This window comes from Paenibacillus yanchengensis (genome assembly GCF_042684845.1).
In the GTDB taxonomy this organism is placed as follows: Bacteria; Bacillota; Bacilli; order Paenibacillales; family Paenibacillaceae; genus Pristimantibacillus; species Pristimantibacillus yanchengensis.
The window spans coordinates 57672-115342 of the sequence record NZ_JBHUMH010000064.1; the positions used below are offsets into that span (position 1 = coordinate 57672).

A 57671-nucleotide genomic window follows, 5' to 3' on the forward strand; every position below is an offset into this window, starting at 1 on the left:
CGCCTTCAATCTTTTTAACCATATCAGGATTGCGGAATGTATTTTCGAAAGCGACTAGTTCTTTTTGCTTTTTCTTAACGGATGCAATTAAACTTGCTACACGGTCGTTACTATTAATTTGTGCTTCCGCACGACGATAATCTTGCACTTCTGTAGATTGAAAAATCGCTTCTGATAATTGTTTTGCTTTTTCCATAATGTCATCTTTTAATAACAAATCACGTGTATGAAATGATGGAACATTAGTGGGGTCATCTTGATGACTGCAAACTTCTCCGGTAGCAAAGTCATTGTGTACAGCTGCAGTATCTGCCTTGTTTTGTGACATGGATTGCAACTCTCCTCTTCCAGTTATCGTTATTAAAATTTGTAGTGACTATTCATTCCCGGCAGCTTTTACTGCAGAGATAAGTGGTTCACCTTTAATATACCAGGTTTGTGCTTCCACAATTTTTACATCGATAAACGTGCCTATCCAGCTTTTTGGACCTTGCACATGGACTAGTTTGTTTGAACGAGTTCTTCCCGAAAGCATATCAGGATTGTTTTTACTTTCGCCCTCAATCAATACTTCAGCAGTCGTTCCGATTAGTTCTTCATGCTTTTGTCTAGCTATCTCTGCTACCAATGCATTCAACCGTTGTAATCGTTCTTTCTTCACATCAATGGGAACGTTATCCTCCATTACTGCAGCAGGAGTGCCTTCACGTGGTGAATACAAATAAGTATAAGCCATATCAAAACCAACTTCTTCCACTAGTGACAACGTTTCTACAAATTGCTCTTCTGTTTCACCAGGAAAGCCAACAATGATATCTGTTGTGAATGATGCATTGGGAATTGCCTGTTTGATTTTACTAGCTAAATCAAGAAATTTTTCTCGATTATATTTTCGACTCATTCGCTTCAATACTGCCGAACTTCCGGACTGTACTGGCAAATGAATATGTTCTACAAGATTACCACCAGTAGCTAATACTTCAATGAGATGATCATCGAAGTCACGTGGATGACTTGTCATAAAACGTACTCTTGGAATATCAATTTTGGCAATATCAGCCATCAAATCACCAAACTGATATGTCATATCTGTAAAATCTTTACCATACGCATTTACATTTTGACCGAGTAGCGTAATTTCTTTATAGCCTTTTCGAGCTAACTCTCGCACTTCTTCAATAACATCCTGGGGTCTTCTGCTACGTTCTTTACCTCTCGTATACGGAACAATACAATAAGTACAGAACTTGTCGCATCCATACATAATGTTAACCCATGCTCGCATCCCAGACCGTTTTTTCGGCAAGTTTTCAATAATGTCGCCTTCTTTGGACCATACTTCGACGACCAATTCTTTACTAAAATATGCCTCTTCCAATAGATTAGGTAGACGATGAATGTTATGTGTTCCGAATATTACATCTACAAATGAATGTTTTTGTAAAATTCGTCCAACTACTGATTCTTCTTGTGACATACAGCCACAAACGCCTAATATTAAATCAGGTTTTTCTAATTTCAAGTTTTTCAAGTGACCAAGTTCACCAAATACTTTGTCTTCTGCATTTTCACGAATGGCACATGTATTTAACAAAATAACATCTGCTTCTTCACGATCCTCAGTAGCTATATATCCCATTTGCTCAAACATACCACGCATCACTTCTGTATCGTGTTCATTCATTTGACAACCGTATGTTTGTATAAGATAACGCTTGCCAGTACCCATCGTTTGTAGTCGATCTGGTATCGCAAAATCATAGTGGACTTCAATTTCTTCTTTCCCTCTACGCTTCGTTTTCTTATAGCTAGGGGTTGCATTTATTTTAACTATTCTGCCTTTTATGCGATAAGTAGATGTATCTTCATCTTGATCTAACAATTTAGCATCGCTAAAGTCGAAATACTTAGAATAGTCTTTTGTCTCTGGTTTTATTTCTATTGATTGTTCCGGACTGGTAGGTTTACTGTTTTTGTTCACAACCGTTCACTTCCTTATCGGTATCTATCCTATTACACATAGTCCAATGTCCTATTATAGCAGTTGTTGAAAGAGCGGGTCAATAAGTAGTATCGGGAAAGAGCATAATAAAAGACAGGTTTAGCAACTGAATAGCTAATTCCTGTCTTTTGTGAACGATTAATCGATTATTTCAGCTATATCCCCATTGTTAATTGCCGCTGCATTAGCTTCGTCAGTATCAATATGCATATCCAAAGCAAAGCTATCAGATACTCGAGCAATGACGTTTTCAAACACGACACCACGTTCGCCACCTGTTCGTACCCGCAAACGATCTTTATCCTTCACGCCAAGACGCTTAGCATCGTCTGTATGGAAGTGAATATGACGTGCCGCTATAATTGCACCTTCTTGCAATTCAATTTCACCTGCTGGTCCTGTTAGTTTCATTGGAGCTGAACCTGCAATATCGCCAGATTCTTTGACTGGTGGTTTAATTCCAAGCACAAAGGAATCTGTTTTTGAAATTTCTAACTGCGTTTGACTACGTGCAGGACCTAATATACGTACTTTCGGAAATGTGCCCTTCGGCCCGCTTACTTGAACCGTTTCATTGGCTGCATACTGTCCAGGTTGCGATAATGGCTTCATCTCCGTTAATTGATAACCTTCACCAAATAATATTTCTACATGCTGTTGGGATAAATGAATATGTCTTGCAGAAACACCAACTGGAATTTGTCTGTTTGTCACTACGATACACTCCTCGTTTGCTTTACAGCCCGATATTATTCGTCATAAGATGCTGTGTAAAAAACTATTATTTAACTTCTGTATTGATCATACCACTTATTAGAATTAAGCGACAAGGTTTGACACCTTTCGTCACATAACTGTAACGTATAACAGCTCATATTTGTCCATTTATTCCGGTAAATGCTGTTGCAAAAAGGTGAGAGCGTTTTTATGTAAAAATTGTTCCACTAAAGCATCATCAAAACGCTTGTATAAGCTTTCTTTTAATTGATTCACTTGTCCGGGATGAGCAAGCCCTAATACATGTTGATCAATTCCATCAAAATCAGAACCAAGCATAATGCTATTTTGTCCGCCTAATTCACATATATACTCGATATGTCGAATAACATCATCAATCGTTGCCTGCTCGTTTGTTGTCAAAAAATAAGGAACATAAGTAATACCGATAAGACCGTTATTTTCAATAATATATTTTAGTTGATTGTTATTTAAATTACGTGGATGCGGGCACAACTCAAATGCGTTGGAATGTGAAGCAATAATCGGTCGAGTAGTAATAGCTGCCAAATCCCAGAAACTTGTTTCTCCCAAATGCGAAATATCTAGAATAATACCAAGTTCTTCGCATTGTTTAACGAAAGCAGCTCCAGCTGAGCTTAACCCAGCGTTTCGTTGCTCTAGCACGCCATCAGCCGCCCAGTTGGCATTATTCCAAGTTAAGCTTAATGCTCGGAGACCTAATCTATGTAACAGTCGCAATAATGCCGGATTGCCATCTAATCCATCGCAACCTTCTAACGATAGCATAGCTCCAATTTTATTTTGCTCTATACAAGTAGCGAGATCATGTTGATTGCGAACAAGTGACATTTTTGGATGCGAAATAATATGAGAATAAAATAAATCAATACTTTCTAACACATCTAATAACCAGTTTTGTCTAGATTGATGTACAAAAACTGCAAACACTTGCAATAACGAATCTGCTTCAACTAAGCGATCTAATGTCACATCGAGTTTTTCGTTTACTGTTGATTCTGTGTCCATTGCTGTTGCGAAAGACAGCTCTTTATCATCTAGTAATTTATATAGTGCATCACAATGAAAATCAATGGTTTTCATTATATCCCCTCACTCTCCTACAACTTTATTTGTTTTTATTCATTATATCAATTTTATGTTTTTCATGAAGCAAAAAACCCGTTCACAATAAATGCAAACGGGAATTAAGGCATAAGTTAGCATCTTTAATAAAAAAATAATAGCGCTGTTACAGCTCATTTAAGGATTAGCGTGGTTCTACTATTAATTTAATAGCTGTTCGATCTTCACCATCAATAACTATATCTGTAAATGCCGGTATACAAATAAGATCGACACCACTTGGAGCGACAAAACCACGTGCAATGGCTACTGCTTTTATCGCTTGATTCAGTGCTCCTGCCCCAATTGCTTGTAACTCCGCTCCACCTCGCTCACGTAGAACACCTGCCAAAGCCCCTGCCACTGAATTTGGATTGGACTTTGCTGATACCTTTAATACGTCCATAAAAAGTACCTCCCCTGGAATGTTGGTTGGATTCACTTATAAAGTGTATTCGTTACTTGCGAAATAATTCCTGACTTCGCAGTATCATTTGTCGAATAGACTACAATCTGAAAAACATCTCTATTCGCTTACTTAGTTGATTAAATATATGTACCTGAATACAAAAAAATGACTGCTTATTATAAAAGCAGCCATTGTTCCTCTGTCAATCGTATTTTTTCTATTGCTGTTGCATGACCCGTTAGTTCATCTATTTTTACGTGGACAGCATGTAGGTGCCAAGCGCCTTCATCTACGACAAATCGTGTAGGCATTTGTGTTTGAAAGCGATAAAGTACTGATTCTTTTTCCATCCCTAATACTCCTTCTTTGGATCCCACCATGCCAACGTCTGTAATATAAGCTGTTCCTTGAGGTAAAATGGTATCATCATTCGTTTGAACATGAGTATGTGTACCAACTACTAGCGATGCTTTACCATCCAAATGCCAGCCTAGTGCAATTTTCTCTGAAGTTGCTTCGGCATGAAAGTCTATTAATATTGCTTTCGTTCGCTTCTGAACAGTTGCAATGAGATGATCCGCCATAGCAAACGGACAATCGATAGGTGGAAGAAATGTTCTTCCTTGCAGATTAATAATCGCTAATTCTTTTCCATTTGCTTTTATAATGGTGGAACCTTGTCCTGGAGCTGCTTCGCTAAAATTCGCAGGTCGTACTATTCGCGGTTCGTCTTCGATCCATTCAAATATATTTTTATTATCCCACGTATGATTTCCCATCGTTATACCATGAATGCCCCACTCAAAAAATTCAGTTGCAATGGGACGTGTTATGCCTCGCCCTGAAGCAGCATTTTCTCCATTTGCAATAATAATATGGGGCTGATATTTACTAATTAAAGTTGGTAGCACTTTTTTTACTGCTTCTCTACCTACTTTACCCACAATATCACCAATAAATAATACATTCATCTCGTTTAATCCTCATCTCTATTTGTTGCTATTTCCTGTTAGCTCTATCTAGTGTAACATCAACAGATTAAATCGCAAACTAGAAGTTTAATAATAGAAAAGTGGCTGCTAAGCAGCCACTTTTTTATTATGAACTATTGTTATATTATTTAGCGTACTCTACTGCTCGAGTTTCTCGAATTACCGTAACTTTAATATGTCCCGGATAATCCAATTCACTCTCGATTTTTTTCGTAATATCTCTAGCTAAACGGAATGACTCTGTATCATCAATTTTATCTGGTTGCACCATAACACGGATTTCACGACCTGCTTGAATAGCGTATGATTTTTCTACGCCTTCAAACGATTCGGTAATTTCTTCTAGTTTCTCCAAACGTTTGATGTACGTTTCTAACGTTTCACGTCTAGCTCCTGGGCGTGCTGCCGATAAAGCATCCGCTGCACCTACTAACATCGCAATAACCGATGTAGCTTCTGTATCGCCATGATGTGATGCAATACTATTGATAACAACCGGATGTTCTTTGTACTTCTTAGCTAGCTCTACACCGATTTCAACGTGTGATCCTTCTACTTCATGGTCTAATGCTTTACCTATATCATGCAGTAGCCCAGCTCTTCTTGCTAAAGTAAGATCTTCACCAAGTTCTGAAGCCATAAGACCTGCTAAGTAAGCAACCTCCATAGAGTGCTTCAATACATTTTGTCCATAACTTGTACGATATTTTAAACGACCTAATATTTTGATCAGATCTGGGTGTAAACCATGAACGTTTACTTCAAATGTGGCTTGTTCACCATATTCTCTAATACGCTCATCAATTTCTTTTCTTGATTTTTCAACCATTTCTTCAATGCGAGCAGGGTGAATCCGTCCATCAGCTACTAATTTTTCTAAAGAAGTTCTAGCGATTTCACGTCTTATTGGATCAAAACCAGATAGAATGACCGCTTCCGGTGTATCATCAATAATAAGATCGATACCGGTCAATGTCTCCAAAGCACGAATGTTGCGGCCTTCGCGTCCAATAATACGGCCTTTCATTTCTTCATTAGGCAAGGTAACAACAGATACCGTTGTTTCAGCAACGTGATCTGCAGCACAACGCTGGATAGCAAGTGAGATAATATCACGAGCTTTTTTATCTGCGTCTTCCTTTGCTTGCTGTTCAATATCTTTAATCATTTGTGCTGTTTCATGACGTACTTCCTGTTCAACATTGGATAAAATGATCGCTTTTGCATCTTCTGTTGTAAGATTAGAAATTCGTTCCAGCTCACTTAACTGCTGTTTATAAATCAAATCAATTTGGTCTTGTGTTTCTTCGATGCGTTTTTCCTTGTTGGCCACTGTTTCTTCTTTGCGTTCAAGCGTCTCTAGCTTTTTATCCAACGACTCTTCTTTCTGCATGATACGTCTTTCTTGACGTTGCACTTCATTACGACGCTCACGAATATCTTTATCAGCTTCGGAACGGAGCCTGTGGATTTCGTCTTTCGCTTCAAGTACTACTTCTTTTTTCTGAGCTTCCGCTTCTTTTTTCGCATTTTCTACGATAAGTACTGCTTCTTGCTCTGCACTTGAAATTTTAGCTTCAGCTATTGACTTTCTAAGGACGTAACCAACCCACAAGAAAATTGCGCCAACAAGGAAATATCCCAATATCCAAATCCAGATATATTCAGGCATCTTGTTCACCTCCTTGTTGCGTACATCGAACTTGTCGTTCGACATGATAATGGCTTCTAACCAGTTCCATATTGTTTCATCATCATACTACATAATTGACGAAATAAATCAGTTTGAACTAAATTTTGGAAGGAAAATCAGTTCAAGGTTTGAAGGAATACATCATCATTTTATCTTTTCATAAATTCAATTGTCAAGCATATGACCATCTTCTTCAAATAATTCTTGTTCATTTATTCTAAATTGGTCCATTTTCATAATCTGATAAACCATTCCAGCAGGGAATCCGCGCCTTAATAAAAATTGTTGTAGCTTGTATTGTCTCTTTCTATGATCTCCAGTTATATGCGGCCATTTCTTCTCAGCAGCGTATAAAGCAGCTTCATTTTCATTATCCAAATCTAGTGTTGCAACCGCTTCTTGGGCAAGTTCTTTCTTAATACCGATGGCTTGTAATTGTTGTAAAATAAAATTTCGACCTTTTTTATTGTTTCTTAATTTGCTTTCAGCATATTGCTTCGCATACTGTAAATCATCCAGTATTTTTTCTTTGGTTAGTCGTTCTACTGCATAAACGCTATCACTTTCTGAAAATTCTTTACGCAGTAAATAGTTTTGTAGCTGCTTACTTGTGCAAGCTTTACGACCTAAATAACGAATGGCTGCAATGTAAGCATCGTACTGCAAAGCTGATTTTTCAATTTCTTCTAGTAGGTCGCTATTAATTATCGTTCCTTGAGTTAAACGATAATTTATCCAAATATCCTCATGAATGGACGGTCCAGGTTCATCATTAATATATAATATTAGTTTATTTTTATTTTTTTTATCGTAATGTATAGCTGTTATTACATATTGCTCCATTCTTAAAATACTCCTTATAATTTAATTCGCCGATTCCATCTGGAATCGGCGAAAGTAATAAGTATTAATTAAAATTATTCTTCGTCAACCAAAAAATCTTCTTCGTCTTCCTCTTCCTCAGGCTTACTATTGGTTGGAGCTACAACTAAATTATTAGTGTCTCGGATTTGTTTTTCAATTTCTTGAGCTACAGTAGCATTATCTTTCAAATACTGTTTCGAATTTTCACGACCTTGACCAAGTCGTTCGCCATTATATGAAAACCAAGCACCGCTTTTTTGAACGATTTCTAACTCTACCCCAATATCAATTAAACTTCCTTCGCGGGAAATACCTTCACCATACATAATATCAATTTCTGCTTGTTTGAATGGTGGAGCAACTTTATTTTTTACAACTTTAATACGTGTCCGGTTTCCAATCATATCATTACCTTGCTTTAAAGTTTCGATACGACGTACATCAAGTCTAATTGTGGAATAAAACTTAAGCGCACGACCACCAGGAGTTACTTATAGCGATAGGTAATCGTCATCGTCAGCATAATCTGGACGAGCGATTTTCCCCCGCTTCACACCGTACGTGCGACTTTCATCGCATACGGCGTTCCATCAAAATAATGTCCTGTAACATTGTTTTGACTATGCCCCTTCGCTCCACACCCATTACGATGCTTCTACACTACTACGGGCTGCTGCCATTCGGATTAAGCGGGCATTTCCTCCCAACAAGGAACATTAGCTTCCATCAGCTGCAATATTTCCTTCCAAACTTCCTTTGTTCCATTCAATCTAGCTTTTTTCATCGCTGCCTTAGCTGTCCTCTATAATCCGCCTGGTTTCCTGCTCCATTGCTGATGGATAACAGTATGAATAAATAATAATCATTCACAGTTTTGCGCACCCTGATACGCTATTCTGCTCCAGGTATTCTATGTAAAAGTTCGGTTACGGATCGTACATACGAGGATTCCCTTTCGGTCAACATAGCAACTTTATAGCCACCCGCCCTGGACGTTGTCGAGCTTGTATTGTTATACAAACTGCTCGAATACGTTGGAACGACTTTAGCGAGCTTCGTACAAGTAAAAGATGGTTATTACATGCACGTCACAGTTTTAGTGTTTCCGGTTTAATCAGCAACTAACCGGGAAGGGAGCTACCCCCTTCAATATCGATTGAATAGTTCTGCCTATAGGCAGGCTAACTTTATTTTGCATTTCTGCAAAGGTTGGATTAGCAACAAAGCGCACCAGGATTTCCGAACATTACTCCTACTTTTTCTCTTAATTGGTTAATAAATATAGCAATTGTTTTGGATTTTGAAATGGCTCCGGACAACTTACGTAATGCTTGTGACATTAGACGCGCCTGAAGTCCAACGTGTGAATCTCCCATATCTCCTTCGATTTCTGCTTTTGGCACTAAAGCGGCAACAGAGTCGATAACGATAACGTCTACAGCGCCACTACGAACTAACGCTTCAGCTATTTCGAGCCCTTGCTCCCCAGTATCTGGCTGTGAAAGTAGTAGCTCATCAATGTTAACTCCTAGCTTACTTGCGTACAAAGGATCTAAAGCATGCTCTGCATCGATAAATGCAGCTTGTCCACCAATACGTTGTGCTTCTGCGATGGCATGTAGCGCAACTGTCGTTTTACCAGAAGATTCTGGACCGTAGATCTCGATAATCCGACCGCGAGGGTAACCTCCTATACCAAGAGCCATATCTAATGCAATGGAACCGCTCGGCACGGTTTCTACTTGCATATGTGTTGATTCACCAAGTTTCATAATGGAACCTTTTCCAAATTGCTTTTCAATTTGTTTTAAGGCATTTTCTAAAGCGGTACGTCTATCCGTCAACTTACCTCACAACCCTTCGTCATTATACTAGTATCATACCCTATCTAAAACCGGTTGCCAACAACTTTTTTCGAACACACATTCGTATTATATTTTTGCACAAAAAAACCGCAGCTCTCTTATGAGTCGCCACGGTTCTTCCGTTAATAAACATAAGTATATCGAATGTCAATTATTGCGTCAAGGCTTGCCATAGTCGATATTGCGCAGCTTTTACAGCGCGTAGTCGAATCATCTCACGATCGCCGCCTAGTTTTAATTCATATACAGCCGTATCTTTTTCTCGTTGTGCTAAAGCGATATATACAAGCCCTACGGGCTTTCCTTCCGCAGTACCTGGACCAGCTACTCCAGTAAAAGATACAGCAAAGTCGGTATTTGCAATTTGGCGCATATTATCAGCCATCAACCGAGCGGTTTGTTCACTAACAGCTCCTGCCGCTCCATCTCCTTCTAACATAGAAAGAGGGATGCCGAGCAACTGATGTTTCATTTCATTGGTGTAAGTAACGACTCCGCCCTTGAACTCACCACTGCTACCAGGAACACTTGTAATTAATTCAGCGAATAATCCCCCTGTACAACTTTCAGCGCTCGCTAGCGTCCTTCTGGAGCTTCTTAGCAGCTGATGGATAGTGACCTCAATCGGAATATCTTGTTCTGCGTATAAATGATGGCCGACTCGTTCTTTAATTTGAATAACTGCGGCATTAATTTTTTGTTCTGCTATCGCTTCACTTTCTGCTTTTACAGATACACGAAGCGCCACTTCCCCTTCTTTTGCGTAAGGAGCTAGCGTTGTTTCTTGTTGTTGTTCAATCAAGTCAAGTAATTGATCCTCTAAATTAGATTCTCCAATTCCAGCAAACTTTAATATTCTAGAATACAGTGGTTTTACGTTACCAATTTGTTGTCTTAACCATTGATCTGCACTACTAGCTAACATTGCTTTTAATTCGCGTGGTGGACCTGGAAGAAGCAAATAAGCAGTGCCATCTTGTACTACACCGACACCAACCGCCAAACCAGCATTATTGTGAAGTGGCTCGCTTGCTTCTAACATTATCGCTTGCTTTCGATTACTCTCGACCATATGTGTGCCGCGTTCAGAGAATAACGCTTTAATTTTGTCCATCGATGGTTCATGAATAATAAGAGAACGGTTTAAATATTGCGCTAATACTTCTTTTGTTAAATCATCTTGTGTTGGTCCAAGCCCTCCAGTAAATACGAGTAAGTCCGCTCGTTTTCTACCGATTTCAATAGCTTCTCGCAACCGTCCTGGATTATCACCTACAACAGATTGGAAGTAAACATCGATACCAAGTTCGGCTAATTTAACCGATAACGTTTGTGCATTTGTATTGACAATTTGACCGAGTAATAATTCGGTACCAACAGCTATAATTTCTGCCTTCATATAGGAAACCCCTTTTTGACCATTAGAGTATACGATGCTCTTTTTCTATTTTTCGCAAAAGAGAAGACACTTCCCTAACCATAATCGGAAAAGTGCCTCTATTAAGCTTATTCAACTGGAATGAGATGTTTGTTTTTTATAAAATAATCGATACCAGAATAAACAGTAATGATTGCTGCAATCCAACTCATAATTACATCAAATGGAAAATCAATAAGTACAAATGGGAAATTATTAAGTAAAAGTACAATAATCATTGTAATTTGCACACCTGTTTTCCATTTTCCCCACTTACTTGCCGCCATTACTTTACCTTCTAAGAGAGCGATTTGTCGCAAGCCAGTAATAGCAAACTCACGACTAATGATAATAATGGCAATAAAAGCATTCAACTTATCCATCTGAACTAGTGAAATTAAAACCGCAGCAACGAGTAACTTATCAGCTAAAGGATCAAGTAATTTTCCGAGATTGGTAACGAGCTGATTTTTCCTGGCAATATAACCATCCAAAGCATCGGTACTAGCTGCGATAATAAAGATAAGAACTGCAATAATTTGATTATAAGTAATGGAGAAGTCTGCAAATACAAGCGAGCCAAAATCAAGGCGCATAAGCAAAAAGAACATAATAACTGGAACTAAAAAGATACGTGCAATCGTAATTTTGTTAGCTAAATTCATGGCATTCCCTCCCGGGTAACTCGAATCTATGTACTTGAATTGCTGATTTCCACTATATCGAACGAATATCTGCCCGGATATACCAGTTATTTTATCTAAAATTGTTAAATTGTAATTCTACCGGTAAATCAGCACCACGAAGCAATGCAATAACAGATTGCAAATCGTCACGACTTTTGCCAGTTACTCTAATTTGATCACCTTGTATTTGACTTTTTACTTTTAATTTAGAATCGCGAATCATAATATTAATTTTTTTGGCAACATCTTGTTCAATCCCCTGCTTCAAACGAATATGTTGCCGCACTGTTCCACCTGTAGCAGGCTCTATTTTATCATAGTCCATATTTTTAATGGGAACGCCTCGTTTGACTAATTTTGATTGAAGAATATCAATGACGCTCTTTAATTTATATTCATCATCAGAGACAATTACAAATTCCTCTTTTTCTAATTTTATAGAGCTTTTGCTACCTTTAAAATCAAATCGTCCGATTATTTCTTTTTCGGCTTGTACAATAGCATTACCAACTTCTTGGAAATCAACTTTGGACACTATATCAAATGAACTTTCTGTACTCACTCTGTTTCCTCCTCTTTTTCTAATTCTAAGACTAAACGTTTACTACTGTTACCATCACCATCATCTACCAGCACTCCGTCGATTTTGATTTCGGTATACTTTGGCCATCTAACATCTAGATAAGTAACTTCTGCTATATCAAATTCTAGTTTTTCTCCATCATTAGCTGTACTGTAAAATAACTTTTCACCGTTACGGCTGTCTTTGCGCATTTCTAGCCAAGTGTTTCCACCACTCACTGCAACTGTAATCTTATGAGTATCTTTTGCTGAACTAATTTTAAATCTAGATTCTCGATTTGTCGATTTCGCTTCATCTAACGTAATTGTAACCGTAGGCGTAGGCTTTGGTGTCGGCTCAATTGTAGGTGAAGGCGAAATTGCTGTAGATGTATTTGATGTTGGCAGCGGTGAACTATTATCCGTAATATTTTCTTGGTTCAATTGGTCTGGTTTAGCATTTTCTTTTGTAAAGGCATAGTACCAAACAAGCACAATAATTAAAATAAAAAAACACCACATGACAATATTAAAGCCAATTTTACCTACTCGGTCCGATTTCATCTTTTTCAGCTTGCGCGGTGGTCTAATTTCTATAGGCTCTGTATTATCCTGCTCCAATGTCGAAGAGGGAACATCATGCTGATAAAGGCGCAACACTTCATCTGCATCTAGCCCTACTGCTTCTGCATAATTTTTAATAAATGCTTTAACATAGAAGCTACCGGGCAAGACGCTATAATCACCACTTTCAATAGCCTCCAAATAACGAGTTCTTATTTTTGTCAGATCTTGAATATCTTCTAGTGTCATCTTTTTTTCTTCTCTTGCTTCACGTAACAACGCACCTAATTCAGACATGACTAGGCCTCCCTTCCGTGCAATATCAATATTATTATAAATATCCCTCGTCTAACATTAGCTCATCCATGGTAATTTCTTCGTCGGGTGTGCTACGTAATTCTACAATAAAATCAAAAATATCGTAGTTGTACGTGGACTCACTAATAAACATATCAGGATGTTCTACAACTTTTATACAAGGCATTGCAAAAACATGCTCAAGTAGTGTGGCATGCTTTTCATTAGAGCGAATAGTACTCACCACACCATCGATAATAAATACGTTGCGAGGATTTAACTCTTGCTCCGTCAATTGATTGCGCACCGTTTGTCGTAATAATGTGGAGGAAAGAAATGTCCATCTTTTATTTGCACAAACACTACCAGCAATAATCGACTCTGTTTTGCCAACACGTGGTCTCCCGCGTAAACCAATGACCAAATGACCGGGTTGCTTAAACACTTCACCTAAAAAGTCAACTAGAACACCTAACTCATCTCTTGTAAATCGATAAGTTTTTAAAGCTGCTGCATCTCGTTCAATATATTTTCCATGTCGCATCGCCATAATATCAATAAGAGATGGTGTTCCCAACTTATTAACAGTAATGCTATTCATCGCAGCTAGTAATTGTCCAAGTAAAGTTATTTTGTTGGCATCATCCGTTTGTAAGAGCATGCAGCGAGTTTGATTTTTCAATCCATTAATCGTTAAAATGTTTACTTCTAACATTCCTAATAATGAAGCGATGTCACCAAGCAAACCGGGGCGGTTATTATGTATTTTATACTCTAAATACCACTGATTAGATTCCACTGGATCCCTCACTTCATCAAGACTAATTAAATTGTAACATTAGTAGATAGTATCATTCTACTGCTAATTCTACAATTTTCGCCAGGTTCCTGCAAATTCCCATCACTATATAGAAATAATTGGATATAAATAAAAATAAACAAGTATAAGTCCGCGAAAATGGTAACTATTACTATGTTAGCCAACCACCGTTAGCACTAATAATTTGACCGGTAATATAAGATGATTCTGGCAAGCATAAAAAATATACTAAAGATGCTATTTCTTCTGCTGTCCCTAGCCGCCCAAGCGGAATATCATCTTTCAACTCTGCAACTTCTTGTTCATTAAACTGATCAAGCATTTCTGTTTCAATCGCTCCAGGAGCAACAGCATTTACTGTCACTCCTGAAGGCGCTAATTCTTTAGATAAAGCTTTGGTAAAAGCATTGAGTCCACCTTTGGAAGCGGAGTAAAGCACCTCACAGCTAGCTCCGGACAGTCCCCATATAGAAGAAATGTTAACAATTCGACCAAAACGTTGCTCAATCATATGTGGCATAAACAATTGTGTCGTATGAAAAACTCCCCGCAAGTTAACAGACATGACATCGTCCCACTCGGTTTCTGTCACATCTTGCAGCATGCCATAAGAAGCAATCGCTCCATTGTTGACGACAATATCCGGCATTAACTGATAATCGACTAGCTTTTCCTTCATACGCTCTAACTGATCCCGTGAACGCAAATCAGCGGAAATAGTTAACACTCGCACACCATAAGATAAACAAATTCTAGCTGTTTCATTTGCTTGTTCGTGCGAATGCAAGTAATGAATAACGACATTAACGCCTTCTAAAGCAAATCGCTTCGCAATCGCCGCCCCAATTCCTCGGCTTCCCCCTGTAATAAGTGCTGTCATTTGCTGAAGTGACTTCATCATTACAAATGATTAACAATCGATATAGACATTTGTTCCGCATCAAAATGTTCCCTTAAACGAGCATTAGCATCCGCAAGCGTACATTTTTCATAACAATGCAAAATATCAAAAAGATCGTTACCTCTAAATCTATATTTCGTAAACTCACCGGCTATTGCCTCAGGGGAATTAAGCATTCGTAAAAAATTACCTATTTTTTTTCGCTTGATCCGTTCGAACACAGTAGCATCAAGCCCAGTTTCTTTTATTTGTTCTACGGCAGCTAGAAGTTTAGTCACCAATTGATCTGGATCTGGTGTATCTCCACCAATAATCGAAAAACCATACTGCGAATCAATGTTATATTCGTGGCTGAAGGAATCCGAAATAAGTTGCTCTTCATAGAGAGATTGATACAAAGATGTACTTGTTCCTAATAAACAATCTAACATTAGCTTTGTCGTTACTTCTTGTTGTAGTAAGTCTGATCCCGTTACCGTAATTGCTTTTTCTTTGAAACCAATCATACACTTTGGTAACGATACAGCTAGTTTTTGAATTACTTTTTTATTTCTCACTTTGCTAGGTTCATCATCAAAAAAACGTGAAATACTTTTGCCAGGCGGATAATTTTTGGCAGCTTGATTGCTGCGTACTAAAGCTATAATTTCCTCTGGATCAACTCCACCTACAACAAAAAGCAGCATGTTAGAAGGATGATAAAATGTATTGTAACAATGATATAGTGTTTCTTTATCAATCTTTCTTATAGAATCGACTGTTCCAGCAATATCAATATGAACAGGATGGTTCTGATACATCGCTTCAATTAAACCGAAATAAACGCGCCAATCAGCATTATCAGCGTACATATTAATTTCCTGTTCGATGATCCCTTTTTCTTTTTCTACGTTTTCATCTGTAAAATAAGGGTTTTGCACAAAATTAATTAACGTCGTTAAGTTTTCTGTAACATGTTCTGTTGCGGAAAATAAGTAGACCGTTCTATCGAAGCTTGTAAAGGCATTTGCTGACGCTCCATGCGAAGCAAAGGTAGCAAATATATCTCCATCCGGCTCTTCAAACATTTTGTGCTCCAAAAAATGAGCTATCCCATCTGGTACTCGTGTTGGCTCTGTACCAACATGAGCAAAATGATTATCGACCGATCCATAGCGAGTAGCAAAAGTAGCATAGGTTTTTTGAAAGCCACTTTTCGGTAATACAACTACTTCCAACCCGTTATCCAGTACTTCCCGATAAAGTGTTTCTTGCAGTCGTTCATAATGTAGTTTTTCCATCTACTACTTCTCCTCCCTATCCCGTAGAAAATATATTGTATCTAATTGCACATGTTCAGCAACTGTAACAATATCTTCTTTCGTAATATCTTTGACTTGTTGTAGTAACTGCTCTACTGATCGTTTTGTTCCACTAAATACTTGATTAAAATGATAACCAATCGTTTCGAAGGCTGAATCCTGCATTTCCCTTAATTGATTAATAAGCATCGCTTTCGTTTGCTCCATCTCCAAATCGGTCAATGCACCAGCTCGCATCGCTTCTAGCTGTTCTTCAATAATAGCTACTGCCTGCTCGTAATGAGCAATTTCGATGCCGGATTGTATCGTACAGATACCTTTGTGACCATCTAATCTAGATGCAGCGTAATATGCTAAACTAGCTCGTTCACGAACGTTCAAAAATAATTTAGAATGCGGATATCCACCTAAAATGCCGTTATACATTAATAGCGCTGCGTAGTTCGCATCGTTGTAGCCAAGGCCGGTCGTTAACCCCATGTTTAATTTACCTTGCCCAACATCCAATTCTTCTACGACTCGTTTTATTTCAGTAGGACCAGTCTTTAACTGCGTGCTGCTATAGAGTGTAGGCGCACCTTGTTTGATATTAAAAGAGTCTGCTACATATTTCTCGACTTCAGCAAGCGTAGTATCACCAACAACGTAAAGATCAAAAGCAGCCTCTTTCAGCCAATCTTGATAACGGTTATAAAGTGACTGGGCAGTAATTTGCAATAAATCACTTTGTTTGCCGAGTGGATGTAACCGATATATATCATCTTCACACATTTCTTCTAAACATCGTTCGGCAGCATATCTAATTTTATCATTTACAATGGCTTCTAATCGTTTGCGAATATTATCTTTTTCTGCTTCTACATATGCAGTAGAAAAAGAACCATTAGGCAAATAAGGGGAACTGACAGTGTCTCCCAAAAACTGTAGTGCTTGCGCTAATAGTGATTCATTCGTTGTTACAAATTGATCATTTATAATATCCAAACTAAATTGTACGATTTGAGAATCGCCTCGTTTATATATATCAAATCCAAAACCAGCACCATACAATTCATCTAATTTAGCTCGAAACAACGATGTTTCAGGCAATTTGGCGTTTCCACGTCGCATAACAAATGGTAAAAGCGCAGTTTCAGTAACTGTATTTTCTTCAAGTGGTACTCCAGCGTATAATGATATCGCAAATGTTTTAAATCTTTTTGTTGGAAGTACATGTATTCTTAATCGTTGAACTTGTCCGCTTTGAAAAACATTCACTTCATTCGCTCCCTTCTAAACACTCGTGTAATAATTAAACATTTCCATCTTGATTTTACCGAAGTAAAATGGAAGAAGCAACCACATTCCTAAGATAGAAACAGGTTGCCCCAACCTTTAAATACAAAAAATATGTTTGCCAATTGTCATTACTTGCTTTCGTGTCCAAATCCATTTGGAAGTTGCCGTATCTGGGTTAAAGTAATAGAGGCATCCATAAGTAGGATCAAGCCCATTGACTGCTTCTTCTACTGCTCGTCGTGCTGTTTCGTTCGGTGTTAAATATATTTGACCATCATCTACAGCTGTAAAAGCACGAGGTTGAAATATAACACCGTAAACCGTATTTGGAAAGTTAGGTGATTTAACACGATTCAAAATGACAGCTGCTACTGCAACCTGACCTTCAAATGGTTCACCGCGTGCTTCGCCATACACAGCATTAGCCATTAAACGTAAATCATTTTCGCTTAATCCTAATCGATTAGATGCAGGTAAAGACGAACTTCCCGCATTATTTTCTTTTCCACTTCCACTATTGGACGTTTTGTTTTCTTCCTTTTTACCAGGCTTCCAGTTTTTCGTAGCTGCTACTAATTTCTCTTTCGTACTTGTTCCTACTACCCCATCGGATTTCAGACCAAATTTCCATTGAAACCACGTTACTGCATTTTTCGTTTTTGTTCCGAATATACCGTCGATTTCCCCATCATAATACCCCAAATTAGTTAATCGACCTTGTAATTCGGTTACATCAGCTCCAGTAGAGCCAACCTTTAACGTAGCGCCACTAAATGTTTCAACACTTTTATCTACTTGAGATACATACATTACAGATAGAAACAATGCAATAGTTAACGTCATTAACAAAACACGTTTTTTCATATTGGGATCTGCCTTTCTCATACAAGTTATTCGCTTTTTAGAGCGGTGTCTAACATTAAGTATGAGAAAGTAATCCCTTTTCTATGCAAAAATAACTATTTTGTTAAAAACTAATTTGCTTTTAATTGTTCTTCTGTCACTAGCACCTCTCTTGGCTTACTTCCTTCATATGGTCCGATGATTCCTTTTGTTTCCATTTGATCAATTAGTCTACCCGCTCGATTGTAGCCAATACGCATTCTTCGTTGCAACAAAGAAACGGAAGCTTGCTTCGCTTCAACGACAATTTGTACAGCATCGTTGTAAAGTTCATCTAATTCAATAGCATTTTCATCTTCTTCCTCTATTTCTGGTACAAGCTCTTCGTTATACTCTGCTTCCGCTTGTTCTCTTGTAAAGGCTACAAGAGCTTCGACTTCCGGATCGGATAGAAAAGCTCCTTGCACACGAATAGGTTTGGACATTCCAACTGGTAAAAATAACATATCACCACGACCAAGCAACTTTTCTGCGCCGACCATATCCAGAATAGTTCTTGAATCGACTTGTGAAGAGACACCAAAAGCAATTCTAGATGGAATGTTCGCTTTAATAACTCCGGTAATAACATCAACAGAAGGACGTTGTGTAGCTAGTATTAAATGAATTCCACTAGCTCTAGCTTTTTGAGCTAACCTTGCTATAGACTCTTCCACATCATTGGCAGCAACCATCATCAAATCAGCTAGCTCATCGACAATGACGACAATATATGGTAATACAGCATCTGGTTGACCAGCCATCATTGCATTATATCCTTCGATATTACGAGTACTCGATTTGGAAAATTGCTCATAGCGATTTTCCATTTCTACTACTATTTTTTTCAATGCAAGAGAAGCTCTCCTTGGATCTGTTACAACTGGCGCTATTAAATGTGGAATGCCATTGTACATGTTTAACTCGACCATTTTAGGATCAATCATAAGAAACTTCACTTCATCAGGGGTTGCTTTATATAATATGCTAGTAATGATCCCGTTAATACATACAGATTTTCCAGATCCTGTTGCACCGGCAACTAGTAAGTGAGGCATTTTTGTCAAATTTCCGACGATAGTTTGCCCGGATATATCTCGACCAAATGCGATAGATAATTTAGAAGCAGCTTTTTGAAAAGCAGCAGTCTCCATTACTTCCCGCATCGTTACAATCGAAACCTCTAAGTTGGGCACTTCGATACCAATGGCAGACTTTCCAGGAATTGGCGCTTCCATTCGAATATCTTTGGCGGCGAGCGCGAGCGCAATATCATCAGCTAGCCCGACTATACGACGGACCTTCACACCTTCCGCTGGCTGCACTTCATAACGAGTAACAGCAGGACCACGGATAACATCAAGTACATGCGCACGTACACCAAAGCTTTCTAAGGTCGCTTCTAGTTTTCTTCTAGAATCGTATAGATCTTTTGGTTCTCCATTTTTACTATTACTTTGCGGTTTATTAAGTAAAGAAAATGGCGGCATTTGATATGGCTTTTCTGATGAAGATAAAATAGTAACCTCTTCTACTGATTGATTATTTAGCCCAATAGGACGTCTTGGTGCACCTTCCAGTGATTGTGCAGCTGTAATTATTGCCTCAGAACTGGGAAGATCATAACTATTTTCATTTTCCTCGAGATTAGTCATACCGCTGTGTTGTGTTATATTATGTAACTCATCCTCTTTAGAAGTGGCTATAGAAGGTGCATGATACTGTTCGACTACATGATGATCACGGACATTATCCAATTTATCATCGTCAAGATCAATTACGCGCTCAGTAGTTTGTCCTTCTTTATTAGTCTCTTCTGCTGTTTGCTGTTCACGCTCTTTCTTTTTCTTTTCCCAAAAATCAAACACCCGATCACCAATTGTTTGTAATGTAAATGTTTTTTTAGCATTTTTTCGAGCGGATGTTAGTCGATCTGTTGTTTGATCAAGTTGAGCTGAACTATCGTCTCCATCCTCGTCCTTGTACTGATCGTAATGAGTAACAGAAATCTCTTCATCAGGCGGTATGGGTGTTTTATTATTTTTTATTTGTTTAGCTTTTTGAACATTTGTTCGTTTTTTTGTCCATTGTATATATTTTGCTTGGAATAATTTGTAGAACTTCATTGTTTTCTTCACAACAATTCGCAAAATATCAATATAGGATCTTCCTGTAATTAACATAATAGAAATAGCAATCATAACGATCATAAGAAGCAAAGCTCCATAATATCCAAACAGCGTGAAAAAAGCAGTATATTGCACAGCTCCAACATATCCACCACTAATTCGTTTATCTCGAATAGAGATGTTTGGTGATGGATCAGAAGCAATTAATTCCATCTTCAAACTTTTATTTAATTCACTAAATATTAATCCGCCACTCCATTGATCGCGGGGAATGACTTCGAACCGATAATTTATTTCGGACATGGAACTACCTAATGTTAATGCCATTACAATAATGACAATTCCTAATCTCCGATTAGACCACCCTTTTGGCCAAGCTCGCTTGATCATGACACTTAATCCTACATAAATGCCAATGAGAGCAAGCACAAAAAAATACTTGCCCAATACTAAACCAAATAGTTTGGAAAGAGACCTCCCTACTGCTGCTTCGCCAGACAAAGCAATGATAGAAATGGTTATAAGTAAAATTCCATATATTTCATATTTCAATTGAGTACCAAATGTTTTTCGTCTTCTTCTACGCTTTGCCAATATCGTCACCTCTAATTACACATTATACCATGTGAACAACTGATCGGCTATGAAGCGTAAAAAATCATTACAATGTAGTATCACTATAATGGATAATATTACCTGGAGTGAAAATAGGATTTAAGTAATCTTCTAACGAGCAGTCAATAAGACGAACAACTTTACCTACACCAGAGGCAATGGGCGTAACTGCAACAGTTCTACCTGATATTTGTACTTCAATAGATGTTTCAAATGGTTGATCATCTGCAAACAATAATTGATCGGAAACAATCGTATACATTACCATTTAAATTCCCCATTTCTAATTATTTTTGACTTCATTGAGGCGCACCTTTATTATCGACATCTTTTTGTTCTGTTTGAGGTTTGTTTTGTTCAATTAATTGGCGTAGTTTGGATATTGCCTGGCTTAAACCGCCAACTTCATTAATTAAACCATGTTTTACTGCGTCTGACCCAATAACAGTCGTACCGATGTCACGTGTCAATTCCCCCATTTTAAACATTAATTCTTTAAATATTTGTTCTGTAATAGCAGAATGTTGTGTTACAAATCGAACGACTCGTTCTTGCATTTTCTCAATATAATCAAATGACTGAGGAACGCCAATTACAAGCCCATTCAATCTAATCGGATGAATAGTCATCGTAGCCGAATCTGCTATAAATGAATAATGACCTGCAACAGCAATTGGAACACCTATCGAGTGACCACCGCCCAAAACGAGCGTAACTACCGGTTTCGACATGGTGGCAATGATTTCAGCAATCGCCAAACCAGCTTCCACATCTCCACCAACCGTATTTAATATAACTAAAATACCTTCAATTTTATTGTTTTGCTCTGCTGCAACTAATTGCGGTATTAAATGTTCATACTTTGTCGTTTTATTTTGTGGTGATAAAACAACGTGTCCTTCCACTTGCCCAATAATGGTCATACAAAAGATATTAGATTCTGAAGCTTGTGCTATAGAAGTTTGTCCAAGTTGAACGATCGCTTCTAAAGCTGATCCACTTTTTTTCTTATCATCTTCATTTTTTTCTGTTTCGTTCTGAGATGCATTTGACAAGCGCATAGTAACACTCCCTGTTCATAATTGATACATTGCTTTAAAATAAGTAACACAGCTTAGTATAAGGAGCTTCGGCGGAAATATGCGACTATCGAGTAAAGAAAAGAAAAAAATCGTCTGTCATAACGACAGGACGATTTTTTTGGTGATGGGTTATATCTATTATACTTCCATAATTATCGGTAAAATCATGGGGCGACGACGAGTTTGTTCATATAGAAAGCGTCCCAAAGCATCTTTTACATTAGTTTTTAAAGATGCCCATTCGTTCACTTTATCATTCATTAGTTTTTGTAGTGTTGTTGAAACAATTTTGTTTGCTTCATCCAGCAATCCTTCAGATTCACGTACATAGACAAAACCACGAGAAATAATATCTGGTCCTGATAATATAGTACCGTCTTGTTTGCTTAATGTAACAACTACGACAAGAATTCCATCTTGAGATAGTAATTTACGATCACGTAGTACAATATTACCTACATCACCTACACCAAGTCCATCGATAAGTACATTACCGGCTTGAATTTTATTACCTTTGCGTGCTACTCCATTTTGGAACTCGACTGTATCTCCATTGTCAATAACGAAAATGTTCTCTTGTTCTATTCCAATTTCTTCAGCAAGTGTAGCATGTTGACGCAACATACGGTATTCACCATGAACTGGTATGAAATATTTAGGTTTTACTAAATTTAACATTAATTTCAATTCTTCTTGGCTACCATGTCCAGAAACGTGAACTCCTGACGCAGAACCTGGGCCGTAAATAACATGTGCACCCAAGCGGAATAATTCGTCGACGGTTCTTCCTACATATCGCTCATTTCCTGGTATAGGAGTAGCTGCGATAATAACGGTATCTCCTGGTAAAATGTCAACTTTACGGTGTGTAGAACGAGCCATTCTCGTTAGCGCTGACATCGGCTCACCTTGGCTACCAGTACAAAGAATTACTACTCTGTCTGCTGCCATCTTATTAACTTCTTCTGGCTCGATAATCATACCTTCTGGTATATGAAGATAACCTAGCTCGGAAGCAATATTTACGACATTGACCATACTACGACCAACAACAGCTATTTTGCGATTAGTTGCAATAGAAGCGTTAATGATCTGTTGAATACGGTGAACGTTAGAAGCAAATGTTGCAACGACAACTCGTTGCGCAGACTTGCGGAATATATCTTCTAGTTGAACACCTACATTACTTTCGGATGGTGTATATCCTGGACGTTCTGCATTTGTACTATCGGATAGTAGAACAAGGACACCACGTTTTCCAATTTCGGCAATTCGTTGTAAATCAGCAAACTGATCGTTAACCGGTGTATGATCGAACTTAAAGTCACCAGTGTGAACAACGTTACCTTCTGGTGTTTCCAAACAAACACCGACTGAATCGGGAATACTATGATTGGTACGGAAAAATGTAGTACGAATAGTTCCTAGTTGAATTTCAGAATCAGCATTGATTAGAATTCGTTTCGTATCACCAAGAATACCCGCTTCTTTCAATTTTCCTTCGATTAATCCCAATGTTAGCTTTGTTCCGTAAACAGGAACATTTAGCTGTTTCAATACATACGGTAATCCACCAATATGGTCCTCGTGACCATGTGTTATAACAATTCCACGAACTTTGTCAAGGTTATCAACTAAATAATTGATATCTGGAATAACGATATCTATACCTAACATATCTTCTTCAGGAAACTTTAGCCCCGCATCAACGACAACAATGTCATTATTATATTGAATGACATACATATTCTTTCCAATTTCGCCAACTCCGCCTAAAGCAAAGACGAGTAGCTTGTCTTGATTATTTTTTTTAATAGACAAATGAATCTATACCTCCTAATATTGTGTATTGCTATAAATAAACAGAATTCAACTCTAATTAAGCACAAAGAAATAAGCAGCTGACACACGCAAAAGGAACAAGCTGCATAAAAAACTAAGTATAGCCATATATGGAATATCTATCCACATAATTAGCCGATATATCCTTAATCTTGACAACCTTAAAACAATTTCGATGTCCTAGTACAAACAATGTACTCAGCCAATCGAAAAAAGTATTCCATTATTTTACCGAACCCATTCACTTGACCCTATTATACATGATTGAAAAGATATTTTACAAGTACTTGACGAGATTATAATTATAATTCGTTTCTTTACGCAGCATTTGTATGATTATATCATTTCCAAAATGTTTAATCGTTAAGCAACAAAAATGCATTTGACATAAAAAAAGATAATATTTGTGAAAGCACAAAAAAGCTAGTGCATACAGCACCAGCTTTTAAAACAGTCATTATTCAGTTATTTGCAATAGTGTACGTAGAAACTGTGCTTCCGCTTCTGTTGCAGCTACTAATGGCAAACGAACGCCACCTACTGGAAGCCCTTTTAAACCAAGGCTGTATTTGATGGCAACTGGATTAGGTACCGGATGTGGGCATGCGAACATTCCACGGAACAAAGGATGTAGCATTCCATGCAGTTCTGCTGCACGGGCTGTTTCTCCTTGAACGAATGCTTCAATCATTTCTTTCATTTCTGCACCTGCAATGTGACTAGTAACACTAATGATGCCATAGCCGCCGATTGCAAGCGCTGGTAGTGCGGCACTATCATCTCCGCTATATACTTTAAAGTTTTTTGGAGCGCGAGCGACAATTTGAGTCAACTGATCTGTCGATGCACAGTCTTTCGTTCCAACAATATTGTCGATTTCTGCCAAACGAAGCGTTGTTTCGACAGAAATATTAACAGCCGTTCTACCTTCTACATTATAAAGAAGAACAGGAAGCGTAGTTGATGCTGCAATAGCTTTGAAGTGTTGATACAATCCTTCTTGTGACGGTCTATTGTAATATGGAGCAACTAGCAATATGCCATCAACACCGCATGCTTCAGCCTCTTTGGTGAGTTCTATCGATGCTGCTGTATTGTTGCTTCCAGTACCCGCGATAACTTTGCAACGACCTGCAACGTGTTTAACTACAAAACGAAATAATTCAAGTTTTTCTGTTTCAGTTAATGTCGGGGATTCCCCCGTCGTACCTGCAACAACGAGACTGTCGCTTTGTTGTTGCACAATTAAATGGTCAATTAACTTTTCAGTTGTAGCCCAATCAATTTGTCCGTCTGTATGAAATGGGGTGACCATTGCTGTAATTAATCTTCCAAAATCCATCCCAAATTCCTCCTATAATTTTTACCTCAACCACATTGATCTAACGGTAAGCACGTTGAAACTAGATCAATACTATTTATGCAGATTGAACTTCTCATGTAACGTACGTACAGCATCTTCCATTTGCTTTTGATCAATGAGTAACCATATTGTCGTATTGGAATCTGCCGATTGCAATATAGCAATATGATGTTCTGTTAATGCTGCGACAATATTCGCCATAACTCCAGGCTGTCCGTTCATACCGCCACCAATGACAGATACTTTAGCGCAGTTCGGTCGGACTGATACTCGTATATTATGATCTTGCAACAATCTTACCGCCAAAGTTGTGTATTGTTCTTGCACAGTAAAATTGATTTGCGATTGTGTAACATGTATAAAATCAATGCTTATGGCATGATCAGCTAGCAATTGAAACACTTGCAAAGGAAGTTCTAATTGCTGTTTGGATTGTTCCTGCTCAGAACACTCTTCCATAGTAACAGTAAATTGCGTTAAACCATTAAAGTGTGCAATAGCCATCACTTGACGTTCTGATGTTACTTCAACCATTGTTGTATCAGTTACAATCGTACCAATTTCTTCGGAAAATGTCGAACGTATTCGAAGTGGCAACTTAGCCTGCCAAGCAAATTGAACCGCTCTTGGGTGAATAACTTTAGCTCCTTCACGTGCCATGTTGCTTATTTCTGCATAAGAGATCGTAGTTAAAGGTTTTGCTCTTGCAACAATACGTGGATCTGCCGTAAGCACTCCACTAACATCAGTATATATATCTACATACTCCGCTTTTAAAGCAGCGCCTAATGCGGTTGCTGTAGTATCGCTTCCTCCGCGGCCTAATGTTGTTATCTCACCTTGACTAGTCTGTCCTTGAAATCCAGCGACTACGGCAACATTACCTTGCCCAAGTGATTTTCGCAAGCGTTCCGGTTGAATATCTTTAATTAATGCATTGCCAAACTGGTCATTTGTTAATATACCTGCACTAGCTCCAGTAAAAGCTTCTGCGCTAATACCATTTTGTTGCAATAGAGCACTAAGTGTGATTGCCGATATAATTTCACCACATGCTAGCAATAAATCCTGTTCACGAACAGACAGCGGCTCACTCTCACTACGAATAAGCTCTAGCAACGTATCTGTTGCATAAGGGTCTCCAAGCCTCCCCATCGCCGAGACAACGACAACGACTTGATAGCCGTTGTCTCTTTCTCTTCGAATGTGGTCAACTACCCTGTTTCTGCTTTTGGTCGTAGTAAGCGAGGAGCCGCCGAATTTTTGAACTAGGATGCGCATCATCGTATACCTCCTCTATTCTATCGAGTGATATACGCGCTTCCTCATAAATTGATTGTCGCTTTAAACACCTTTGATTACTTGTTCTGCAATTTGTACTGCGTTCCATGCCGCGCCTTTAAGCAGGTTGTCGGAAACAATCCACATATTCAGTCCGCGCGTATGCCCTAAATCTCTTCTTAATCTTCCAACAAACACATCCGGTTTACCAGCAGAATCGGTTGCAAGTGGATATTGTTGATTAGCTGGATCATCTACTACAGTAATACCAGGTGAATTCGCTAATAATTCCGTAACTTCTTTCAAATCAAAATCTTGCTCTAGTTCGACATAAACAGATTCTGAATGTCCATATACAACGGGAATACGTACACAAGTTGCTGTAACGTCGATCGATTCATCCCCAAGGATTTTTTTCGTTTCGTTGACCATTTTCATTTCTTCGAACGTATATCCATTATCTGTGAACTTATCAATTTGAGGTATGGCATTAAATGCGATTTGATGTTTTACTGGTAGTCCTCCAACAGGTAATACATCTGGATTTACCGGTTCATCAGCTAACACCGCTTTTGTTTGACGGATCATCTCTGTTATCGCGCTTGCCCCTGCACCAGAAACAGCTTGATACGTAGAAACAATCACACGTTTTAGTCCATAGCGATCCATCAAAGGCTTTAGTGCTACTACCATTTGCGTTGTTGAGCAGTTAGGATTAGCAATCATCCCTTTATGCTCTTTAATTTTTTCGGCGTTTACTTCAGGAACGACAAGTGGAGTATTCGGATCCATACGATATGCGCTAGTGTTATCAATACAAACAACGCCTCTTTCTATCGCATGACTAGCTAATTGTTTCGTTATATCTCCACCTGCGCTGAATAGTGCAACATTAACACCATCAAAGCTTTCTGGTTTTGCTTCTTCTATCGTAATTTCGCGACCTTGGAATACTACTTTCTTCCCAGCGGATCGAGCGGATGATAACAATTTTAGTTCCTTTATCGGGAAGTTTCTCTGATCGAGTAATTTAATAATTTGTTCCCCTACTGCACCGGTTGCACCAACAACTGCAACATTGTATAACGTTTGATTAGACATATACTTTCTTCTCCCCTCATCGCGATGTAGCGATTTATTAAACTAATATAGGCTGCAACTGCTCCCCTTGGAGTGCTGCTTCGCACGCTTCCATAATTAAATCCATTCGAGCAACAAGTGAGTTTGGCTTTTTCTCCGGGTCATCTTGTCCGAACGGTACAAAATATATATTTTTAGCGACTAATAACTTGGCAATATTGGCTGCATTGAGCCCTAAACCATCATTAGTAGAAATAGCTAACACTACTGGACGACGATTGCGCATCTGCGCTTTTGCAGTCATTAATACAGCACTATCCGTTTGCGCATTAGCAAGCTTGCTTGTTGTATTGCCAGTACATGGAGCTATCACAAGTACGTCCAATTGTTTACTCGGACCAAGCGGTTCAGCTTGCACTATCGTCGATATTATTTCATTGCCTGAAATTTCTGTTAGCTTCTGTTGCCATTCCTTCGCTGTACCGAACCTCGTATCCGTCGTAATTAATGTTTGTGATACAATAGGGATTACTTTCGCACCTGCATCTACAAATCGTTGAATTTGCGGCATTACTTCAGCGAAAGTACAATGTGATCCGGACAAAGCATAACCTACAGTCAATCCATTCCAATTCATTATTCATTCCTCCGATTGCTAATATCGTCAATCATTAACTGAGCTAGACAATCCGCTATAATTCGTCCAGCCGTCTGTGGAGCGACGATACCTGGCAATCCAGGAGCAAGAATCGCTTTAACACCGTGTTGAGCAGCAAAGTCAAAATCTGTACCACCTGGTTTGGAAGCAAGATCGATAATTACTGCATTTTTCGGCATATTCACGATAATTTGCGCTGTGACTATCATAGTCGGAATTGTATTAAAAATCAAGTCAATATTACTCAAATGATGCTCAAAATCCTTGATATAGAAAGGTTCCAACCCCATTTCTACTGCTCTTGCAAACTGATCTGGCTTTCTCAAACCAACTTTTACTTTTGCACCCAGAGCGTGCAAAACTCTGGCCATAGTAAATCCGGTTCGTCCAAACCCCAAAACGATAGCTCGTGATTGATGAATGGTGAAATTAGTATTTTCTATTGCCATGACAAGTGCACCTTCGGCAGTTGGAATAGAGTTCATAATGGCAATATCATCTCGTTCGAACAATTCGATTAACGAAATCTTTTGCTCTGCACACATTTGCTGTAAGTTAGACCGAGCCATTCCCGTATATATGACGGCATCCTTCGATAATTGCGCTATATGATCAGCAGTTAATTGGATAGGCTGGTTACCGAAAGGAGAAGCAATTAATCCTTGTTCGTCTATGCCAGCTGCCGGTAGTATAATACGATTTTTTCCCTGCATTACTTCTGGTTGAAAATCTACTTGCAATACACCATCTAATGGATGATGGCACTGCTCAAAACCACAAACGGTTACGTTGGCATGTAAAGCAACAAGCTTTTTCATTACTTCGAATTGTCTGGCGTCCCCTCCAAGTATAAGCACCTGTTCGCCAGTCAGCATGGAGCATCACTTCCTTTTTTATAGCTATAACTTATACTATGTCTAGATCGAATGCATGGTTACTAACACAGCACCTGAAGCATACTTGTCAGCACAAAAAAAGCTGATTAAGTTTGCAATGAAATGGTGACCCATCTCCAAAATGCAAACCTAATCAGCTCTTCTTTCATACTATTTTACGCCTGTATGACCAAATCCACCGCTTGCTCTAACGGTTTCAGATAATTCTTCACTCTCTACGATCGTAATTTGTGGTACAAATTGAAATACCATCTGAGCTATTCGCTCTCCACGTGTTATAACAAATGGCTCTTGTCCTAAGTTTGCTAAAAGCACTTTTACTTCTCCCCGATAATCGGCATCGATTGTACCAGGTGAGTTTAAACAAGTAATGCCATGCTTATAAGCTAGACCACTGCGCGGACGTACTTGCGCTTCAAGCTCTGGCGGCATCGCCATCGCAAAGCCTGTAGGTATTAATTTGCGCTCTCCCGGCATTAACGTTACTTCCTCTTCTACAGCTGCATGAACGTCGTAGCCGGCTGCCCACTCTGACATTTTTTGTGGCAATACTATATCTTCGTTTCCTGGTAGTTTTTTAAACTGTACTTGTAACAAATTGATTCCTCCCTATTGTTGTTGCATCTTTATCATTAGTACCAACAGTTGCTACTGCGAATGGAACAGAAAGCATAGAAGAAGTTACTTCTCTAATATCATCTTCTGTTACTTGATCGATTCGAGCTAGCATATCATCGAGTGTAAAGTGGCGCCCTAACATTAACTCATTTTTTCCTAGTCGATTCATTCGACTGCTCGTACTTTCTAAACTGAGAATAAGACTGCCTTTTAGCTGTTCTTTTCCTCGTTTCACTTCTTCACTCGTCAATCCTTTACTTTGGAGCAGTGATAACTGTTCTAAAGTTAAATCTAATACTTCTTTCGTTTGCTTCGGCGCTGTACCTGCATATATCGTAAATAGTCCACTATCTACATAAGACATATGATAAGAATATACAGAATAAGCTAGACCTCGTTTTTCTCTAATTTCTTGAAATAAACGAGAACTCATACTACCACCAAGTGCGTTGCTCAACATAATCATCGCATACAACTGTTTATCCTGAAACGAACAACCCGGAAATGTTAAACAAATATGTTGTTGCTCAGTTTTTTTCTTATAAAAGTTATAATCACTTATAAAGTTCGGAACTTCAATCGGACTAATAGTTGTAGAACGTAATTGAAACTGACCAAAATACATTTCTAATTGTTGCAATAATACATCGATTTGAATATTACCAGCAACACTTATTACGGTATTATCAATCGTATATGTTTGCTGCATATAATTTCTTAAATCATCATCTGTCATACTTTGCAGCACTTGTTCGGTTCCTAGTATAGAATAGGCAAGTGGATGGTCACCATAAGATGCCCGTGCAGATTCATCATGCACTTTATCATCCGGAGTATCTTCATACATCGCAATTTCTTCTAAAATAACATTCTTTTCTTTCTCTAATTCTACTTTGTCCAATTGTGAGTTGAAGAACATATCTGCTAACGTATCCATCGCTATTGGCAAATGATCGTCAAGTACTTTGGCGTAGTAACACGTATACTCTTTAGTCGTGAAAGCATTCATATTTCCACCTATACCATCAAAGATATCGGCAATATCTTTTGCAGAGCGTGTTGACGTTCCTTTAAACAACATATGTTCAATAAAATGAGAAATCCCATTGTTATGTACTGTTTCATTGCGGGAACCTGTTTTTACCCAAATTCCAAAAGAAACAGACCGAACATTAGGGATTTGTTCAACTACCACACGTAGCCCATTGCTCAATGTATATTTGTTCACTGTCGTCCTCCTCATCTGTGAATATGTCCACTATATCAGAATCATCTTTTTGCCTCAACTTTATGTTCTATCTGACGATAATGTTTCACTCACTGGTCCTATTTTCAACCCTTTTCCTTCTATAATTTCAATCATTTGAGCAAGTGCATCTCGTGAACTGGCAGTAGGATGCATTAAAATTAGAGTGCCGGCGTCTACATTACTACGAATTTTATTAACGATTTGGCTAGCAGGAGGTTTTTTCCAATCTACCGTATCTAGCGTCCATAATATTGTCTGTAGCCCTTGTTGTTTCGCAACATCTACTGTTGTTTGATTAAAAGATCCCGATGGTGGCGCAAACCATTTGTTGTTGACTTTTAAAATAGACTGTAATAACTGTTCTGTTTTTTCGATTTGTATATTTTGATTTTGCCTGCTCAATGTAGCCATATCTGGATGTGAATATGCATGATTAGATATTTCATGTCCTTCTTGTTGGATTTGCTTCGCTACTTCTGGATATTTCTTCAACCAGCTTCCATCTAAAAAGAAAGTTGTTTTTACTTTTTTGTCTCGTAACGTTTGTAGCATACTATCCAAATATTCATTGCCCCAAGCTACATTAATTAATAATGAAACCATTTTTTTTTGACTATTTCCTCGATAAACAGGATGAGCTCCCAAGTCACTTAGCTGTATTTCTGGTTTTACTTCTACGTATTGATACGGTATAAGCGAGTTTTTCGTATTTAATCGTGCAAGCTCAAACGTTTTATCAACGTCAATTTTCAGTCCATTATAGCCGGGAATCGCTTTCCATACCCGATCAATTTTAGCATTTTCTGGAGCGATATATTGTTTGTTGGCTTCTTCTTGTATTTGCTCATATAGTAGTTGATCCTGTTTGCTCATTGGACTACTTATTACTGTAACATCACTACTGTCTGTTTTTGCATGATTCATAAAGGAAAATATCCGATTATTTGTCGTTACTAAAAGGATGGTTAACCCAACAATGCATATGGTTGCCGTCAGTTTTTTTTTCCAAACCATAAAATCACTCCATTTCTTTTTCGCACCGTAATTGCTGGTTAATATGTATGTTCTGACGGACAAGTTTATGTGCGAAAAAATAAAAAAGAGACAGATATGATCTGACTCTTGACTAATGGAATGTATATTATTTGCCGATTATCATGCAGCTTGTACTACTAATAATTATTCTTTTGAAGTCGTATCATTAGCTAAGACTGCTTTGCGCGACAAATTAATACGTCCTTGTTGATCAATTTCCGTTACTTTAACAGTAATTTGATCACCGATTTGTACAACATCTTCTGTTTTCACTACGCGCTCTGCGGACAGTTGAGAAATATGAACTAAACCATCTTTGTTCGGCAAAATTTCTACAAATGCTCCGAACTTTTCAATTCTTTTGACAGTTCCTAAATAAATCTCACCTACAGCTACTTCACGCACAATGCCTTCAATAATTGCTTTCGCTTTATCGTTCATTTCGGCATTGCTTGATGAAATAAATACAGTTCCGTCTTGTTCAATGTCAATTTTAACACCAGTGTCTTCAATTATTTTGTTAATAATTTTACCACCAGCACCAATAACATCACGAATTTTGTCTGGATGAATATGCATCTTAATAATGACTGGTGCATATTTAGACAGGCTTGTTCGAGACTCTGAAATTATTTCAGACATTTTGTTTAAAATGTGCATTCTTCCTTGACGAGCTTGTTCCAGTGCTTGCTCCAAAATGCTACGGCTAATGCCCGCAATTTTGATATCCATTTGAATAGCTGTTACACCAGTAGGTGTTCCGGCAACTTTGAAGTCCATATCTCCCAAATGATCTTCCATTCCTTGAATGTCAGATAATATAGAGAACTGTTCTCCATCCATAATTAGCCCCATTGCAATTCCAGCTACAGGCGCTTTAATTGGAACTCCAGCATCCATCATAGCAAGTGTACTAGCACAAATACTCGCTTGTGAAGATGATCCATTAGACTCTAGCACTTCCGATACTAATCGAATCGTATATGGAAAATCAGATTCCGATGGAATTACTTTGGATAATGCTCGCTCTCCCAAAGCTCCATGACCAATTTCACGTCTACCTGGAGGACGAAGCGGGCGTGCTTCCCCTACACTAAATGGCGGGAAATTATAATGATGCATAAAGCGTTTTGTTTCTTCTGGTGAAATACCGTCTAATATTTGTACTTCTCCTAATGCGCCAAGCGTACAAATACTTAGGGCTTGTGTTTGTCCACGTGTAAACAAGCCTGAACCATGAGTACGCGGCAACAGAGCAACATCGCATTCAATAGGACGTATTTCATCCAATGCTCGTCCATCTGGACGAACTTTATCGTACGTTATAAGACGACGAACTTCTTCTTTGACAATATCAAAAAGTACTTCTTTTACATCAGCAATTAATTCTGGTTTATCTGCATATTGCAGTTCGAAATGTTCTACTGTTTTTTGATTAACTGCATCGATAGCATCTTGGCGAGCATGTTTTTCTACAACTTTGATCGCATCAACTAACTGTGCTTGCGCAAATGCACGAACATCAGCATTGACGACTTGATCAACCGCATGCAAAGAAACTTCCATTTTAGCTTTACCTGCAATTTTTTGTAATTCATCGATCGTTTGTACAATCTTTTTAATTTCTTCATGTCCAAACATAATCGCTTCCAACATTACTTCTTCAGCAACTTCATTTGCTTCTGCTTCTACCATCATAATCGCATCGACAGTACCTGCAACTACTACATAAATATCCGTTTCATCTTCTTGTTCTACCGTTGGATTAATAATAAATTCTCCGTTGATTCGTCCAACAGTAACGCCGCCGATTGGTTTTTCAAACGGGACATCAGATATTGCAAGCGCTGCCGATGTACCTATCATAGCAGCCATCTCTGGCGAGCAATCTTGATCAACGCTCATGACAATGTTTGCAATTTGTACATCATTACGAAAACCTTCTGGAAATAATGGGCGAATAGGGCGATCTGTTAAGCGGCTAGATAAAATAGCTTTTTCACTTGGACGTCCTTCTCGCTTAATAAATCCACCTGGAATTTTACCAACCGCATATAAACGCTCTTCGTAGTTTACGGTTAATGGAAAGAAATCTAAATCTTTTGCTTCTGTTGAAGCAGTAACTGTACAAAGCACAACAGTATCGCCGTAACGAACTGTAACAGCAGCATTCGCTTGTTTAGCTAATCTACCTGTCTCTAATGACAATGGTCTGCCACCGAGCATCATATCAACACGATGTAGCATGAAACTCCTCCTTTTTCTATTACAAAAAGCAACCCGAACAGCTATTATTAGCGATGCAAATAATAGAGACAGCCAGGTTGCTTTTTATATCATTTGAATTAGCGGCGCAAGCCTAGTTTTTCGATCAGAGCACTGTAGCGTCTGACGTCTTTGTTTTTCAAGTATGCCAACAGTTTACGACGTTGACCTACCATTTTCAACAAACCACGACGTGAATGATGGTCTTTCTTATGCTCACGCAAATGCTGAGTTAAGTTAACAATATTCTCCGTCAGGATAGCGACTTGCACTTCTGGAGAACCAGTATCGCCTTCGTGCGTTCTGTGTTCTTCAATCAATTGGTGTTTACGCTCTTGAGTTATAGCCATCCTAAATTCACCTCCTCTTCTTAGATCACCATTAGCCTCGCTGTCGCCGGTGAAAACGAACATCCAAGCTAAGGTTAAGTTGCAGCTACGTTTTTTAACGATGGCAACGATGTAAAGTATACCATATTGTATAATTATTTGTCGAGACATTTTGTATTATTTATAGTTGACCTTTTGTTTCTAAAACATACATCCCAATATAAAATTATGAAAATATTTTAACGGGTTGGAACACTTCGTTTTCTCGGTTTACTGTAAATATACCTAAAAATTGGCTGGAGGCATTGTAGATTTTAATAATATGACCTTCTGCCCAATCCTCAGGAACAGTTATTCCTAACATCTGCCATTTTACTCTTTGTCCTTGCAATATACGGCTAGTTTGATCATCTGCAATGCATATTTGATCCAAATGATCGATCGCTTCATCTGTTGCTATCAAATGATTTTGTAATTCATCAGACTGCATGAATTGCTCTATTTGTTCCAAAGTAAGACAGTCATTTGCTGTAATACCGGCAGATTGTGTCCGAACTAACTGTGTCATGGTCGCAGGTATGCCTAATTTTTTTCCAATGTCAACGCACAATGTTCGAATGTATGTACCTTTGGAACATTCGACTTCAAAAGTAAAAGTCGCTTCACGATCAGCCAAATGTTCTTCAAGTAATTTTATATTGTAAATAGTAACCTGCCTCGTTTTTCTTTCGACTGTTTTACCTTCACGAGCCAGCTCATATAATCGCTTACCATTTACTTTCACCGCAGAATACATAGGAGGCGTTTGTTCTACTTCCCCTACAAATGTTTCTAATACAGCTGTTATATCATCGATATTTACTTGAAAATCATCGACTTGTTCTATAATGTTTCCGGTAATATCTTCTGTATCTGTTGCAATACCTAATCGGAGCGTAGCTGTATATGCTTTGGGACGTTCTTGCATATATTCGACAACACGAGTAGCCCGTCCTATACACAAAGGAAGTACGCCCGTTACGATAGGATCGAGCGTACCGGTATGACCAATACGCTTAACACCTAACAAACGACGTACTTTGGCAACTACATCATGACTAGTCCAACCAGCAGGCTTCCAGACGGCAAGAATTCCTTCCATACTAGTTCACCACTGCCTTTCGAACTTCAACCAATAACTCATTCATCGCTTTATTTAGATCGCCTTCTAGACGGCAACCTGCTGCACGTTTATGACCACCGCCACCGAATTGTTGCGCGATGTGAGCAACATCGACTAAACCTGCGGAGCGTATACTTGCTTTAATAGAACCATCTTCCGCTTCTTTAAATAAAATACCTACCTGTACACCATCGACATTAAGAGCGTAATTAACAATTCCTTCGACATCTTCAGATACTGCACCTGTAGATTCCATATCAGTCTGCAAAATATAGACCCAGCCAATTTGCTGCTTATCATCAAACGTTAGACGACTTAATGATAATCGCAATAACTGCAACTTTGCCATGGTCATTTTCTCCAGCAGTAGATCGGATATTTGGGAACCATTAACTCCTAAATGTAACAGATGTGAAACGATTTGCATTACTTTAGCACTTGTATTAGAGTATCTGAAACCACCTGTATCTGTGAGCAGACCAGTATAAATGGCTGTTGCACAATTCAAATCTAATGAAAATCCAGCAAGTGCAATGAGATCGTACAAAACTTCTACAGTTGCAGCAGCATCTGCGCGAATAACATTTACTTGACCAAATCCATTATTAGTCGGATGGTGGTCTATATTTAATATATTGACCTGTTCAGCAAACAAATTACTTACTGCCCCAATTCGTTTAAAATCCGCACAATCGACCGTAATGACATTGCCATATTTCACATCATTTTCTTCATTAGAATAACGTTCAATCTGTTCAAACTGATGCAAAAATTGCAATCTGCTTGGCAATTCACTTTCATTCATGAAGATAGCTGATTTGCCCAGCTTAGATAGCAACCATCCTATCGTAAGCTGAGCACTTATTGCATCACCGTCAGGTTGCACATGTGAAACAACAAGAAATTGATCTGCTCTCTTCATAAAATCCAATGCTTGCTGTAATTGTTCTTGATATGATGGCTCTAAAGTCATCATTGTTTATCGTCTTCTCGGCTTATTTCTTCTAGTATCGATTCGATACGGCTACCGTATTCAATACTGTTATCGAACTTAAATTGCAGCTCTGGTGTATGACGCAATTTCATTCGTTTGCCTAGTTCAGATCTCAAAAACCCACTACCTTTTTCAAGTGCAACTAACGTCTCTTCTTTTTGCTCGTCGGTGCCAAGCACGCTCAAATAAACACGAGATTGTGACAAATCATTTGTCGTTTCTACACCTGTAATCGTAATAAATCCGATACGGGGATCTTTTAGTTCTGTTTGGATAATTTGACTCAGTTCTTTTTTGATTTGCTCACTAACTCTGCCTACTCGAATTTTTGCCATGTACTATTCACCTCTCTACTGCTTCCATAACGAATGCTTCGATTATATCGCCTTCTTTGATATCGCTAAAACGCTCAAGCGTAATACCACATTCAAAGCCTTGCGATACATCTTTCACATCGTCTTTAAATCGTTTTAACGATTCTACACTTCCTGTATAAACGACAATGCCATTACGAACAACTCTTGCTTCTGCATTACGTGATATTTTTCCATCTGTAATCATACAGCCTGCAATCGCACCAATTCGAGTTACTTTAAATATATTACGAACTTCTGCATGACCGATAATAACTTCTTTATAAATCGGGTCAAGTAAGCCTTTCATCGCTTGCTCAATTTCTTCGATTGCACTATAAATTACTCTATGCATCCGCACATCTACTTTTTCTGACGCGATTGTAGCTTCTGCTTGTGGCTCTGGGCGAACGTTAAATCCGATAATAATTGCATTAGAAGCAGATGCCAATATAATATCAGATTCCGTAATTGCTCCAACACCAGTATGAATAATTTTTACACGTACACCTTCGATATCAATTTTAGCAAGTGATCCTTTTAGTGCTTCGGCAGAACCTTGGACGTCAGCTTTAATAATAACGTTCAAGTCTTTCATTTCGCCTTCTTTAATATGATTATACAAATCGTCCAAAGTTACTCGTGTATTTGCTCCGATTTCACTTTGACGATGTTTGATTGATCTACGATCCGCGATAGCGCGAGCTTTTCGCTCATCTTCAAAGGCAAGGAATGGATCACCAGCAAGTGGAACTTCTGTTAACCCTGTAATTTCTACAGGAGTAGATGGACCAGCTTCTTTTAAACGGCGTCCTCTGTCACTTAGCATTGTCCGTACGCGACCAAAACAGTTACCTGCAACAAATGCATCGCCTACTCGCAGAGTTCCGTGTTGCACTAGAATTCGAACAACAGGTCCTTTACCTTTGTCTAACTCAGCATCTATGACAGTACCACGTGCACGTTTATTTGGATTTGCTTTATAATCATTTACTTCTGCAACTAACAAGATCATCTCAAGAAGATTTTCTATACCAATTCGTTGTTTCGCAGAAATTTCTACAAAGATAGTGTCGCCGCCCCACTCTTCAGGAACTAGCTCATACTCTGTCATTTCTTGTTTAATGCGGTCAATATTAGCATCTGGCTTGTCAATTTTATTGACAGCTACAATAATCGGCACTCCAGCAGCTTTCGCATGACTGATTGCTTCTACTGTTTGAGGCATAATACCGTCATCTGCTGCTACTACAATAATTGTAATATCGGTAACTTGTGCACCACGGGCCCGCATTAATGTAAATGCTTCGTGTCCAGGTGTATCAAGAAACGTAATTTTTTTGTTATTAATTTCGACTTGGTAAGCTCCGATATGCTGTGTAATACCACCAGCTTCACCGCCAGAAACGTTAGTTTTCCGGATCGAGTCAAGCAATGTTGTTTTACCGTGGTCAACGTGCCCCATAATTGTTACAACAGCTGGACGCAATGTAAGATCAGCTTCAGCATCAACTTCTTCGATCGTTTCGAAATCGTCTTCTTCCACCGGAATTTTCACTTCAACTTCTACGCCATATTCATCGGCAATGAGTTGAATAGCTTCCATTTCGACTTCCTGATTAATTGTAGCCATCACGCCAAGGAAAATCAGTTTTTTAATAACTTCCGATACATCCTTATGCAATAGTTTAGCTAGCTCAGCAACAGTTAATGTGCCACGTACAATAATTTTCTTTGGTGTGTTATCGATTTTTTCACGAGGTGGTTGCTGTTGCTTACCTCTATTACGGTTTCCACCATGTCTTCCACCGGAACGACCGCCATATTGATTGTTGGAATCTCCTCTGCGATTTCCACCCTTGCCACCGCGAGAATTATTGTTAGAGCTTGTATTACTACTACGATCTTCTGGTTTGCCCTTTGCTTCAGAACCAGTTCTGTTCGTTGGTTGCTGTGAACTCGTAGTACGTTGTTTTACATCACCTGTACGAGCTGGACTTGTTGTAGTTGGACTTGCTGTTCTTGCTCGTGGTGCAACATTTTCTTTTTTCTCGGTAGTCCGAGCTTTGTCTGCATGATTTACTGCTTTTACTTCAGCAGTAGTATTTTCTGCTTTGCTTTGAGTTACTTTTGAGTTTTCTATCGATTTAGTTGTCATATTATTATTATTCGTAGACCCCTGTCTCTCTTGATTTGATGGTACTTCTTCTTGCATTCGTTTTGCTGCTGCATTGGATTTGATGTTTTTAAAAAAACCTTCCACTTTTTCAACCATACTAGGTTCCATTACACTCATATGGTTGTTCACTGGCAAATCCATTTTTTTTAAAATAGTAATAATCTCTTTACTACTCATGTTTAAAGATTTTGCATATTGATACACTCGCAACTTATCTTTTGATTCTTTTCCTTGTTTGTTATCGCTCAAGTAGAATCCACCTCCGTATATTAGCTCAAATGACTCGCTATTAGAGCTGCAAATTGCGCATCGGTAATTGCGATAATAACACGATCTTCTTTACCGATTGCCTTCCCCAATTGTTCGCGGTCGTACGCTTCGGCAAGTTGTATTCCGTAGGTGCGGCATTTATCAGCAAACTTCTTTTTTGTGTTGGACGAAGCATCGCCCGCGATAATAACGAGACTACAGTTCCGCTGTCTAACTGCCTTGAGCACAATTTCATCACCAGAAATTAATTTGCCAGCTCTTGTTGCAAGTCCTAGCAGTGACAGTGCTTTATCAGCTTTCATCGTTTGTATTCCCCTTGTTCGCAATAAACTGTTGCTCTACTGCAATAAACTGCTGCTTAAGTTGCACATAAACAGCCTCGTCTACCGTTTGTTTCAACGCTCTATCAAGCGCTTTGCTCTTTTGTGCTAATGCAAAGCAATTCAGTTTGCCACATAAATAAGCGCCTCTCCCTGCCTTTTTGCCTGTCAGATCAACCATAATTTCTTCATCCGGTGTCCGGACCACACGGATCAGTTCCCTCTTCGGCATCATTTCTTGACAGGCAACACATTTGCGAAGCGGTACTTTTCTTGGTTTCACCGCACACCCTCCTCTAACGACAACTCGTTTACATTAATCAAAAGACACAGAATCTTGCGGCATCGTTTCTGTAGTGTTTTTTGGACGGCCGAATTCTTGCTCCGCCTGCGATTCACTTTTAATATCGATTTTCCAGCCAGTAAGCTTAGCTGCTAGTCTTGCATTTTGTCCTTTTATACCTATAGCTAATGAGAGCTGATAGTCAGGGACGATGACTCGAGCCATCTTCTCTGCTTCAAATACATTCACTTCAACCACTTTTGATGGACTAAGTGCATTAGCGACATACTCTTCGATATTATCTGACCAGCGTACGATATCGATTTTTTCACCTTTTAACTCAGATACGATAGTTTGAACCCGCAAACCCTTTTGTCCAACGCATGATCCAACAGGATCTACTTCTTCATTACGGGAATGAACTGCAATTTTGGAACGAAAACCTGCTTCACGTGCTACTGATCTAATTTCTACTACACCATCGAATATTTCAGGCACTTCGAGTTCAAATAATCGTTTTAACAAACCTGGATGTGTACGAGACAAAATAATTTGCGGTCCTTTTGTCGTATTCTCCACTTTAGTAATAAATGATTTTACTCGATCGCCATGTTTGAACTTATCGGTTGGCATTAGTTCTGTTAATGGTAAAACAGCTTCTACTTTTCCTAAATCGACAAACAAATTTCGGGTATCTTGACGCTGAACGATACCATTGACGATATCTTCTTCTTTATCAATATATGCATTATATATCAATCCACGTTCTGCTTCTCGAATCCGCTGGGTAACGACTTGCTTTGCCGTTTGTGCTGCTATTCTGCCAAAGTCTCGTGGTGTAACTTCAATCTCGGCTATATCGTCTAGTTGATAATGCGGATTAATTTCTCTGGATGCATCTACAGTTATTTCTAACCGTGGATCAAGTACCTCGTCAACAACTGTTTTGCGTGCATACACTTTGATAACACCATTATGTCTGTTCATATCTACTCGTACATTTTGTGCAGTGTTAAAGTTACGTTTGTAACTCGATATGAGCGCAGCCTCAATCGCTTCCAAAAGCACATCCTTAGAAATTCCTTTATCACGTTCTATTTCATGTAATGCTTCAATAAAATCCATGCTCATTGGAACTATGTTCCCCCTTTCACTATTCTTTCCTAACTAGAAAACAATGGCAAGTCGTGCACTGGCGACTTTGTCATACGCAATTGTATGCACATTTTTACCTATGCGAATAACGACATTCTCGCCGTCGAACGCCTCTAACAATCCTTCAAATTCTTTTAATCCGTCGATTAGCTCGTAGGTTGTCATGTAAATATGCTTGCCGACTGCTTTATGTACGTCCGCAGCTTTTTTTAACGGCTTTTCCGCACCTGGTGAAGATACTTCCAAAAAGTAAGCTTGCTTTATTGGATCATCTTTATCCAGTTGCTCGCTGACATACTCACTTATTCGACCGCATTCATCAATGTCGATTCCATCTTCTTTATCTACAAAGATACGTAGAAACCAATTGCTTCCTTCTTTAACATATTCAATGTCAACCAGTTCAAAGCCATTTTCATTGAGATAGGGCTGCACCATTGCCTCAATAGCGGATTTGATATTGGATGTGCTCAAATTAAGACAACCTCCTGTTGTTTGCACGCATTTAAAAAATTTTCCATTACAAAACGTAAAGAGTGGGTTTCCCCACTCTTCTGCATCGAATGTCTTTATCATCATTGCCACAAAAATTATATCATAATCGCCGTGTAGTGACAAGAAATGATTTACATTACGGTGTACAATTACATGTCATCAAAATAATGATAACTGATTACTTTCTGGTAATCCTCGAAAACAACCCATCTCATTAAGCATTTCAACTATCGTTTTTGTTGCTTTCGATCGTTGTTGAAAATCTTCAATCGACAAGTATTCTCCAGCATCCCGAGATGCGGCAATGTTACGAGCAGCATTATCTCCTATTCCAGCTAGTGCTGAAAATGGTGGAATTAAACTCTGTCCATCAATAACAAAATCAGTACCTTCGGATCGATATAAATCAATTGGTTTAAATGAGAAACCACGTGCAGTCATTTCTAATGACATCTCTAGTTGAGACACCATACTTTTTTCTTTTGGAGTAGCGTTAAAGCCTTTGGCTTCAATTTCTTCTAATTTCCGCTTAATAGCATCGTAACCTTGACATAGTAATTCTATATCAAAATCATCGGCACGAACGGTAAAGTAGGTAGCATAAAATTCAATCGGATAATATAGTTTAAAATATGCAGTACGTACAGCAGAAATAACGTAAGCGGCAGCATGCGCCTTAGGAAACATATATTCGATTCTTAAACAAGAATCAATATACCACTGTGGCACTTTGCACTTCTTCATTTCTTCTATCCATTCTGGAGTCAGTCCACGTCCTTTACGAACGCTTTCTGTAATGGTAAAAGCAAGTGATGCATCCATACCAGCTTTGTAAATTAAGTATAGCATAATATCATCACGACAGCCGATTACCGTTTTAATCGTACACGTACCATTTTTAATTAGCTCTTGCGCATTACCAAGCCATACACCGGTACCATGTGATAACCCCGAAATTTGTAACAAGTCAGCAAAGGAAGAGGGTTCGGTTTCTTCTAGCATCTGTCTTACAAACTTTGTTCCCATCTCGGGCACACCATACGTAGCGACTGGAGAACGTATTTGCTGTGGCGTTACTTCAAGCGCAGTGGTGGAGTTAAATAAACTCATCACTTTGCTGTCATTCATTGGAATGGTGATCGGGTCTACACCAGTTAGATCTTGTAGCATCCGCATCATCGTCGGATCATCGTGACCCAGTATATCGAGCTTCAATAAATTTTCATCAAACGCATGATAATCAAAGTGAGTCGTTTTCCATTCCGCATTTACATCATCGGCAGGAAACTGAATAGGCGTAACATCTTCAACATCCATATAATCTGGTACTACAACTATTCCGCCTGGATGCTGACCGGTACTTCGTTTAACTCCGGTACAACCGTTAGCCAATCTAGCTAGTTCAGCGCCGCGCCATTTTTTATGATGTTCTTCTTCGTATTTTTTGGAGAAACCATAGGCTGTTTTTTCGGCTACCGTACCAATCGTTCCTGCGCGAAACACATTTTCTGCTCCAAACAATACTTTCGTATAATTATGTGCAATTGGCTGATAATTTCCCGAAAAGTTTAGATCTATATCGGGAACTTTATCTCCTTTAAAACCAAGAAAGGTTTCAAAGGGAATATCTTGCCCTTCGCCTTTCATGATTTGCTCACAATTCGGGCAGGGTTTATCTGGTAAGTCGAAACCACTAGGAACGCTACCATCCAAAAACCACTCGCTATGGCGACATGCTGAATTTCGACATAAATAATGAGCAGGCAGTGGATTCACTTCTGAGATACCGAGAAACGTTGCTACTACCGAAGAACCAACGGAACCACGAGAACCGACTAAATAGCCATCTTCGTTCGATTTTTTCACAAGTTTTTCTGAGATTAAATAGTTTGCCGAAAAACGATATTTTATTATAGGTACAAGCTCTTTTTCGAGCCTGTCCACCACCACTTGAGGTAATGGTTCGTTATACATACGGATCGCTGTTTCGTAGCATGTATTTCTGATTTCTTCGTCAGCCCCGTCAATATTAGGAGTAAACAATTCTTTCGGAAACATATCATACGCTTCAAAGCGATCAAGCAATGCATTCGTATTCGTAACAACTACTTCCATCGCTCTTGCTTCACCTAGAAAAGCAAATTCCTCTAACATCTCTTCCGTTGTACGGAAATGAGCATCTGGCTTACGCATCGACTTCAGCGGGCTAAATCCCGTTATACCATGTATCGTAATATCACGATATATTTTATCTCGCGGATGCAAATAATGGACATTTCCGGTGGCGATTACTGGTTTTTCTAATTGATCAGCAATTTGGCATATTTTTCGCATCGCTTGTTCAATTTCTGCACGGGAGCGAACTAAGCCTCTCTCCACTAAGTGCATATAAAAGTCGATTGGTTGTATTTCCAGTACATCATAAAAACGTGCGACTTCCATCGCTTCTTCCATTGTTTTATTAAGCACTGTTTCAAAAAATTCCCCTTTTTCGCAGCCCGATATAACGAGTAAACCTTCACGAAGTTCAACTAATTTACTTTTCGGAATAATAGCTACTCTTTTAAAATACTCGGTATGAGAAAGTGAGATTAGTTTAAATAAATTTTTCTTACCTACAGCATTTAATGCATAAATATTACAATGAAACGGTCTAATGTTAGTAATATTTAAACCGGCATAACTATTTAAATCAGCTAGATTTACTATATCTCGTTGTTCTGCATCTTTAACTAAACCGTATAAAACTCCTGCAAGGGCAATCGAGTCATCGATAGCTCGGTGATGATTATCTAAACTTACTTTATATTTATCTGATAGCGTATTTAAACGATGATTTTTCATAGTTGGATACAAAAACCTAGCTAATTCAAGCGTATCAAGCAATGGGTTTTTAATAAGTGGAATACCGAATGCTTGACAGTTTGCATCCAAAAACCCAATATCAAACTTTGCGTTATGTGCCACCAAAACGGCATCGCCAATAAATGTAACAAACTCTCTTAGTTTAGGTTCTAATTCAGGTGCATTTCGGACCATATCATCATTAATATTCGTCAGTTGTTGTATATTGTAAGGAATACTTTCATGAGGATTAATAAAGGTCGAGAAGCGATCTATTTCTTTTCCATCTTTCATTTTAACGCCAGCTAGCTCGATAATTTTACTATTGGTAATGGATAAACCAGTCGTCTCAATATCAAATACTACATAGGTCGCTGTTTTCAGATCCTCACTACGAGGATTGAATACCATTACAACATCATCATTAATGACGTTTGCTTCTAATCCATACAACAGCTGGATGCCATGTTTTTTGGAAGCCTTTACTGCTTCGGGATAACATTGCACATTACTATGATCTGTAACGGCTAAAGCTTTATGTCCCCATTTTGCTGCCGTTTTTGCATAAGAATCGATATTGGCTACAGCATCCATCGCACTCATCGTCGTATGCAAGTGAAATTCAACTCGTTTTTGCTCTGCTTTATCCATTCGTTCTGGTGGGGAAAATGCTTCATGGAGATCATTTGGCATCATCACTAATTCTGGTTCTTGCATAAAGCGATCATACTCTACTCTACCTCTAGCTTTTACCCATTTACCATTTGCTAGATTAGATAAAACTTTTACATCTTCTTTTGTTTTGGCAAACATCTTCATAGCCAATGAATCTGTATAGTCTGTCAAATTAAAAATAAATAGTGTGCTACCGTTACGTAATTCTTTTCGATCAAGCCCAAAGACAAGTCCTTGTACAGTAACCCGTTTTTCTTCATCTTGAATTTGTGACATCGGCGTTGCTATTTCTTTAATATCATAACCGACGGCTAACCTAACTTCTTCATCCTGCTCTGATTCTTGTCTTGTAGCTGCTTCAATCATCATTTCTTCAATATGGTCTCGTTCCTCTTGTTCAATCCGTTGCATAAACTGCTCATATTCTCCTTGAGCCAATTCCCCTGCAACTAATTTCACTTGAACTTTTCGATCAAAAAAAGTTTTGTAGAATGAGATAATATGTTGATCTATTTGTTTTTTCTCTGCTAGCTGTACCCCTGTTTGATCATGTAACGTTACTGTAATATGAGTTCCTGCAACCTCAATGTTCGCTTTCTTCAACCATCCGTTCACTGAAGCTACTTCTTGCTCTATAAATGCTAAAAACAATGGCCAATATTGTGAAATAATATTTTCTGTATCTATTACTTCGTCATACGTAAATTGAAAAGAAACATTAGCTATATGCTCAAATTTCGTCTTCGCTGCTTCTGTAAACAATCGATAAGTTGTAAAGGGTAATATGGACGTCTTGCTTATGCAAAACGTCCATTCACGATTGTTTTTGCTTACTATGACCTGATCAATATAACCATCTTGAAAATAAGATTGAATAAGATCTTGCGGCAAGCCGATTTGTTGCAGTAACAATTCAAACCGGTGGCGCTTCTCCTGGGATAGGCTCATATCCTTCCTCTCCTCCTGTCAATCCGAATGAATTTACTATTATCAGTATTAATAAGCCCTTGCAAATACAACAGTATGTTTAGCAGCTTCATCACAAACTAAACATGTTTCTTTATGAACAGATGGTTCAAAAGGTATATTACGACTAGTAGCACCTGTTTCTTCTTTTACTTGCGCTTCACAAGCAGCTGATCCACACCAACCAGCTTCTACAAATCCACGTTTTTGTTCAAATAATTGTTTCATTTCATCTAAAGTATCGACTACGTTGCTGTTATCTACAATAAATTGCTTCGCACGCTCCAGCATCTCATCGTGAATTTCGTTCAGCAATTGATCAATTTCTGCTAGTAAATTGTCTTGTTGTACCATTCTTTTTTCACCAGTAACTCGTGATACTAGAACAACTTGACCGTTTTCCATATCACGTGGTCCTAATTCTAAACGAATGGGAATACCACGCATTTCATATTCATTAAACTTCCAGCCTGGACTTACATCAGCTCGATCGTCTACTTTTACTTTTATACCAGCTTGTTTTAATTCTTTATATAGTTCATCTACTCGACCAATCACTTGTTCTCTTGTTTTCGCAGGTCCAATTGGAATCATCACTACTTGTAATGGAGCAATTTTTGGTGGTAATACCAGTCCACGATCATCACCATGTACCATAATAACAGCACCGATCAACCGTGTCGTAACTCCCCAAGAAGTAGTATGAGCATATTGCAAATTATTTTCACGATCTAAATATTTAATATCAAAAGCTGTAGCAAATTTTGTGCCTAAATAGTGCGATGTACCAGCTTGTAAAGCACGACCATCTTTCATCATTGCTTCAATAGAATATGTATCTACTGCACCTGCAAAGCGTTCTGACGGTGTCTTTTGACCTTTAATAACAGGCATAGCGAGCATCGTTTCACAAAAATCAGTATAGATATCAAGCATTTGCATCGTTTCTGCTCGTGCTTCCTCTTCTGTTTCATGTGCTGTATGGCCTTCTTGCCATAGAAACTCACTCGTTCTTAAAAATGGTAATGTCCGTTTTTCCCAACGAATGACGTTAGCCCATTGATTAATTAATAAAGGTAGGTCTCGGTATGATTGAATCCATTTCGAATACATATGACCAAACATCGTTTCTGATGTTGGACGAATAGCTAGACGCTCTTCTAAAATATCGCCAGCAGCTTCAGTTACCCATGGCAACTCAGGATTAAAACCTTCGACGTGTTCTTTTTCTTTTTGAAAGAAACTTTCGGGAATCAGTAATGGAAAATAAGCATTCCGATGTCCGGTTTCTTTGAATCGACGATCCAAATCACGTTGAATATTTTCCCATAGCTCATAGCCGTCTGGACGAAATACGATACAGCCACGTACAGGAGAATAATCCATTAACTCTGCTTTTTTAATTACATCAATATACCATCTAGAGAAATCTTCCTGTTGAGGCGTTATTTCTGTAACAAACTGTTTATCTTTTGCCATCTTAAGTTGATTACTCCCCTCTAATTAATCGTAAAATATCGTTGTAAGTCACCACTAACATTAAAATCATCAACATCGCAAAACCAATAAAATGCACAAAGCCTTCTTTGGCTGCTTCAATCGGTCGACGACGAACTGCTTCTAACCCAAGGAACATTAATCGACTGCCGTCTAATGCTGGTACAGGTAATAAATTAAATATACCTAAATATAAACTCAATAGTCCCGTCCAGCGCGTTAATTGAACGATTCCTTGACGTGCAATTTCACTAGTAATTTCTGCTGTGCGAACTGGTCCTGCCAAATCATCCAGTTTAAATTGTAATGTAAATAACATTTTTAAACTTTGAAAAATTGTTACCGTCATGTCTTTCATTAACACTACAGGTTGCGTAAACGACTCTGACAATGTTGCTGATCTTGTGCCATATTTGGACACTAGTCCTATTTTCCCAATTCCATCTTCATTCGCAACTGGTGTTAATGTAACTTGTAGTGGTTGTCCATCCCGAAGAATATCCATTACTATTGGTTTACCTGCTGAAACACCAATAATATCTAACATTAAGTCGTAGTCAATTCCAATTTCTTGTCCATTTACAGCCTTAATTTCATCATTTTGCTGTAATTCGGTTGTAGCTGCGGGCATATTTTCCATTACTTCATTTACGAGTATTTTTTCGTTCACACCCGCCATTTGTACGTACGCAATAAACAAACCAAAAGCTAAAATAAAGTTCATCATTGGTCCAGCAAAAATCGTCATCGCTCGCTGCCCAACTGTTTTGCTATTGAATTGTCGATCATATGGTGCAATTTGGGTTTCCATTCCTCGCGCTACTAGATGCGTTTCACGAGCAACAGGATAGCTTTCGCTTACTCCATCAACAAGTAATGTCATCGTTAATTTATGTTCGATATCGACAGATTCTACTTCTCCACGCATGACATTACTGCGCTCATCTAATCGATCCAAATAAATTCTAGTGACAATATTATCTTTGAGACGAACGGCGACAGTTTGCCCGGGTTGTACTTCTACAAGCTCTGGATCTTCACCAGCCATTCGCACATAACCACCGATGGGTAACAAGCGAAGGGTGTAGTTTGTTTCATTTTTCTTCCAAGCTAATAGTTTAGGACCAAAACCAATAGCAAATTCACGAACTAAAATGCCAGCACGCTTCGCAAATATAAAATGGCCAAGTTCATGAATGGAAATAATGACAAAAAAGACCATTACTGTCGAAAAAACAACTTGAATTGTTTGCATATTTTATAGCCTCCTGTTCTTTACGGCCTGTACATAGATTATCATTATTCCCCTATATAAAACAAGAGAACCATAAATTACAGGATCTGCTTAAATAATGGCTGCATATTTCCTTGCCCATGTGTCGACTTCCAAAATACTTTCAGCATCTGTAATCGCCATTAGGTTATGATCGTTTATTACTGTTTCAATAATCCGTTCTATATCCAAAAAAGAAACTTCACGATTTAAAAATCGAGCTACCGCTATTTCATTAGCAGCATTGTAAACAGTAGGTGCAGATTGACCTAACTTACCACATTCAAAAGCCAGTTGCAGACATGGAAATCTTGTGTAATCCATCTCTCGAAACGTTAATTGTTGTATAGCAGTCAAGTTCAATCTTTTGGCAGGGGATTCAATTCGCTCTGGATAAGTAAGTGCATACTGTATTGGTACACGCATATCTGGATTTCCTAATTGCGCTATAATGCTGCTATCATCATATTCAACCATCGAATGAATAATACTTTCAGGATGAATAACGACATCAATTTGTTCATAAGGCATTCCAAATAGCCAGTGTGCTTCTATAACTTCTAATCCTTTGTTCACCATTGTTGCCGAATCTATTGTAATTTTAGCACCCATTGACCAATTCGGATGACGCAAAGCATCTTCGATTGTAACATTCGCCAGCTCTGATCGAGTTCGATCTCGAAATGATCCTCCAGAAGCTGTCAAAACTAGTTTATACACTGTTTTTAACTGCTCGCCATTCAAGCTTTGAAATAATGCCGAATGCTCACTATCAACCGGAATAATCGGAACATTGTAACGTGCTGCTTTTTCCATTACTAATTGCCCAGCTGTTACTAGCGTCTCTTTGTTAGCTAATGCGATAGTTTTACCTGCTTCAATAGCTGCAAGTGTTGCAGGAAGCCCTCTGCTCCCAACGATAGCAGTTACTACTATATCTGCTGCTGGATGTACTGCCGCTTCTATCAAACCTTCTTCTCCATATACAACCGTAATATGAGAAGGCAAATGCAGCTTTACTTGATCAGCTAATTGCTTCGTTGCCACAGATACTAGTTTGGGCGAAAACTGTTTCGCTTGTGAAATTAATAATTCTATATTTTGTCCTGCACTTAAAGCTACTACTTGAAAACGATCCGGATGAAAAGCAATTATTTCTAACGTCTGTGTTCCAATCGAACCGGTAGAGCCTAGTATCGCTATTTTTTTCATGTGTGCTCCTTCCTCTATACTGGAATTAGCCCTGTTAGTACTAATAATGGGAATACTATAATCCAGCTATCACAACGATCTAACACACCACCATGTCCAGGTAGTAATGTTCCAGTGTCTTTAATGCCCTTCACTCGTTTATAAGCGGATTGCATCAAATCACCTAACTGCCCGGCAACAGCAGCAATGGCTCCTATAAGGATCGCTCGATCTATTGCTAAAAACTCTGGTGAGAACAGCGTAATTAAACTAGCCGTTACAATTGCTAATAACACACCACCAATAGCACCTTCAATTGTTTTATTAGGACTGATATCTGGCCATAATTTATGTTTACCAATCGCTTTTCCAGTAAAATAAGCGCCAATATCAGACGACCATATGGAGCCAAATACAAGTAGCGCCCATAATAGACCATGTTGTTCCAGCAGTCTTACTTCTATCATAGCTGAAAAACCAAAACCAATATAAATCGCTCCAAGTACGACTAGTGCCGCCTTATCAATCGTATAGCGATTTTTTGAGAGAACTGTAATTAGCAATAAAATTGCAACTAGCGACCAAAGAACGAGCATAATGGATGGTGCTGTCATATTCCATGCTTGCCAAGGAATGACGAAGTACAATAAAGCGACAAATCCAACAACAGTCATTCCATCATACCACCGATGACCATTCATCCGAGCGAACTCGAAGAAACCAATAAGAGCGAGTAGAATCATAAGTGTTGCGTACCAGTTTCCACCTATAATTGTCATAGCGATGAAAAAGGCTCCTGCTAATACACCTGTTATTATTCGTTGTTTCACTTGGTCACACTCCGTTTTCGGATCTATAATCCTCCATAACGTCTAATACGCTGTTGATATTCTTTAACTGCTTCCATGAAATGTGCTTCCTTAAACTCAGGCCAGTACACATCAGTAAACCATAATTCACTATAAGCTAGTTGCCAGAGCATAAAATTACTAATTCTGAGCTCACCACTAGTTCGAATAAGCAAATCAGGATCAGGTAAATTCGATGATAATAATCTGCTAGATAAAGTTAGTTCGTCAATTTGATCCACTTGAAGTTGACCAGCTTGAACATCGCTAGCGATACTACGTATAGCTTCTACCATCTCTAGTCTACTGCCGTAATTCAATGCAAAATTCAACACTAATCCGGTATTGTTAGCTGTTTTTTCAACAGCTTGCTGAACTGCATAAAGTGTATGCTTTGGTAAATGTTCCTCGTACCCCATCATACGAACCTGCACATTATTAGCGATTAAATCATCTAATTCAATTTCTAAAAATTGCTGTGGAAGCTGCATTAAAAATTCAACCTCAGCCTTGGGTCGTTTCCAGTTTTCTGTCGAAAAAGCATACAGCGTCAAATATTTCACACCAATACGATTAGCTGTAATCGTTACTTGTTTGACAGCCTTCATCCCGGAATGGTGCCCTGCAACTCGTGGCAAGCCACGATCTTTTGCCCAACGGCCATTGCCATCCATAATAATCGCAACATGTTTGGGAATATTTTCTGTTGACTGTAATTCTACTTGCGGCATGGACGAGTTGCTAAGTCTGGCCAAAAGTCGCTTTATCATCCTGCTTCCCCCCAACCAATATCAAAAACCAAACCCCACCTGGCGGAGGGGCTAAACGATTATTAAACTTCCATAATTTCTTTTTCTTTAACAACAAGCACTTTATCTACTTCTGCAATATATTTATCTGTCGTTTTTTGGATATCTTCTTGATGACGACGTGATTCATCTTCAGAAATATCAGTTTTTTCCAATTTCTTCACATCATCATTGGCATCACGACGAATGTTACGAATGGCTACTTTAGCTTCTTCACCAAACTTTTTAGCTGTTTTTACTAGTTCCGCACGTCTTTCTTCGGTTAACATAGGAACGTTAATTCGAATTGCACTACCATCGTTAGATGGCGTTAAACCCAAATCACTTTTCATAATTGCTTTTTCTATGTCACCTAGAGATGATTTATCCCATGGTTGAATTAACAATGTTCGTGAATCAGGCGTATTAATATTAGCTAATTGATTGAGTGGAGTCATTGCACCGTAATATTCTACTTGGATACGATCAAATAGCGCTGGATTCGCTTTACCTGCACGTAGTGAAGTCAAATCACGTCTTAATGATGAAATTGCTTTTTCCATCCGTTCTTCCGCATTTTTCTTTACTTGTTGTGGCATTATTTAGCACTCCCTTTCACAATAGTTCCGATTTTTTCACCTAACACAACTCGTTTTATGTTTCCTTGCTCTGTAATTGAAAAAACGATCAGTGGAATGTTGTTATCCATGCACAAGGATGACGCAGTAGAGTCCATCACACCAAGGTTTTTGTTCAATACTTCTAAGTAAGTCAATTCTTTATACTTAACAGCAGTTGAATCTTTGAATGGATCCGCAGAGTAAACGCCATCTACTTTGTTTTTTGCCATCAAAATAACTTCTGCTTCAATTTCTGCAGCACGGAGCGCAGCAGTTGTGTCCGTAGAGAAGAATGGGTTTCCTGTCCCAGCAGCAAATATAACGACTCTACCTTTCTCCAAATGACGAATAGCACGTCTACGAATATACGGTTCCGCTATTTGTTGCATTGCTATGGATGTCTGTACACGGGTTGGTACTTCGATTTGCTCTAATGCATCTTGAAGTGCTAATGAGTTCATAACTGTTGCAAGCATTCCCATATAATCAGCAGTTGCACGATCTATCCCTTTGGCAGATCCAGCAATTCCTCTCCATATGTTACCGCCACCTACAACTATTGCTACCTCTACCCCAAGATCGATAACTTCTTTTACTTGATTAGCAATCGAAGAAATCATAGAAGCCTCAATTCCATACCCTTCATTGCCTGACAGAGATTCACCACTTACCTTCAATACGATTCGTTTAAATACTGGTTGTTCCAACTGCAATACCCCCATGCTAAGCACCTATATAAAGTGCGATTAATTAATACTATAACACTACACACCTATATAAGATGTGACACTTTCAGATCATTATTAGAAAAAAAAGGCGAGGCGGACGCCCCGCCCCGCCTGTGCGTTCGGATTACAAATTAGCTTGTGCCATAACTTCTTCAACGAAGTTATCTACTTTTTTCTCCATACCTTCACCAAGTTCGTAACGAACAAAGCGACGAATAGATACATTCTCACCAATTGTACTAATTTTTTCATTCACTAATGTTTCAATTGTTTTGTCTGGATCTTTAATGAACGATTGCTCTAGCAAGCAAAACTCTTCGTAGTATTTAGAAATACGGCCTTCGACCATTTTATCTACGATTTTTTCTGGTTTACCTTCATTCAATGCTTGGTTACGCAAAATTTCACGTTCTTTTTCAATTTCGCCACCAGGTACGTCTTCACGACGAACATATTTTGGATTAGAAGCAGCAATATGCATTGCTACATCTCTTGCGAATTCACGGAACTGATCTGTTTTTGCAACAAAATCTGTTTCACAGTTAATTTCTACAAGAACACCAATTCTGCCACCCGCGTGAATGTAGGACTCTACAACACCTTCTGTTGCAACACGTCCTGATTTATTTGCTGCAGCTGCAAGCCCTTTTTCACGTAGCAATGCAATTGCTTTATCAATATCACCATTAGTTTCATCCAATGCTTTTTTGCAGTCTAACATCCCTGCTCCTGTTCTTGCACGAAGATCTTTCACTGCGCTTGCACTAACTGCCATTGATACTACCTCCTAAAATTTTGAATATATTTATGTCCCAAAAAAAGGGTAGTGAGAGGTTTTCACCTATCTGACCACCCTTCATGTTAAACTATAAAGTTTATTAAGCTGTTGTATCTTCGCCTTGGTTAGCTTCAACGATAGCATCTGCCATCTTAGCAGTCAACAATTTAACTGCACGAATTGCATCGTCGTTACCAGGAATAACATAATCGATTTCGTCTGGATCACAGTTAGTATCTACGATACCAACAATTGGAATACCAAGTTTGCGAGCTTCTGCAACTGCAATACGCTCTTTACGTGGATCAATTACAAACAAAGCGCTTGGCAAGCCCTTCATTCCTTTAATACCACCCAAAAACTTCTCCAAACGATCTTTTTCCTTACGAAGAAGGATAACTTCTTTTTTAGGAAGAGCTTCAAACGTACCGTCTTCTTCCCAAAGTTCAAGTTTTTTCAAACGATCAATACGTTTTTGAATGGTTTGGAAGTTAGTTAACGTTCCACCCAACCAACGTTGATTGATGAAGTAGTTACCGCAACGCTCTGCTTCTTCTTTCACAGAGTCTTGCGCTTGTTTTTTAGTTCCAACGAACAGAACTGTGCCGCCTTCAGCAGCAATAGACTTAATGAAGTTATAAGCTTCGTCTACTTTTTTAACCGTTTTTTGCAAATCAATAATGTAAATCCCGTTTCTTTCAGTGAAGATATAACGATCCATCTTTGGGTTCCAGCGACGTGTCTGGTGACCAAAGTGTACTCCAGCTTCCAAAAGCTGTTTCATGGAAATAACCGCCATTTCTTCAACACCTCCTAGTATGGTTTGTATGATCCTCCGTCAGTCGCACTTTTCGTTAACACTTATACCGAGTATAAGCACCATTAACAAAATTGATTGACGTGTGTTTTAACACCAAAAATTAATATATCACACATCATTCAACGAAGCAAGGAAATAGAAGGATATTCAAGTGAATTAATTACAAGAGCGCTATGTAAACGTTTTATTTCGGTTATTTTCCTTCATCATGAACGACACAAGCGGCATCGACTACTATCCGCTCGGAATGCTGATTATATTCCGCTATTTCTTTGGATAATAACGGTTCGTTTTTTACTATGTCCATCGCTTGTGCAACAGTAATTTGCTCGTTAAATAAAAAACATCCTGCTCGAACGACTTGCTTTTTTTTGCGCATTTGTTTAATAAACTCGTCTTTATCCGTAATAATTTTCTTTTTATGTAACAAAGCTGCTGTAGAAGAAATGGTCTCACCCGGTGTGATGCGTATAATATGTTCTTTTTTTGAATCGACAGCAGCTATACTATTTGTTGCATTGTTTGTTTGTTTATTAGAAGAATTACTTGATGTATCCGCTTTTTCCTGTTCTTCTTCTATCACTACTTCTTCCAGTTCTTCGGATAGCGTAAGTGGAGTAGGTTGCGATTCCGAAGAAAAAACTTCTTCATGACTACGTAATTTTTTAGTACTAGCTTCTCCAACTACTATTAATTGTAACAAAATTGCCCCAATTATAATCCCTATCCCCAACCCTAGCAAAAATGAACGTTTATGCACGGTGTTTTTCCTCCTGCCGGGCAAGCTGGATAATTAATTGTACTTCCCCTTTATTGAGCTGCATTTGTTTGGCAATCATATCAATAGATTTACCACCATGATATAACTGTAACAATTGTTTATATCGATGCTGTATCGTCGTTGCCTGCTCCTCTGGTGATTCATTCGTTACTTGCATTTGCTCGACGATATCCTGTTCTGGTCCCTTTTCAATCGATCCCTGCTGTACCTTTACTAGCTCTTGTCGCTCTAATTGTCGGGATAATTGCAATAGCTGTTCCTCTAATTGCTTTACTTTTTGTTCATTAGAAGCTACTTGCGAACGTGAATTTTGTTGTGTTTCTTTCACAAGTTGTACTAGCGATTCATGGTCCTGCTCTGCCTGCATAAAATAGTGTTCCAACACATGCTCTATCTGCTCACTACTTTCTGCTTGTTTATTCGTCGTTTGACGACGCGGCATAGCAAACGCCAATACAGCAATTACTGCTCCAAGCAGTACGATATATTGCCATGGCTGCATCGTAGGCTGACCTTCTTTCTATTCAAAATCATAAAATTAATACATTATAGTGAAATATCTACATGATGACCTTTATAGGGATGAATAGGATCGGAAACGGTCTGACTTTTTTTTGCATCTACTTCGACTACTTCTTGATCGGACTGTTTATCCTGCTGACCTTTTTGTTCGCGAGCCTGTTCTTTTATGGTCATTTTTGCGGATTTTTCAAGTTTACTACTTTCTGTACGCATTTTTTCTGTTTCCTGTATGGACTGCTGAGCAAGCGCATTTTGATCTACTATCGGTTTTTGAGCTGCTTGACTCTTTAGTATACTGACGTCTTGTGTACGTGGAACAGACATTTGCATATCTAATGGTTTAAATGACATAAGCCGTCACCCTTTAAGTTTATTTATAATGGGTACATTACAATATCTCCTTCATAATAACGGAAAGAGACCCGTTTTGCACTATCCTTTATAAATTTAGTATACCGACCAATTACGATGCGACTACCGCCAAAAATTTGCCCTGTTACTTCAACTCTAGCTAATTCTGTACTGTCTAATGATTTTTCTATTTCTAGCACACGACTTTTAGCCTCATCGAGCTGATCTATTAATTGTCGCCGAGTAGTGTTAAACTTTAGTCGCATCGCTAATCGCTCCGGTGTCAGTTTTCCAGTCGCGGCCATTTGATCCAAGATCGTTAATGCTTTTTCAGTTTTATCGAGGTTTTCTGCTTCTGCTCGTATAACTTTTCTTAGTTCTAGTAGTTCTTCACGAAGGTGCGGTTGAACTCCAACCTCTATTACAGTAGTTGTACTCATCGCATTGCCAATCGTTCTAGCTAATACAGAAGTGCCAGCTTGCACCGTGCCACCGACGATAAGCCCACGATTACCTTCACATATAATATGTCCGCCAGCTTTAATTTGCGAGTGCATAATGCTTTGAGAGACAATAATATCTCCGCCACATGATACATTGGCATCTTGAATAAATGAACTGCGCAAAAGTTGACCGCTAGCCTTAATAAATCCTTTATGACCTGCCATAATGCCTCCTGTTACTTCAATAGAGCCACCAGCGATCAATTCCGCCCCTTCTACTCCACCAATTACCCGTATATCTCCATCTGCCTGAACTTTAAATCCGGTTAGTACATTACCTCTTATAACGACCGTCCCGACAAATGTAATATTACCAATGCGATAGTCAACATCACCATTAATTTCATATAAAGGAAAAACGTTGACTTTATCTCGATCTGTAAGAGAAATAATGCCATCAATAGTAGCATACATCGTTTTTTGTTCTTCCGAAATAAC

At 38.6% G+C, this 57671-nt stretch carries 53 protein-coding genes and 2 pseudogenes (2 of these 55 cut by a window edge); all 55 read right to left on the reverse strand.

Annotation, left to right across the window (positions count from 1 at the left end; all coding sequences use genetic code 11):
- Positions 1-328 carry the 5' portion of a RicAFT regulatory complex protein RicA family protein gene (locus ACFSTH_RS20115; RefSeq protein ID WP_377773257.1) on the reverse strand. 179 nt of this gene lie to the left of the window's left edge, so only the first 328 of its 507 coding nucleotides appear in the window; its start codon is at positions 326-328; its stop codon lies off the left edge, out of view.
- A 48-nt stretch (positions 329-376) separates the two neighbouring features.
- On the reverse strand, positions 377-1936 hold the full coding sequence (miaB, locus tag ACFSTH_RS20120) for a tRNA (N6-isopentenyl adenosine(37)-C2)-methylthiotransferase MiaB (RefSeq protein ID WP_377773585.1): 1560 nt from the start codon (positions 1934-1936) through the stop codon (positions 377-379).
- Between the two features lie 204 nt (positions 1937-2140).
- Positions 2141-2716: a phosphate propanoyltransferase gene (gene pduL, locus ACFSTH_RS20125; protein ID WP_377773259.1), complete on the reverse strand. Its 576-nt coding sequence runs from the start codon at positions 2714-2716 to the stop codon at positions 2141-2143.
- A gap of 171 nt (positions 2717-2887) precedes the next feature.
- Positions 2888-3844, reverse strand: a complete 957-nt coding sequence (locus ACFSTH_RS20130) for a dipeptidase (protein ID WP_377773261.1) — start codon at positions 3842-3844, stop codon at positions 2888-2890.
- A 166-nt stretch (positions 3845-4010) separates the two neighbouring features.
- On the reverse strand, positions 4011-4271 hold the full coding sequence (locus tag ACFSTH_RS20135; protein WP_006036664.1) for a stage V sporulation protein S: 261 nt from the start codon (positions 4269-4271) through the stop codon (positions 4011-4013).
- 179 nt (positions 4272-4450) lie between these two features.
- Positions 4451-5245, reverse strand: a complete 795-nt coding sequence (locus ACFSTH_RS20140) for a TIGR00282 family metallophosphoesterase (RefSeq protein ID WP_377773263.1) — start codon at positions 5243-5245, stop codon at positions 4451-4453.
- Positions 5246-5390: 145 nt separating this feature from the next.
- Complete coding sequence (gene rny, locus ACFSTH_RS20145) at positions 5391-6938, reverse strand: ribonuclease Y (RefSeq protein ID WP_377773265.1); 1548 nt, start codon at positions 6936-6938, stop codon at positions 5391-5393.
- Positions 6939-7124: 186 nt separating this feature from the next.
- Positions 7125-7802: a regulatory protein RecX gene (locus ACFSTH_RS20150; protein WP_377773267.1), complete on the reverse strand. Its 678-nt coding sequence runs from the start codon at positions 7800-7802 to the stop codon at positions 7125-7127.
- Between the two features lie 74 nt (positions 7803-7876).
- A pseudogene (locus tag ACFSTH_RS20155) lies at positions 7877-8311 on the reverse strand (recombinase RecA); the annotation flags it as partial.
- Positions 8312-9055: 744 nt separating this feature from the next.
- A pseudogene (gene recA / locus ACFSTH_RS20160) lies at positions 9056-9667 on the reverse strand (recombinase RecA); the annotation flags it as partial.
- A gap of 172 nt (positions 9668-9839) precedes the next feature.
- On the reverse strand, positions 9840-11087 hold the full coding sequence (locus ACFSTH_RS20165; protein WP_377773269.1) for a competence/damage-inducible protein A: 1248 nt from the start codon (positions 11085-11087) through the stop codon (positions 9840-9842).
- 107 nt (positions 11088-11194) lie between these two features.
- On the reverse strand, positions 11195-11770 hold the full coding sequence (gene pgsA / locus ACFSTH_RS20170; RefSeq protein ID WP_377773271.1) for a CDP-diacylglycerol--glycerol-3-phosphate 3-phosphatidyltransferase: 576 nt from the start codon (positions 11768-11770) through the stop codon (positions 11195-11197).
- 91 nt (positions 11771-11861) lie between these two features.
- On the reverse strand, positions 11862-12353 hold the full coding sequence (locus ACFSTH_RS20175; protein ID WP_377773273.1) for a YajQ family cyclic di-GMP-binding protein: 492 nt from the start codon (positions 12351-12353) through the stop codon (positions 11862-11864).
- On the reverse strand, positions 12350-13213 hold the full coding sequence (locus ACFSTH_RS20180; protein WP_377773275.1) for a helix-turn-helix domain-containing protein: 864 nt from the start codon (positions 13211-13213) through the stop codon (positions 12350-12352). The genes ACFSTH_RS20175 and ACFSTH_RS20180 overlap by 4 nt, the downstream gene beginning before the upstream one ends.
- Before the next feature lie 34 nt (positions 13214-13247).
- A complete protein-coding gene (locus ACFSTH_RS20185; protein ID WP_377773277.1) occupies positions 13248-14012 on the reverse strand; it encodes a DUF3388 domain-containing protein in 765 nt (254 codons plus the stop codon).
- Between the two features lie 172 nt (positions 14013-14184).
- Entirely contained in the window at positions 14185-14931 is a 747-nt protein-coding gene (gene ymfI / locus ACFSTH_RS20190) for an elongation factor P 5-aminopentanone reductase (protein ID WP_377773587.1), read from the reverse strand.
- 2 nt (positions 14932-14933) lie between these two features.
- Entirely contained in the window at positions 14934-16214 is a 1281-nt protein-coding gene (yfmH, locus tag ACFSTH_RS20195) for an EF-P 5-aminopentanol modification-associated protein YfmH (RefSeq protein ID WP_377773279.1), read from the reverse strand.
- A 3-nt stretch (positions 16215-16217) separates the two neighbouring features.
- Positions 16218-17492, reverse strand: coding sequence for an EF-P 5-aminopentanol modification-associated protein YfmF (gene yfmF / locus ACFSTH_RS20200; RefSeq protein ID WP_377773281.1), 1275 nt, complete (start codon positions 17490-17492; stop codon positions 16218-16220).
- A gap of 117 nt (positions 17493-17609) precedes the next feature.
- The gene (sleB, locus tag ACFSTH_RS20205) at positions 17610-18377 is read right to left on the reverse strand and encodes a spore cortex-lytic enzyme (protein ID WP_377773283.1); all 768 of its coding nucleotides are present in this window, start codon (positions 18375-18377) and stop codon (positions 17610-17612) included.
- Between the two features lie 110 nt (positions 18378-18487).
- Positions 18488-21118, reverse strand: coding sequence for an FtsK/SpoIIIE family DNA translocase (locus tag ACFSTH_RS20210; protein WP_377773285.1), 2631 nt, complete (start codon positions 21116-21118; stop codon positions 18488-18490).
- A gap of 67 nt (positions 21119-21185) precedes the next feature.
- On the reverse strand, positions 21186-21407 hold the full coding sequence (locus ACFSTH_RS20215) for a YlzJ-like family protein (RefSeq protein WP_377773287.1): 222 nt from the start codon (positions 21405-21407) through the stop codon (positions 21186-21188).
- A gap of 31 nt (positions 21408-21438) precedes the next feature.
- Positions 21439-22200: a ClpP family protease gene (locus ACFSTH_RS20220; RefSeq protein ID WP_377773289.1), complete on the reverse strand. Its 762-nt coding sequence runs from the start codon at positions 22198-22200 to the stop codon at positions 21439-21441.
- 159 nt (positions 22201-22359) lie between these two features.
- On the reverse strand, positions 22360-24036 hold the full coding sequence (locus ACFSTH_RS20225; RefSeq protein WP_377773589.1) for a ribonuclease J: 1677 nt from the start codon (positions 24034-24036) through the stop codon (positions 22360-22362).
- A gap of 484 nt (positions 24037-24520) precedes the next feature.
- The gene (gene dapA, locus ACFSTH_RS20230) at positions 24521-25405 is read right to left on the reverse strand and encodes a 4-hydroxy-tetrahydrodipicolinate synthase (protein ID WP_377773291.1); all 885 of its coding nucleotides are present in this window, start codon (positions 25403-25405) and stop codon (positions 24521-24523) included.
- Between the two features lie 72 nt (positions 25406-25477).
- Positions 25478-26707, reverse strand: a complete 1230-nt coding sequence (gene dapG / locus ACFSTH_RS20235; protein ID WP_377773591.1) for an aspartate kinase — start codon at positions 26705-26707, stop codon at positions 25478-25480.
- A 63-nt stretch (positions 26708-26770) separates the two neighbouring features.
- Positions 26771-27808, reverse strand: a complete 1038-nt coding sequence (locus tag ACFSTH_RS20240) for an aspartate-semialdehyde dehydrogenase (RefSeq protein ID WP_377773293.1) — start codon at positions 27806-27808, stop codon at positions 26771-26773.
- A 37-nt stretch (positions 27809-27845) separates the two neighbouring features.
- Positions 27846-28424, reverse strand: coding sequence for a dipicolinate synthase subunit B (locus ACFSTH_RS20245; protein ID WP_377773295.1), 579 nt, complete (start codon positions 28422-28424; stop codon positions 27846-27848).
- Complete coding sequence (dpsA, locus tag ACFSTH_RS20250; protein ID WP_377773297.1) at positions 28424-29320, reverse strand: dipicolinate synthase subunit DpsA; 897 nt, start codon at positions 29318-29320, stop codon at positions 28424-28426. Before dpsA ends, ACFSTH_RS20245 begins: the two co-directional genes overlap by 1 nt.
- A gap of 171 nt (positions 29321-29491) precedes the next feature.
- Entirely contained in the window at positions 29492-29938 is a 447-nt protein-coding gene (gene dut / locus ACFSTH_RS20255; RefSeq protein ID WP_377773299.1) for a dUTP diphosphatase, read from the reverse strand.
- Entirely contained in the window at positions 29919-31187 is a 1269-nt protein-coding gene (locus ACFSTH_RS20260; protein WP_377773301.1) for a M16 family metallopeptidase, read from the reverse strand. The genes dut and ACFSTH_RS20260 overlap by 20 nt, the downstream gene beginning before the upstream one ends.
- A 60-nt stretch (positions 31188-31247) precedes the next feature.
- On the reverse strand, positions 31248-32222 hold the full coding sequence (locus tag ACFSTH_RS20265; RefSeq protein WP_377773303.1) for a polysaccharide deacetylase family protein: 975 nt from the start codon (positions 32220-32222) through the stop codon (positions 31248-31250).
- Positions 32223-32387: 165 nt separating this feature from the next.
- Entirely contained in the window at positions 32388-34490 is a 2103-nt protein-coding gene (pnp, locus tag ACFSTH_RS20270) for a polyribonucleotide nucleotidyltransferase (RefSeq protein WP_377773305.1), read from the reverse strand.
- 98 nt (positions 34491-34588) lie between these two features.
- Positions 34589-34858 (reverse strand): 30S ribosomal protein S15, encoded by a 270-nt coding sequence (rpsO, locus tag ACFSTH_RS20275; protein ID WP_377773307.1) that lies wholly within the window; start codon positions 34856-34858, stop codon positions 34589-34591.
- Between the two features lie 205 nt (positions 34859-35063).
- Positions 35064-35978: a tRNA pseudouridine(55) synthase TruB gene (gene truB, locus ACFSTH_RS20280; protein WP_377773309.1), complete on the reverse strand. Its 915-nt coding sequence runs from the start codon at positions 35976-35978 to the stop codon at positions 35064-35066.
- Between the two features lies 1 nt (position 35979).
- Positions 35980-36975, reverse strand: a complete 996-nt coding sequence (locus ACFSTH_RS20285; RefSeq protein ID WP_377773311.1) for a DHH family phosphoesterase — start codon at positions 36973-36975, stop codon at positions 35980-35982.
- Complete coding sequence (rbfA, locus tag ACFSTH_RS20290; RefSeq protein WP_377773313.1) at positions 36972-37328, reverse strand: 30S ribosome-binding factor RbfA; 357 nt, start codon at positions 37326-37328, stop codon at positions 36972-36974. Before rbfA ends, ACFSTH_RS20285 begins: the two co-directional genes overlap by 4 nt.
- 7 nt (positions 37329-37335) lie before the next feature.
- On the reverse strand, positions 37336-39702 hold the full coding sequence (gene infB, locus ACFSTH_RS20295) for a translation initiation factor IF-2 (RefSeq protein ID WP_377773593.1): 2367 nt from the start codon (positions 39700-39702) through the stop codon (positions 37336-37338).
- Between the two features lie 92 nt (positions 39703-39794).
- The gene (locus tag ACFSTH_RS20300; RefSeq protein ID WP_377773315.1) at positions 39795-40097 is read right to left on the reverse strand and encodes a L7Ae/L30e/S12e/Gadd45 family ribosomal protein; all 303 of its coding nucleotides are present in this window, start codon (positions 40095-40097) and stop codon (positions 39795-39797) included.
- Positions 40087-40398, reverse strand: coding sequence for an RNase P modulator RnpM (gene rnpM / locus ACFSTH_RS20305; protein ID WP_377773317.1), 312 nt, complete (start codon positions 40396-40398; stop codon positions 40087-40089). Before rnpM ends, ACFSTH_RS20300 begins: the two co-directional genes overlap by 11 nt.
- 33 nt (positions 40399-40431) lie before the next feature.
- Positions 40432-41529 (reverse strand): transcription termination factor NusA, encoded by a 1098-nt coding sequence (nusA, locus tag ACFSTH_RS20310; RefSeq protein WP_377773319.1) that lies wholly within the window; start codon positions 41527-41529, stop codon positions 40432-40434.
- Positions 41530-41565: 36 nt separating this feature from the next.
- Entirely contained in the window at positions 41566-42027 is a 462-nt protein-coding gene (gene rimP, locus ACFSTH_RS20315) for a ribosome maturation factor RimP (protein WP_377773321.1), read from the reverse strand.
- A 180-nt stretch (positions 42028-42207) separates the two neighbouring features.
- Positions 42208-46515, reverse strand: coding sequence for a PolC-type DNA polymerase III (locus ACFSTH_RS20320; RefSeq protein WP_377773323.1), 4308 nt, complete (start codon positions 46513-46515; stop codon positions 42208-42210).
- Positions 46516-46563: 48 nt separating this feature from the next.
- On the reverse strand, positions 46564-48012 hold the full coding sequence (gene proS / locus ACFSTH_RS20325) for a proline--tRNA ligase (RefSeq protein WP_377773325.1): 1449 nt from the start codon (positions 48010-48012) through the stop codon (positions 46564-46566).
- A 10-nt stretch (positions 48013-48022) separates the two neighbouring features.
- Positions 48023-49285, reverse strand: a complete 1263-nt coding sequence (gene rseP / locus ACFSTH_RS20330; protein ID WP_377773327.1) for an RIP metalloprotease RseP — start codon at positions 49283-49285, stop codon at positions 48023-48025.
- A 90-nt stretch (positions 49286-49375) separates the two neighbouring features.
- Positions 49376-50515, reverse strand: a complete 1140-nt coding sequence (locus ACFSTH_RS20335; protein WP_377773329.1) for a 1-deoxy-D-xylulose-5-phosphate reductoisomerase — start codon at positions 50513-50515, stop codon at positions 49376-49378.
- Positions 50516-50529: 14 nt separating this feature from the next.
- Entirely contained in the window at positions 50530-51324 is a 795-nt protein-coding gene (locus tag ACFSTH_RS20340) for a phosphatidate cytidylyltransferase (protein WP_377773331.1), read from the reverse strand.
- A 23-nt stretch (positions 51325-51347) separates the two neighbouring features.
- Positions 51348-52112 carry an isoprenyl transferase gene (locus ACFSTH_RS20345; RefSeq protein ID WP_377773334.1) on the reverse strand — a complete coding sequence of 255 codons (765 nt, stop codon included), beginning with the start codon at positions 52110-52112 and terminating at the stop codon, positions 51348-51350.
- Positions 52113-52174: 62 nt separating this feature from the next.
- The gene (frr, locus tag ACFSTH_RS20350; RefSeq protein ID WP_377773336.1) at positions 52175-52729 is read right to left on the reverse strand and encodes a ribosome recycling factor; all 555 of its coding nucleotides are present in this window, start codon (positions 52727-52729) and stop codon (positions 52175-52177) included.
- The gene (pyrH, locus tag ACFSTH_RS20355) at positions 52729-53457 is read right to left on the reverse strand and encodes a UMP kinase (RefSeq protein ID WP_377773338.1); all 729 of its coding nucleotides are present in this window, start codon (positions 53455-53457) and stop codon (positions 52729-52731) included. Before pyrH ends, frr begins: the two co-directional genes overlap by 1 nt.
- 145 nt (positions 53458-53602) lie before the next feature.
- Positions 53603-54253, reverse strand: coding sequence for a translation elongation factor Ts (tsf, locus tag ACFSTH_RS20360; RefSeq protein WP_377773340.1), 651 nt, complete (start codon positions 54251-54253; stop codon positions 53603-53605).
- Between the two features lie 103 nt (positions 54254-54356).
- Positions 54357-55055, reverse strand: a complete 699-nt coding sequence (gene rpsB / locus ACFSTH_RS20365; RefSeq protein WP_377773342.1) for a 30S ribosomal protein S2 — start codon at positions 55053-55055, stop codon at positions 54357-54359.
- 214 nt (positions 55056-55269) lie between these two features.
- Entirely contained in the window at positions 55270-55836 is a 567-nt protein-coding gene (locus ACFSTH_RS20370) for a hypothetical protein (protein ID WP_377773344.1), read from the reverse strand.
- Positions 55829-56359 carry a DUF6115 domain-containing protein gene (locus tag ACFSTH_RS20375; protein ID WP_377773346.1) on the reverse strand — a complete coding sequence of 177 codons (531 nt, stop codon included), beginning with the start codon at positions 56357-56359 and terminating at the stop codon, positions 55829-55831. Before ACFSTH_RS20375 ends, ACFSTH_RS20370 begins: the two co-directional genes overlap by 8 nt.
- Positions 56360-56403: 44 nt before the next feature.
- On the reverse strand, positions 56404-56730 hold the full coding sequence (locus ACFSTH_RS20380; RefSeq protein ID WP_377773348.1) for a hypothetical protein: 327 nt from the start codon (positions 56728-56730) through the stop codon (positions 56404-56406).
- 23 nt (positions 56731-56753) lie between these two features.
- On the reverse strand, positions 56754-57671 hold the 3' portion of the coding sequence (locus ACFSTH_RS20385) for a DUF342 domain-containing protein (RefSeq protein WP_377773350.1). It continues 489 nt past the right edge of the window; only the last 918 of its 1407 coding nucleotides appear in the window; the start codon falls outside the window, past its right edge; its stop codon occupies positions 56754-56756.

Coding starts and splice junctions, on each gene's coding strand:
- ACFSTH_RS20130 (WP_377773261.1), bottom strand. CDS start 3,844: ATGAAAACCATTGATTTTCATTGTGATGCACTATATAAATTACTAGAT.
- ACFSTH_RS20135 (WP_006036664.1), bottom strand. CDS start 4,271: ATGGACGTATTAAAGGTATCAGCAAAGTCCAATCCAAATTCAGTGGCA.
- ACFSTH_RS20140 (WP_377773263.1), bottom strand. CDS start 5,245: ATGAATGTATTATTTATTGGTGATATTGTGGGTAAAGTAGGTAGAGAA.
- rny (WP_377773265.1), bottom strand. CDS start 6,938: ATGCCTGAATATATCTGGATTTGGATATTGGGATATTTCCTTGTTGGC.
- ACFSTH_RS20150 (WP_377773267.1), bottom strand. CDS start 7,802: ATGGAGCAATATGTAATAACAGCTATACATTACGATAAAAAAAATAAA.
- ACFSTH_RS20165 (WP_377773269.1), bottom strand. CDS start 11,087: ATGAAGGCAGAAATTATAGCTGTTGGTACCGAATTATTACTCGGTCAA.
- pgsA (WP_377773271.1), bottom strand. CDS start 11,770: ATGAATTTAGCTAACAAAATTACGATTGCACGTATCTTTTTAGTTCCA.
- ACFSTH_RS20180 (WP_377773275.1), bottom strand. CDS start 13,213: ATGTCTGAATTAGGTGCGTTGTTACGTGAAGCAAGAGAAGAAAAAAAG.
- ymfI (WP_377773587.1), bottom strand. CDS start 14,931: ATGAAGTCACTTCAGCAAATGACAGCACTTATTACAGGGGGAAGCCGA.
- yfmH (WP_377773279.1), bottom strand. CDS start 16,214: ATGGAAAAACTACATTATGAACGACTGCAAGAAACACTTTATCGGGAA.
- sleB (WP_377773283.1), bottom strand. CDS start 18,377: ATGAAAAAACGTGTTTTGTTAATGACGTTAACTATTGCATTGTTTCTA.
- ACFSTH_RS20215 (WP_377773287.1), bottom strand. CDS start 21,407: ATGGTAATGTATACGATTGTTTCCGATCAATTATTGTTTGCAGATGAT.
- ACFSTH_RS20220 (WP_377773289.1), bottom strand. CDS start 22,200: ATGCGCTTGTCAAATGCATCTCAGAACGAAACAGAAAAAAATGAAGAT.
- dapA (WP_377773291.1), bottom strand. CDS start 25,405: ATGGATTTTGGAAGATTAATTACAGCAATGGTCACCCCATTTCATACA.
- dapG (WP_377773591.1), bottom strand. CDS start 26,707: ATGCGCATCCTAGTTCAAAAATTCGGCGGCTCCTCGCTTACTACGACC.
- ACFSTH_RS20240 (WP_377773293.1), bottom strand. CDS start 27,808: ATGTCTAATCAAACGTTATACAATGTTGCAGTTGTTGGTGCAACCGGT.
- ACFSTH_RS20245 (WP_377773295.1), bottom strand. CDS start 28,424: ATGAATTGGAATGGATTGACTGTAGGTTATGCTTTGTCCGGATCACAT.
- dpsA (WP_377773297.1), bottom strand. CDS start 29,320: ATGCTGACTGGCGAACAGGTGCTTATACTTGGAGGGGACGCCAGACAA.
- ACFSTH_RS20265 (WP_377773303.1), bottom strand. CDS start 32,222: ATGGTTTGGAAAAAAAAACTGACGGCAACCATATGCATTGTTGGGTTA.
- pnp (WP_377773305.1), bottom strand. CDS start 34,490: ATGCTACATCGTGTTGATATGATGCTCGGTGGCAGACCATTGTCATTA.
- rpsO (WP_377773307.1), bottom strand. CDS start 34,858: ATGGCTATAACTCAAGAGCGTAAACACCAATTGATTGAAGAACACAGA.
- truB (WP_377773309.1), bottom strand. CDS start 35,978: ATGGAAGGAATTCTTGCCGTCTGGAAGCCTGCTGGTTGGACTAGTCAT.
- ACFSTH_RS20285 (WP_377773311.1), bottom strand. CDS start 36,975: ATGATGACTTTAGAGCCATCATATCAAGAACAATTACAGCAAGCATTG.
- rbfA (WP_377773313.1), bottom strand. CDS start 37,328: ATGGCAAAAATTCGAGTAGGCAGAGTTAGTGAGCAAATCAAAAAAGAA.
- infB (WP_377773593.1), bottom strand. CDS start 39,702: ATGAGTAGTAAAGAGATTATTACTATTTTAAAAAAAATGGATTTGCCA.
- ACFSTH_RS20300 (WP_377773315.1), bottom strand. CDS start 40,097: ATGAAAGCTGATAAAGCACTGTCACTGCTAGGACTTGCAACAAGAGCT.
- nusA (WP_377773319.1), bottom strand. CDS start 41,529: ATGAGCATGGATTTTATTGAAGCATTACATGAAATAGAACGTGATAAA.
- ACFSTH_RS20320 (WP_377773323.1), bottom strand. CDS start 46,515: ATGAGCCTATCCCAGGAGAAGCGCCACCGGTTTGAATTGTTACTGCAA.
- proS (WP_377773325.1), bottom strand. CDS start 48,012: ATGGCAAAAGATAAACAGTTTGTTACAGAAATAACGCCTCAACAGGAA.
- rseP (WP_377773327.1), bottom strand. CDS start 49,285: ATGCAAACAATTCAAGTTGTTTTTTCGACAGTAATGGTCTTTTTTGTC.
- ACFSTH_RS20335 (WP_377773329.1), bottom strand. CDS start 50,515: ATGAAAAAAATAGCGATACTAGGCTCTACCGGTTCGATTGGAACACAG.
- ACFSTH_RS20345 (WP_377773334.1), bottom strand. CDS start 52,112: ATGATAAAGCGACTTTTGGCCAGACTTAGCAACTCGTCCATGCCGCAA.
- frr (WP_377773336.1), bottom strand. CDS start 52,729: ATGCCACAACAAGTAAAGAAAAATGCGGAAGAACGGATGGAAAAAGCA.
- tsf (WP_377773340.1), bottom strand. CDS start 54,253: ATGGCAGTTAGTGCAAGCGCAGTGAAAGATCTTCGTGCAAGAACAGGA.
- rpsB (WP_377773342.1), bottom strand. CDS start 55,055: ATGGCGGTTATTTCCATGAAACAGCTTTTGGAAGCTGGAGTACACTTT.
- ACFSTH_RS20375 (WP_377773346.1), bottom strand. CDS start 56,359: ATGCAGCCATGGCAATATATCGTACTGCTTGGAGCAGTAATTGCTGTA.
- ACFSTH_RS20380 (WP_377773348.1), bottom strand. CDS start 56,730: ATGTCATTTAAACCATTAGATATGCAAATGTCTGTTCCACGTACACAA.